Consider the following 57671-nt stretch of genomic DNA (forward strand, 5'->3'; position numbering starts at 1 on the left):
ATGCCGCGGATTTGACGCCAAACATAATAGAAAATACCCATCATCATCAACATGCTTGGGATGGCGATAATAGGGTAGCTGTAGAGCGTGAGCTTCCCGAGCTCTTCATTAAATGCTGCAGTACCTGCTGGGCTGGTTACTATCCAGGTTGCAAGAAAGTAGTTCATAGCCGATGAAAACGCAAAAGTACTCGCGAACAGGTAGTTTGACGACATTAGGCAGCGGTCAAAGGCCTGTGTCTTACCGCGCTCTTGCAGGCGCTCTGTTATAAGCTCGAGGTTGAGTACCGTGTCATTCAAGATCATTTTCTGCATGAACGGATAGCGCGTAAAGGTCGAACCAAGAACCGCCAAGCCGATAAGACCTGGAATCAATGCTTCTTTTAAAGCTAGCCAGCGTGTATCAAGCTCTAATAACCCGATACCACCGGTCAATAACACGCTGATAAAACCCAACGCTGCGATAAAGTTAAATTTCTTATTGCGGATAAGATCCATACCGCCGTAGACCACAGGAAACAGCAAAGCAACAACCAGAGCCATCGCCGTTCCAAGATGTTCGTCACCGCTGAACTTCATCAGGATAAAAGATGGAATGAAAACGTTGAAGAGGATTTCAAATAGTGGGTTCGACTTTTTTGTCGTTGTGTTACTCATAATGTGCTGCTGGCTCTACTGTATCGACTGACTGTGTAATTCGAAAGGCAGTGTTCATTGCTTAATGGCAGATGTAAAGGGCTAAATTTCGAACTTGTGTAACGACATGTGAAATTACGTGTTACGATTAGGTGCTCTTTGCGTGACCTATATCGCGCTCGTTTTGAGAAAGTATGCTCTATGTTACGCCTGAACCACGGAAAAGGCGCATCATGTGATACTGCTCTATTGGTAGAAATGTTAATTAATTGTACCATTGAATATTATAACAACTTAAGCAGGACTCGATAAGGATGTTTAGTCAGCTAGTTTCAAAGGTAGCCAAGTGCTGCCTGTTAAGTACTTCTATTAGTTTATTATTTTCAATGTGGGTATACGCAGAATCGAATGCTAGTTACCCCAAAGGCTGGGAAGATTGGCCGGTCGTAAAGGAATCTATGAACCTGCCAGCCGATACGGTACTCCCACCTGACACGTCACTGTTTATCCAAGAGTCCGTTCGGGCTTACAGCTGGATCAACAACGGTGAAGGCTCACCATTAACCATTCGCGTTAACCCAGAAAAGATTGAACAGTACAAGACCCACGGTCCTTATACCGATGGTCCCACTGTGGTTGCCGTCTCTGAGGTTCAAGGCATTGTCTGGGTAACGGAGCATATTGCAGGCGAGGCAATTTATGGGAGCTACGATAGAAAAGGCAAGGACATCTCTTCTATGCACCCGACACTAGAGCCAAGTTTTTGTCAGAACTGCCACACCACGTACAAAGATATTTGCATCAATGGCACCTGTACTGAGCCCGTTTTGGAAGTGTATGAGTCTAAATAGGATTCGTTAATTTGGGCCCCAATCTGTTTGGTCGGTTGACTATAAACCAGATGCTGTTTGTCTCGCATCTGGTTTTAGTGATGTTCATCATCGTCGGGATGACCTACACAAGATACACCAGTGAGTGGTCTAATCGACTCGACACCACGGTTGAGATTGCCGAGGCACATCTCGCCCCGCACAATACGTTCCTCTCGGGCGCTGTGGCTGGGCGAAACTATGCCAAGCTGCTTATGCCAACCACTAAAGACACACTTTTCAGTATACCCAACCTTCGGTTTCTAGAGGTCAGTGGCACATCAGATTATCAAGGGCAACCGATAGGAGTTCGTTACTCCCCCAAGGAACAACAGGCTTGGCGAACGGATATTGATGACACTGAGGTCACAGTGCTCGCTGCACGGCTAAAAGAGTTAGACGCGGCACTAAGCTCTAAAGACGAAAAAACGCAAGCGAGAGTCAACAAGCTGACTTACGTAAAAAACAAGCTTCAAAGCGACTTCAATAGTTTACAGTCGAGTCAAGAGATCCACAAAACCTACACCTTACCTTGGTCTAAGCCTGATTTAAGCCAACAGCATTGGCTTTTGGATCTGAAGCAGAACATTTTGCATGTTTGTATTGAACTGCGAAATGAAAATGGAGGAGAGCTCTGGTTGGTGCTTGATGCCACGGAGCTTCAGGCTTTTCGTAAGGCGTTAGTACGCAGTTTGCTGTTTGAGGCCAGCGGTGCATTTTTGGTCTCTTTGGTGTTGATATATTGGGTCACGCTTTGGATTGTGAGCCCACTTAAACGGCTGGCGAATTCCATGAAATCGGATGTGGAAGACATTCGCTTAAACATTCCAAAAGAAGTGCAGCGTGATGATGAGATAGGTGACCTTGCTCGTTCCTACATGAGTCTTATCCAAAAGATAGAAAACCAACTAGGGGTATTGCAACAGCAAACAGACACCGACCCTCTTACAGGTCTTGGCTCTCGCTACAAGTACTCACGCGATGGTAAGGCATTCTTGATGCATCATCTCAGCCACGGTCGATACGTTGGCTACATGGTTTGTGACATCGATAACTTTAAGGCCTATAACGACCTCTATGGCCATATTGCGGGTGACAACGCCTTGTGTATGGTGGCGTCGGTGATTGGCGAACAAGTAAAAGGTCAGGGGTTTGCTGTGCGTCTGGGAGGAGAAGAGTTTGTTGTGGTGATTGAGGCAAACACGTCTCAAGAAATTGAGGGCGTCGCTAACCGTATCCATCATGCAATAGAAGATCTGAGTATCTTGCATCGCGGTAACCCTCCCTTTAATCGCGTGACTATCTCGATAGGCTCTATCGCTATCGCACCTACTCAGCTCGCTTTTGATGGCGAGGCGCTACTTGCCGAGGCGTTTGATGCCGCTGATGTTCATCTCTATCACTGTAAAACCAGTGGAAGAAATCAATCACATCACCAAGAGGTCACGATTGGTGAGTTACTAGAGACTACTGTGGAGAAACAATGCAGAGAGTAAGCAAGGAAGCACCACTGCAAGGCAATCAAACACGTCTATGGATAGACACGGATATCACGATTGGTACGCATGGCAAGTTAATGGCGTTCCGAGATGTTGATGATGGTTATGCGCTAGGCGCTTTGTTTCGTAGCCAGGAGGTTGATATTGTTGGGTTAAGCTCGACGCGCGGTAATACGGACGATATTGCAGTTACTACCGCCAAGGCGAAAGAGTTTACCGCACGATTTGGTCCAAACAGCTTAACGGTAACGGCTGGTGCGGCGGTAAACTTTGAAGATGACAAATATACCAAAGCCACATTACCCGATGGTGTGAAAGCGTTGGCAGAGCAGTTACAGCAGGGAAGGTTAACCATTCTTGCCATCGGAGCACTGACCAATATCGCGCTGTTACTAAAATATTTTCCTGAGCTGAGTTGTCAGATTGAGCAGATTATTTGTGTTGCAGGTCGACGCTCAGTGGATCAGCATTTCATTTCCGGCTCCCATCAACCAAGGCCTTTTCGGGATCTTAATTTTGAATTTGATGTTCCTGCTTTTCGTAAGGTGTTAGAGGGTGATGTAGCGCTTACCTTGGTTCCGTTCGAAGTATGCCAACAAGTTTGGATTCATTTTAAAGATCTAGAGCAGTTGGCGGAGTCTAATCAGCTCAGTCGTTATTTAGCTGAGCACTCACTAGGGTGGTATTTAGAATGGAAAGCGGTATTCGGCGCTAAGCAAGGCTTTAATCCTTTTGATATGGTTGCGGCGGCGTTTGCTATAAATCCTCAATGGTTCCAAAGTAAGCAATGGCCAGTGGCGATAGTAGAAGCGCCAAGTGATACTGAACATAAGCAGGACAAACCCTATTTGCTTTGTCACCCAGATCTCGTCAGTCAGCGTAAAGTGAACTACCTAGTAGAGATTGCCCCATCGGCATCAGAGACGCTGCTCGAACGTATAGAGCAAAATGACATCAGCGCCTTTGTGCTCGGTCTCTCTCATATTAATGTCATCGTTGATGATGTCGATAGCGCGAGTAAGTACTACCAGCGAGTCCTTGGTTTTAAGCCAGCTTTCGATGAGCAAGGTCAGCCGATGGATTATCGTGGTGTTTCTATGGCGCAGTTTAATCAAGACGCCGGGCTTGCCGGTCAAGATGTGATTGTTGACGTTCTATTTGTTAAACATCCATACGCCCACATCTACTTGGAGCTGATGAAATACCATAAACCCATTGGTAATCGTGAGTTACCACCACAACCACGAACCTATGACTTAGGTGGGCCTCGTCATATCGCGCTGGAAGTATCGAACTGCAATGAGGTATTTAATTACCTAAAAGCTCAGCCTGATGCCAAGATGATCGACCCTCGTTCATCGTACCATCCTGAGAAGTTAGACGGCTTCCCAATTACCTTCTTTTATTGGATTGATAAATATGGCATTCAATGGGAGATCGAGGAAGGGAGAAGAGTTGGTACTTCCCGAGGGATCGTGCAGTAGTTTAACCTAAGAGGTTGAGGCGAGTTCCTTGATTAGCTCAAGCTACTCGCCTCAACGGATCATTGGACTAACTATTTGAGCTGTTTTACAAACTCATCAAAGCTCAGTTTAGGCTCTCCTAGTACTTTCCAGCTCTCATCTTGGATAGGCTGTTCCGCCAACTGCTCTACAAATAGCATCATGTGCTCCATGAACTCGACTTGTTCTGCAGGTAATCCCATTTGTTGAATAACTTCAATGGGGTAGTGTTCAATTGTGATATCAGGGTTGAAGTTATGAATAAAGCGACGAGCAGCCTCGGGAAACGACATTCCTTCTTTTCCTTGAATAGCAAACGAGCGGTTAAAAGCCTCAGGGTTGCCAATGGCATTGAGAATGCTGTTGGCTAGTTGATGCGTATTGGTAAAATAGAGCGAATGTTTTAAGTTGCCAAAAAGCGCAAAGGTTCTTTCTTGAATGTAGACCGGGAAGGAATCAACAAAGAACGAACAAAGCAAAAAGGTATGCGCAATCTTAGACTCTTTAACATAGCTCATTCCTTGTTCGCGAATTAAGCTCGTCTTTAGTTGTCTTCCTTCGAGAGCGAAGTCAGATCTTAGTGATTCAATACCACCTATTTGAATTAATTGTTTTACTTGGTTTTGCTCGGCAGCGGCGATAATGTTGCGGACTCCTTCACGCTCGGGGTGGAAAGATAAATTAGCATCCAAAGAGGTGGTGTTTAAATGTATGTATACATGCTCTGATCCCTGTAGAGCTTTGATGAGACTTTCTTTATCCTCTACATCCCCATAAACGATTTCAGTTTCTTCCGGAAGCAAGGTTCGCGCTTTCTCTACGTTACGCACCACAGCCTTGACTGACACGCCTCTGTTGATCAGTTGCTTGATGACGGGTACGGATAAAGTACCTGTTGCGCCAATTACTGTTAATGATTGATGACTCATTCTCAGTCCTCTTGTGATTATGGTGTGAGTCACTTTACAAACGAATCAGATCTGTGGCTTTTCCATTCTTGCTAATTTTCCATTGGTACGATTGGAAGGCAAATCTCAATCACCCATGGTGATGAAGGGTCGTCTAGGTCAAATTTTTCAAAGGTTTCAAAGCCTGGTAAGCCTGAAAGCGTATATCCGCTATAGGGCAGCCAAGAGGTGATCAAATCATCCCAAGGCTTCTCAAGATCACCGTTGGTGATTTCACATTGATATACCGCACAAGTTGAAGCAGGAAATGACTGAATATGTAGTAACTCGGGTAGGGTGACTGTATTGGGGCATTCGACTCCAATATCATAACGACACCTTGTCGTCTCGGTGATCTCTGGGTTATCCCAGGCTATACCTATTGGTTTCGTTACCTCTATTTGTGCCGCTTTCAATATCTCTTGGAGTTGAGTCATGTACGCGCGTGTGGAATCCGAATGGTAAGGACCGAGAAAGCGAGTGTAGGCTAGGCTGAACTTGGGGCGGTTGATAAGTTGAACATTCAGTTGTGAATCGGAAAGATTAGCTTCGTCGGGCTGCTGGAGCTTTATGTTGTTTCGCAGGATAGCTAGGCTCTCCACATGGTTTTTTCTATGCTTGAAAAAGCTAGGAGGCTGACCAAATTGCTTAGTGAACTGCTTTGTGAAATTTTGAGCACTGGAAAAACCAAACTCTAGAGCGAGATCAGTAATATTGATATTAGCGTCGAGAACTAGCTGATTAGCGGCTTTCTCTAACCTTGTCCGTCGCGTGAAATCGGCTACCGTCTCACCCGCGAAAGCTTTAAATAAACGGTGGAAATGGTACTTAGAAAAGTGGGCACTACGCGCTATATCTTCTAGTGATAGATTGTCCTTTGCATGTTCACTGATAAAGTTCATCGCCGTAAAAATACGCCGCTGATACTCATTACACCTGCTATCCTTGGTTATCATTGTGGACACTTAAGCTCCTTGTCCCTATTGCTAAGAGAACGGAGTGTAGCATTGGTACAAAGAATTAAGAAGTTGGTAGCAGCCTACGCTTACTGTTTGTTGAGCAAGCAATTTATTATGGAAGAGAGTGGGATGAAATGACAAAAGGCGCATAGATTTCTCTATGCGCCTTTCTAAATTTGGTGGCCCCTCGCAGACTTGAACTGCGGACCAATCGATTATGAGTCGACTGCTCTAACCACTGAGCTAAGGGGCCAATAGGTGGATGATTATAGGGGAAGGTAGGGCGAGTGTCTAGATGCAGTAGGGGCTAATTGCGCTTGCTTTTTAGTCACTTAAACCTTGCAGATACAAAAAAGGTGAGCCAGTGCTCACCTTTTTGTTAAAGCTTGATGCGATTACTCGTCAAGGAAGCTGCGCAGCGTTTCTGAGCGGCTTGGGTGACGAAGCTTACGCAGAGCTTTTGCTTCGATCTGACGGATACGCTCACGCGTTACGTCGAACTGCTTACCAACCTCTTCTAGAGTGTGGTCAGTGTTCATATCAATACCAAAGCGCATACGAAGTACTTTTGCTTCACGAGGCGTTAGACCAGCTAGTACGTCTTTCGTTGCAACACGTAGACTTGTCATCGTTGCTGAGTCTACTGGTAGCTCTAGCGTTGTATCTTCGATGAAATCACCTAGATGCGAATCTTCGTCGTCACCGATTGGTGTCTCCATAGAGATTGGCTCTTTAGCGATCTTAAGTACTTTGCGGATCTTATCTTCAGGCATTTGCATACGCTCTGCCAATTCTTCAGGAAGTGGCTCACGGCCCATTTCTTGAAGCATTTGACGAGAGATACGGTTTAGCTTGTTGATAGTCTCGATCATGTGTACTGGGATACGGATGGTACGAGCTTGGTCAGCGATTGAACGCGTGATAGCCTGACGGATCCACCATGTTGCGTAAGTCGAGAACTTGTAACCGCGACGGTATTCAAACTTATCTACCGCTTTCATCAGACCGATGTTACCTTCTTGGATAAGATCCAAGAACTGTAGACCACGGTTGGTGTACTTCTTCGCGATAGAGATAACAAGACGTAAGTTCGCTTCAACCATCTCTTTCTTCGCACGGCGAGCTTTCGCTTCACCGATAGACATGCGACGGCTGATGTCTTTGATGTTTTGTACAGAAAGCGAAGTTTCTTCTTCGATGATGTCCAGTTTCTGGATAGAGCGACGGATATCATCTTCGTAACGCTTGATCTTTTCTGCGTACGGCTTATCAGAAGCAAGAACTTCGTCTAGCCACGCATCACTTGATTCGTTACCTGTGAACAGCGCGATGAACGATTTCTTCGGCATTTTGCCGTACTCTACCGCTTGACGCATGATCAGGCGCTCTTGAGTACGTACGCGGTCCATAGACGTGCGTAGTTCGTTCACAAGGTGATCGAACTGCTTAGGCGTTAGACGGAACTCACGGAACACTTCTTGTACTAGTTCATGCGACTTAGCCACTTGTGGGCTGTCGTAGCCGAATTCGTTTACGGCTAACTGAAGATCTTGGTAGGTGTTACGAAGCGCAGTGAATTTTTCAAGAGCAAGCTCAGGGTCGATACCTGTATCTTCCTCTTCTTCGCTCTCTGAATCGTCTTCTTCTTCGACGTCTTCATCATCTTCGTCTTCAAGATCTGCTTCAGACAGTTCGGAACCGATATGTGTAGCAGTAGGTGCCGCTGTTTCTTCTTCGTTTGGATCAACAAAGCCAGTGATAACGTCAGTTAAGCGAAGTTCTTCCGCCTGCACCTTATCAAACTGTTCAAGAATGTATGGGATGGTACCTGGGTATTCTGCCACTGAGCTTTGAACTTGGTTGATACCGTCTTCAATGCGTTTAGCAATGTCAATCTCGCCTTCGCGAGTCAATAGCTCAACAGTACCCATCTCACGCATGTACATGCGGACAGGATCAGTAGTACGACCGATTTCACTTTCAACGCTAGAAAGTGCAGCTGCAGCGGCTTCGGCTGCATCTTCATCAGTAATGTTGTTGTCATCATTCAGAGCAAGATCATCAGCATCAGGAGCAGTCTCTACTACCTTAATACCCATGTCATTAATCATCTGAATAATATCTTCTACCTGTTCTGAATCGACGATTTCTTCAGGTAGGTGGTCATTTACTTCTGCGTAGGTCAGATAGCCTTGTTCCTTGCCCTTAATGACAAGTAGCTTCAGCTGTGACTGCGGATTTTGGTCCATAGACGATATCCAACTTAAGATCTGGTGAAGGAATTTTAGTATGCGAAATGCAAACCACTAATATTAACAAATTTATTCGTTGCTGACTAACTGAATTGGGTTACGCTTTTAAGTCTAGCATCAAGGCTAGCAGCTCCCGTTTTTCTTCGACTGATAAGCCGACACTTCTTTCTTTGGCCTGCAGGTTTTCAATTTGCTTTTCAATGCATTGGGATAAAATTTTGTCCAATGAATCGATAAATACGTCTTCTTGGTTGTCGTCGTCAAGTGGAATGACCCAACTTGCGAGACGAGACAGAAGTGCCTCATTACTACTTCCACGCCATTGTTCTAATAGCTGGCCTGTAGTCATATGGGGATGTGCTTGACATTTATCAACCACTTCCACAAATAAATTCAGCCCAGGCAGTGACAAATCTCTCACTGTGGACAAATCAGGTACCATTTCAGCATAGCTCGGATTTTGTAAAAGGAGAGCTATGACTTCACGCATTGGTGTGCGTTTAATCTCTTTATGAGGCTGAGCTCGCGTTTCTTGCTGACCTTGCTTATCGATAAGCTGTTGCAGTTGTCTTTCATCGACAAGACCCAGTTTACGCCCTAGAAGCTCCCTCAAGTATAGTCGCAATGTGCCGCCGGGCACTTTGTCGATCAATGGAACCGCTAGAGTGCTAAGCTTTGCCATCCCTTCTTTCGTGCGGGTATCGACCTGCTGCATGAGTGAGGAAAACATAAACTCAGATAATGGCATGGCATTTTGCACTTCGGCTTCGAACGCTTCTTTGCCGTTTTGGCGAATGAATGAATCCGGGTCTTCGCCGTCTGGCAAGAACATGAATTTAAGCTGCCTACCATCATTTAAGTAAGGCAGAGCATTCTCCATTGCGCGCCAAGCAGCATCTCGACCCGCTCGGTCACCATCGTAACAGCACACGACTGTACTGGTTTGGCGAAACAGTACCTGAAGGTGATCACCTGTTGTTGACGTACCCAAAGAGGCGACAGAGTAGTCAACGCCATATTGTGCCAGTGCGACGACGTCCATATAGCCTTCTACGACAAGAACCTGTGGTGGCTCACGATAGGCTTGCAGCACTTCGTAAAGGCCATAAAGCTCTTTACCTTTATGGAAGATTGGCGTTTCAGGAGAGTTTAGGTACTTGGGCGTACCATCGCCTAAAACACGTCCACCAAAGCCAATCACACGACCACGTCGGTCACGAATAGGGAACATGATACGACCTCTAAAGCGGTCATATCGGTTACCCTTGTCGTTTTCTATCAACATACCACCAGACACCAACATGTCTTGAGTGGCTTTTTGTTGACCGAAGTTCTTACGCACGCTATCCCATTCATCTGGGACGTAGCCAATGCCAAACTTCTGAACAATCTCTCCAGAGAGCCCACGGCCCTTTAGATACTCTATAGCGACTTTGTTTGCAGAAACTTTAAGCTGATCTCGGTAGTATTGACCTATGGTCCCCATCAGATCATAGAGAGATCGTTTCTGTTCGCTACTAGCGGTAGGTCCTTTGGAGAAATTACCCGATTGCCCACTGCGCTGTTCTCTTGGAACATCCAACCCTAATGATGAAGCTAACTCTTCAATCGCTTCAACAAACTCGAGGCGTTCATACTCCATGAGAAAGTCGATAGCATTGCCGTGTACGCCACAGCCAAAGCAATGATAGAACTGCTTTTCTTGGCTTACGCTGAAAGAAGGGGTTTTTTCGTTATGGAATGGGCAGCAAGCACCGTAGTTCTTACCTTGTTTCTTCAGTTTTACGCGTGCGTCAATGACGTCGACAATATCAAGTCGAGCGAGTAAGTCATCGATAAAGCTACGAGGGATGATTCCTGCCATAAAACCTTTTTACAAGAGAGAGATACAAACAAGCCGTGCGTTCCAAAGGATAGCACGGCTTGTTGCAATTTTGGTTGAGTAATTAAGCGAGTTTAGAGCGAACTAAACCACTTACTTTACCCATATCTGCACGACCTTGAATTTGTGGCTTAAGCACACCCATTACCTTACCCATGTCTTGCATGCCCGCAGCACCAGATTCTGCAATTGCACTGTCAATCAGTGCAGCGACTTCATCATCAGTCAGCGGTTGAGGCATAAAATCCTCAAGTACGGCAATTTCAGCTTGCTCAGCTTCAGCGAGATCTTGACGACCAGCTGCTTCAAATTGCGTAACAGAATCGCGACGTTGTTTAACCATTTTAGTCAGCACAGCAAGAATGTCGTCTTCGCCCAGAGTAATCTGTTCGTCGACTTCACGTTGCTTAACGGCTGCTAGAGCTAAACGAATAGTGCCAAGGCGCGCTTTGTCCTTGGCTTTCATCGCTAATTTTTGCTCTTCTTTGAGTTTATCAATCAGAGCCATAACTAAAATCCTATTTGGACCTAGTTATTAGTACAGGCGAACGCGACGAGCGTTTTCGCGAGCTAGCTTCTTAGCGTGACGCTTTTGAGCTGCTGCTTTAGCGCGTTTGCGAACTGTAGTTGGTTTTTCATAGTGCTCACGACGACGCACTTCAGAAAGGATACCTGCTTTTTCGCAAGAGCGCTTGAAACGACGTAGTGCAACGTCGAACGGTTCGTTTTCACGTACTTTAACTACTGGCATATGCCTTTCACCTCAGGGGTTAACTGTTCATTAATGCTGGCGCTTGTTGGTTAGTACTAAGAACTCTCAATGGAACTCTCTGTTCTAAGCGTAAAACCAGCTAGATCAAAAATGGTGCGGAATTTTAATCCGATCACATGCCCTTTGTAAAGTACTTTGTCGTCTATCTCTTGTACAAAATTTGTTTGCGAGCTCATGACGAGGTAATATTGCGCCAATTTCGAAATATGTCGAGAACAATATGCGCATTCTAGGTATTGAAACCTCTTGTGATGAAACAGGCATCGCAATCTATGATGATGAAAAAGGACTGCTGTCTCATCAACTATATAGCCAGGTAAAACTGCACGCTGATTACGGCGGTGTTGTCCCTGAATTGGCGTCACGTGATCACGTGAAGAAAACGATCCCGTTGATCAAAGCAGCATTAGCAGAAGCGAATCTGACACCAAAAGATATTGACGGTGTGGCCTATACCGCTGGTCCAGGTCTGGTGGGTGCGCTGCTGGTTGGTACGACGATTGGACGCAGCATGGCTTACGCGTGGGGTGTGCCTGCTGTGCCGGTGCATCATATGGAAGGACACTTGCTGGCACCAATGCTGGAAGACAATCCACCACCATTCCCATTTATCGCTCTGTTGGTCTCAGGCGGACACAGCATGATCGTTGAAGTAAAAGGCATTGGTGAGTATCAGATCCTTGGTGAGTCTATTGATGATGCCGCTGGCGAAGCATTTGACAAGACGGCGAAACTGATGGGCCTTGATTACCCGGGTGGGCCGCTGCTTTCTAAGCTTGCAGACAAAGGCACGCCAGGTCGCTTTAAGTTCCCACGTCCAATGACGGATCGTCCGGGTCTTGATATGAGCTTTTCGGGTCTTAAAACGTTTGCAGCGAATACCATTGCGGCGAACGATGATAGTGAGCAGACGCGCGCAGACATTGCTTACGCATTCCAAGAGGCGGTGTGTGAAACTCTAGCAATCAAATGTAAGCGTGCCCTAAAGCAAACGGGTATGAAGCGTATCGTTATCGCGGGTGGTGTGAGTGCTAACCGTTTCTTGCGTAAAGAGCTAGAGGCGCTGGCGAGCAAAATCGGTGGTGAGGTCTATTACCCACGCACTGAGTTTTGTACTGACAATGGGGCGATGATTGCTTATGCGGGCATGCAGCGACTTAAAAATGGTGAAGCGGCCGAACTTTCGGTTGAGGCGACGCCACGCTGGCCAATTGATCAGCTAAGTCCGATAAAAGGTTAACAATGAAGGTCACGCAAGTGGCCTTTTTTAATGACATTTCTGCACAAAACTCCTAAAGTCCGAGACTGGCTTATCGTGCTACAGTCTTGAATAGCAAAGTAATGGTTATTAATTAGGGAATACGACAACATGAAGCAGTTTACCGTTGAAGGACAAGTCATGACGTATCAGGATGTCGGCGAGGGGCCGGTCGTCCTATTTGGTCACAGCTATTTGTGGGATAGCCAAATGTGGCAGCCGCAAGTAGAAGCGCTGAGTCAGCACTATCGTTGTATCGTTCCTGATTTGTGGGCTCATGGACAGTCGCAAGCCGCACCGGCATCAATGAGTAATCTTGCCGATTACGCCAAGCACGTGTTGGCGTTAATGGATGAGCTTGGGATTGAGACGTTTTCAATCGTCGGTTTGTCGGTTGGCGGCATGTGGGGCTCGGAGTTGACGGCTCTGGCTCCAGCTCGAGTAAAAAGCTTAGTGTTGATGGATACTTTCGTCGGTTTAGAGCCTGAGGTTGCGCATGCCAAGTATTTTTCAATGCTAGCGACGATCTCTGAGCTTAAGATGGTACCCGCACCCATTGTCGACGCGGTTGTGCCGTTGTTTTTTGCCAATAATGCCAAGCAAGATAATACAGAGTTAGTTTCAGGTTTTGAAACCAAACTTGCCGCTTTGTCAGGTGAGCAGGCAGATCAAGTTGCTCGAATCGGTCGAATGGTGTTTGGTCGTCGTGACCTCTGTGATGAGATTGAGAAGTTTGCATTGCCGACCTTGATTGCCGTTGGTGCAGAAGATAAGCCTCGTCCAGTGCTTGAGTCTTACCTAATGAATGATCTGATCACTGGAAGCTCGATCAACGTGATCCCTTCTGCAGGTCATATTAGTAACTTAGAGCAGCCAGAGTATGTGACGGGGATGCTGAGTGAGTTTTTATCTCAGCATGCGTAAGCAGCCAACATCGCGTATACAGAAAAGAGCAGCTTAGGCTGCTCTTTTCTATTGGGAAGATAGGTAACTAGGAGGTCTTTTTCTTACCTAGCTTTGGCTCTGTTCCTTCAAATAACCTGCGAATATTTTGATGGTGCCTTAATAGGATAAGACAGCTAAGCATGGCAACTGGCAAGGTAAATAGTGGGCGCGCCATCCAGGTATACACAGGGGCCATGAGAACCGTCACTATCGCCGCTAAAGAAGAATAGCGAAACAGTGCGGCAACCAATAACCATGTCCCGGTGATGAGCCCGGTCAAATCCCAACCAATGGGTGCGATGGCTCCCAGCGCTGTTGCCACTCCTTTGCCACCTTTAAAATGGAAGAATAGTGGGTACATATGACCCAAACATGCAGCAATCGCAATGACACCCAACACTACAGCATCGATGCCGAGGTAATAGCCACTCCAGACAGGAATCGTCCCTTTCAGCATGTCACAAAGAAGCACGGCAACAGCAGCCCCTTTGCCGCCAGTACGCAGGACATTGGTCGCTCCGGGGTTATTGGACCCGACCGTTCTTGGATCGGGCAGTCTGAGTAGACGACAGATCAGTACAGCACTCGACACAGAGCCAAGCAGGTAAGCTGCAATAATCATAGCGAGTGCTATTGGTGTCATTGGAACCCTTTTCGCAAGAAATTATCCATAGGGACTGATATCATAACGAAAATAGTACGTTTTTTCCCGATAAATGGGTATCCGACCTCTAATCAAAGGACAAATCATGGCATTGGATAAAGTATTCATTGAGCAGCTTGAAGTGATCACCACCATTGGTGTGTATGACTGGGAACAAGAGATTAAACAAAAGCTTATTCTTGATATTGAAATGGCACATGATAATGCGCCAGCAGGAAAAAGTGATGATGTTGCTGATGCCTTGGATTATTCAAAAGTAAGTGAAGCAGTACTCAACCATATCCAGAATGGGCGCTTCCTCCTGGTAGAGCGTGTTGCTGAAGAGGTTGCCGCTATCATTCAAAATCAATTCAATGTGCCTTGGGTTAAGATACGTCTTGCTAAACCTGGAGCTGTTCCTCAAGCAAAAAGCGTTGGTGTCGTTATTGAGCGAGGCCACGCATGATCACTACTTACATTGGCATCGGTACCAATGTGGAGCGTGAAAAGCACATCAGAGCGGCATTCGTAGAACTGACATCTCTAGGACGCAATCTTGCACTTTCGCCCGTTTATGCCTGTGAGTCATTTGGCTTCGATGGCAGTGAGTTTTATAACATGGTGGTGCGAGTTGATACCGATCTCAATTTGTTTGAGCTTTCCCAAGTGTTAAAACAGATTGAGATAAAGTGGGGCAGGGCGGCAGATGCGGCAAAGTTTCAGGATCGCACGCTTGATCTTGATATCTTGTTGTATGGAAATGAAATCTCACAAAAAAAGCCGTTAGTTCCGCGTGAAGATATCTTTAAGTATTCCTTTGTCACACAGCCACTGTATGATCTCGACCCGCAGCTTGTTATTCCTAATGACGGGCGAACGGTAGAACAGATTTTAGAGACTATGTCCGATGTAGACTCACTGAAAAAAATCGATTTTCAATTTTAGTTGGTAGTTATTAATCATGAGTTATTTTGAAGCCTTTATACTGGCCTTGGTGCAAGGATTTACTGAATTTTTGCCAATCTCTAGCTCCGCGCACCTTATTTTGCCTTCGGCTATTTTGGGCTGGGAAGATCAAGGTCTGGCATTTGATGTTGCTGTACACGTAGGCACACTGGCTGCGGTGGTGATCTATTTCCGCAAAGAGGTCGTCACGCTTTTTAGTGCTCTATTTGGATCCATATTCAAGGGAGAGCGAAGCAAAGAATCGAAACTGGCGTGGATGATTGTTCTAGCAACGATTCCGGCATGTATCTTCGGTTTGCTGATGAAGGACATTATTGAGCTTTATCTGCGCAGTGCTTATGTGATTGCGACGACGACAATCGTATTTGGCTTGTTGCTGTGGTGGGTTGATAAAAACGCTAAGCTGGCGGATGACGAATATCAAGCGGGCTGGAAGAAAGCGTTATTCATTGGTCTGGCTCAGGCCGCGGCAATCATTCCTGGTACTTCTCGCTCTGGTGCGACGATTACTGCAGCGTTATACCTTGGATTTACCCGTGAAGCGGCAGCGCGCTTTTCATTCTTAATGTCGATTCCAATTATCACGCTTGCGGGTGCGTATCTTGGTTTGAAACTCGCCACTGGCAGTGAGCCGATTCACTTTGGTTTCTTGTTAACGGGCATCATTGTTTCGTTCGTTAGTGCGTATATCTGTATTCACTTCTTCTTGAAGCTTATCTCACGTATGGGCATGACGCCGTTTGTGATTTATCGCTTGATCTTAGGTGTGGGTCTGTTTGCTTTTCTGCTAATGAGCTAATTTCACTTGATAGTGGCTCAGAGCTTTTCCTTCGAGCCACTATTCATCATCACTCGCTTTAGTTTCCCTCGGCTAATGCCATTTCAACCGCTTTGATGCGGCGTTTATCCAGCTCTTCCTTTATCGCCTGTCCTTTAAATCCATCAGCAATAATGGGTTGGACATTAACACTAACTGCAGCTCGATATGCTGTCATGAAACGCTCTGCTTGTGGGTAAGGTTCCGTTTCCAATCCTTTTCGACCCCTGTGGTCCGCCTCGCAGCATACTAAGACTTGCTCAAGTTTTTCAGGTTTTCGCCAGACATCGAGTTGGCCGAATATTTTCACAAAGGTGCTGGCGCGCAGTTCAAATGCGCGATGAACATTCGAATGCTGAGCGCACACGGCAATAGCAAGATCTCGGTAGTCATTGGGGACGCGAACCCGTGCGCACAATGCCTTAATGATCTTCTGTCCTGTGTGCGTGTGTAGCTTGTGGCTTGGCCACTCTTCTTTGGGGGTGACCGCTTTTCCTAAGTCATGAACTTGGGCTGCGAATCGCACGGTTGGCAAGCTGCTTAATCGTGATACCTGTTTAGCCACCATTAAGGTATGGACGCCAGAATCAATTTCTGGGTGCCATTTTTCTGGTTGTGGGACGCCAAACAGTGCATCTATCTCTGGCAGTACGACTTCTAAGGCACCGCAGTCTCTAAGAACCTGTAAGAAAACCTCAGGCGATTGTGTGGTTAACGACTTATGCCACTCTTGCCAGACGCGCTCGGCTGTCAGGTATTCGAGCTCCCCTGCGTCGACCATAGTGCGCATGAGCGACATTGTTTCAGGGGATACCTGAAAACCAAGATGAGCAAGTTTCGCGGCAAATCGTGCAACGCGAAGGACACGAAGTGGATCTTCACTAAATGCTGGTGAGACATGTCTCAACACCCGCTCTTCGAGGTCTTGCTGCCCATTGTAGGGATCGATAAGCTCGCCTGTTCCATCTTGGGCAATAGCATTGATGGTGAGATCGCGGCGCATTAAGTCTTGCTCTAGCGTGACATCCGGTGATGAGAAACATTCGAAACCGGTATAGCCTTTACCAGATTTTCGTTCAGTTCGAGCTAATGCGTGCTCTTCTTTAGAATCTGGATGCAAAAATACCGGGAAGTCTTTGCCCACGGCTTGAAAGCCGAGCTCAAGCATCGCCTCTGGTGTGGCTCCGACGACCACCCAATCTCTGTCGTAGACATCAATTTTTAATAATTGGTCGCGTACTGCGCCTCCAACAAGAAAGACTTGCAAATTGGCTCCCCTTTTTACTACTTAGCCGTTGGCATTACTGAGCGCCAATGGTACTTTGCTTTGAGTGATATTGTAAGGTTAACCCATGTACAAGGATTATTTTGGTTTTCGCGAGGTACCGTTCTCGATAGTACCGAGTTCTCGCTACTTGTTTTTAAGTCAACGCCACCGAGAAGCGATGCAGCATTTGCAAGCTGGACTCGGTCAGGGTGGCGGCTTTGCCATGCTTACAGGTGAGGTAGGTACCGGGAAAACCACGGTGGCCAAAGCCATGCTGGCTTCGCTTGATGACAAAACGGCGTCAGGTCTCATTTTAAATCCAACGTTTTCAAGCCAAGATCTGCTTGAAGCGATTTGTGATGAATTCTCTATCTCTTATCCTGAGCAAGCCTCACTCAAGCAGTTAAGCCAAGCGATCTATCAGTATTTACAACACAATGAGCAACAAGGCATCAATACGCTGGTGGTCATTGATGAAGCTCAGCATCTTTCAGCAGAAGTGCTAGAGCAACTGCGCCTTTTAACCAATCTGGAAACCGACGATCGTAAGCTTCTGAAAGTACTTCTGATTGGCCAGCCTGAGTTGCAACAGAAGCTAAGAACGACGCAATTACGCCAGTTAGCTCAGCGTATTACGGGTCGATATCATTTACTGCCATTATCAGAAGGCGAGGCTCGTCAGTATATCGAGTTTCGCTTATCGACAGCAGGCGGCGAGACTTCGTTATTTAACAAGTCGGCAGTAGCGGCGATTAACAATGCGAGTCAGGGTATTCCAAGGCTGATTAACCTGATTGGGGATAAAGCATTGCAGTACGCTTACCATTCAGGTGAGAAGCGAGTGTCAAAGTCTATCGCTCTCAAAGCGTGTGAAGATATTCTCTCGTTTCAGGCTCCCGGTGTTGGTAATGCAGCCAAATCAACGGCTAGCCCATGGCGTCAAGCCATAGGTCAATATGCTCTGCCTGCCCTCTTGGGCGTGTGTGTTGCGGCGGGTTTGTACTGGAAGGGAGCTGATGCCTTGTCTTGGGCTCAGCACTCATGGGCGTCGCTGCAGGCGACTGATGTTCCCAATGAAACGGCACCTGTCGAGACACCCGTGGATGCGCGAGCGGTGATTGCCGAAGAGCCTCAGCCGCAACAGACTCTATACCCTGCCGAATTGATTCCGCAACTGCTAAATCGTGATGACAAAATTGCTGCGATCCAGGAGCTTTATGCCGTTTGGGGATATAGAGCCAGCGTGTTAGATGGCATGTGCGACTCTGAAACCAATGGTTTGTTTCAATGCCAGAAGTACCTTGGCACGTTAGAGCAGATCACAGCACAAAACCTTCCTGTTGTTATGCCTTTGTATCATAAAGGGCGAGAAGGCTATGTCGTGCTCTACAGAGTGGCTGGTGATGAGGTTGAGGTGCTCAATGGTACGCAACGTATTGCCATGTCGAAAGAGTGGCTAGAATCACTATGGACCGGTGAGTACTACTCGATTTGGCAACGTGAGATCTACTCGACACTGCGCTTGAATCAACAAGGCGAGCAGGTGTTGCTGTTGGATAGCAAACTGTCTCAAGTATTGGGTGACCAGCCAACCGGCAATGACGTGTTCGATAAAACACTAGAGCGTAAAGTTGAGGTCTTCCAACGCTGGCAAAATATGGATGTCGATGGCATTGCTGGAAGAAACACACTCCGACAGCTAGAGCTTATGACCCAGACCGACGCACCTAGCCTGGTTTGGGATAACCCTGAGGAATCCATGCAATGAGTCAGGTTACTTCTGTGAGTCTACTTCTTGTGGCGATGGTGAGTGGTGCAGCGCTTGCTGAAAGCCCATCGAATAACCCAGCTAATAGCGAAGAATACTCGGTATTAGCGTATCCGACGTTTTCTGAGTTAAAGCCGTTGCCTAAAAGAACGTATGTAGCGCCGCTGCCGATACCCGAACCAATGGCCGCTATCCAGGCTTCATCAAACAGCGAGCGTGAGTTGCCTAGTGTTTCTGAGCCAGCGCTTAATGCTCCAAAACCAACAAACACGTCTAATGAACCTTTTGGGTTGGATGATCTTGATTTGAGTGGACTTGATCCAGACATCGCGAGAAAAGTGGCGGCGGCGATGAGTAATGAGCCGGAAAATCCTCTGCTTCGCAATGCTGACCATATAGCATTAGAGAGCAACGAGGCCCGCTATCGAGGTCGTTTGCCCGCCCTTAATTTACAGACCCACATGTACTCGTCGGATACGAACCGAAGATGGATCAAGGTAAATGGTCAGGAAATGAAAGAAGGCGATCGACTCAATTCGATCCAGTTACTGGCGATTGAACCGCAGTCGATAACGATTCGATTCGACAATGACATTATCGATATCCCGGCGCTTTATGAATGGGGCGGGTAATAAACAAAAAAATGAGGCTCGCCGATGTGGTGAGCCTCATTTTTTAACTAGCTTATTTTAACGAGCCTACTCTTACGAGCTCAGTTTTTTAAAGAGTAGTAGACGTAGAACTTACGGCCTCACTGGGGTTGCTGGTTGGCGTGGAAATAGGTGCCAGTGCAAACGTGTGATCCGGGAATAGATATTGCGCCTCGGCGAGCACCTGCTGGGCCTTACTTACCTCACCACTACCTTGATACGCCAAGATCAAGTTTCGATAGAAGGCTGGTCTGGGTTTACTCTTAATCACCTCGACTGACCAATCAATATAAGGCTGAATATACTCTGGGTTTCCGGTTGCGAGTCCAAGTTTTAAGTAGGTGCTGTATAGATCCCAGTGATACCTGTCTTTCCAAACCACAGGATTCGTCACTTGCTCTAGCAGACTTGCGTCGACCGGTTGCGACTTTTCAAATTTGGTCAGTACATAGTTGGTGTGCAGCGCCGCGACCATATACACACTGACCAAGATAGGGATGAGCAATGACAGAACCCTAGAGAGCGTTTTGGTAAACGAAGTAAAAGAGATCTGTTTGATCCTTGGCGTACGTTGATCGACCCAGTAGATAAGAATAATGAATGTGATCCAGTGGATCAGCGAGTGGTAAAACGGGTACTCAAGCTGACTGTGCAAAAAGATGGGCAGAAACAGTGCAAATATAGCGAGTCGAGTTCCCTTTTTAGCGGTGTAGATCCGACTCAATACAAATAGAGCAGCCAGTAGAATGCCGAGCATTGGGAGTAGGCCACCTTCAATCCCCCAAAACAGCATTTCGTTGTGTGGGTGATCAAGAGCCGGCAGACCTGGTGCAAAGCTGTCGTTGAGCTGGTGCTGTCTCGCGGTATAAATCAGATACTCCGATTCAAACTTACCCAGTCCGTAGCCTGTGAATGGCTTTTCAATCAACATATCTAAAGACTGGCTATAGATGGTTGAACGCACATCTTCGAGACTCGACTTTTGCGTGATCAGATTCTGACTTCCTGAGTTACCGAACCCTAATAGCAGTCCTAGAGCTAAACCAGCAAGAGTAGCGAGAGTCCAGCCTCTAAAGCGTTTTCTGGTCGAGTGGCGGTAAAGATATGGCACAAGAAATACAAACCCCATCGCAGCGCCAAGCCAACCGGTTCGAGAGCCCAATACTACGACTAAAGGTATGGTAATTATGGGGGTGACATAGAGGATAGATACGTCACTGATTCGCCAGTTGTACTTATGCTTTTGCCTAGCGAGTAAGTAGCCAGAGAGAACGAAACCTGTAGCGAGAAAGCTTGCCATGACGTTAGGCTGCTGAAAAATGCCATAGGGACGGTTAGTCGATACATCGTAGCCGAACCAATTGTCAGGCGTGAGCAGCAGGAACTGAGCATAACCGATTGAAGCTTCAATGAGAGAAGCGAGCACGATGAGCCACAGCAAGCGTTGCTTCTGTTTGTTGGTAAATTGAAATTGCTGCAGCAATACAAAAAACAAGAAACCAAACCAGAGGGCGACATATCGAGGAGCGACAGACGCGATATCTGGACCGCTGTAGAGTAAGGGCAGCGTCATCAATACACAGGAAAGCCCAAGCCCTACGGTTAGTTTGCTAAATTTTAGTACTCGATTAGTGCCTAGCTGGTAAAGCCCCAAGCCAATGGCTATCGAGAAAACGATCCATGCTGTGTTGTTGAACGACAGCGCAAGGCCGGTTCCCCCAGGGTTTGGCCAAAATAGATGTGTCGCAATAAGAAACAGCACCGCCATGGCGGTCATAAACTTGCGATTAAGGGGAGGACGAACCTTTACTGGTTCGAGTTCCGTTCCATTGGTATGAATGATTGCCATGTTCGCGACTAGTTAAACTCAAGAAAATCATAGGAGGTCAAACTGACCTCCTATGTATGATGCTCTAATTTAACCTTTTAGCATAGGTTTTAGGAAGCGTGCTGTGTGAGAACCTTCGACTTGGGACACAGTTTCTGGCGTGCCTTCTGCGATGATTTCACCACCGCCTTGTCCGCCTTCTGGGCCTAAATCGATGATCCAATCTGAGGTCTTGATGACATCAAGGTTGTGTTCAATCACCACAACGGTATTGCCGTGGTCGCGTAAACGGTGCAGTACCGACAACAATAATTCGATATCGTGGAAGTGCAGACCCGTTGTCGGCTCATCCAAGATATACAAGGTTTTACCCGTATCGCGTTTAGACAGCTCTCTTGCTAGCTTCACACGTTGTGCTTCACCACCAGACAGCGTAGTTGCTGCTTGACCTAAACGGATGTACGACAGGCCCACATCCATCAAGGTTTGTAGTTTTCTGGCGATGACAGGAACAGGGTCGAAGAACTCTCTTGCGTCCTCGACGGTCATCTGTAGAACTTCGTCAATCGTTTTGCCTTTATAGCGAACTTCCAGTGTTTCACGGTTGTATCGCTTGCCTTTACACACATCACAAGGCACGTATACATCAGGAAGGAAGTGCATCTCTACCTTGATGACGCCATCACCCTGACATGCTTCGCAGCGGCCACCTCGCACGTTAAAGCTAAAGCGCCCTGGCTTATAGCCGCGTGAGCGGGCTTCCTGTGTGCCTGCAAACAGCTCACGGATTGGCGTGAAGATACCGGTATAGGTTGCTGGGTTTGAACGTGGCGTTCGACCGATAGGGCTTTGGTCGATATCAATGACCTTGTCAAAATGCTCAAGCCCTTCAATTTTCTTATACGGTGACGGCTCTGCAGTCGTAGCACCATTGAGTTGGGTGTGGGCGATCTTAAAGAAGGTATCGTTAATCAGCGTTGATTTACCGGAACCCGACACCCCAGTAATACAGCTAAACAGACCGACTGGTACCGTAAGGTCAACATTTTTCAGGTTGTTACCCGTCGCGCCTTGTAGCGTGACTACTTTTTTCGGATCCATAGGGGTGCGATTTTCAGGGATTGCGATCTCGCGCTTACCACTCAGATATTGACCGGTAAGGGATTGTTCTGATGCAATGATATCGTCAATCGTGCCTTCAGCAACTACTGAGCCTCCATGAACCCCAGCACCAGGACCGATATCAATCACATGATCGGCTGTACGAATGGCATCTTCATCATGTTCAACCACGAGAACTGTGTTGCCGAGATCCCTTAGGTGGGTCAAGGTATTAAGCAGGCGTTCGTTATCACGCTGATGGAGACCAATGGAAGGCTCATCCAGTACATACATTACCCCAACTAGGCCCGCACCAATTTGGCTGGCCAAACGAATACGCTGAGCTTCACCACCAGATAAGGTTTCAGCGCTGCGAGATAGGTTAAGGTAGTTCAAGCCGACGTTGACGAGGAAATGGAGTCTGTCGTTGATCTCCTTCATTACCTTTTCGGCGATTTGAGCTCGCTGACCCTCTAGCTTGAGTGACTGGAAGAAAGCCATCGCTTCGCTGATACTCATCTCAACGATCTCTGGCAGTGTCGTATCGTCGACAAAGACATTGCGCGCCTCTTCACGCAAGCGAGTTCCGCCACACGTTCCACAAGACTTGGTAGAGATGTACTTAGCCAGATCTTCACGAACCGAGTTTGATTCTGTATCGCGATAGCGACGCTCTAGGGTGTTCAAGATCCCTTCGAATGGATGACGTTTGACGCGGATATCACCGCGATCATTGACGTAGTTGAACTCGATCTCAGTGCGTCCAGAGCCGGTTAATACGACGTCTTTAATTTTCTTAGGGAGTGATTTAAACGGCGCAAACAGATCAAAGTCATAATGCTTTGCCAGCGACGTTAACATCTGGAAATAGTAGTAGTTTTTCTGATCCCACCCACGGATTGCCCCGTCTGCAATGCTGAGGTTTTCATCTACGATGACACGGTCAGGATCGAAGTACTGCTGCACACCGAGTCCGTCACAGGTGTGACAAGCGCCCGCTGGATTGTTGAATGAGAACAATCTAGGTTCTAGCTCTTGTAAGCTGTAGCCACAATATGGGCAAGCAAAGTTCGCTGAGAAGATGATGTCTTCTTTCTCCGGCTCATCCATCCAAGCGACGCCAACGATGCCACCAGAGAGCTCAAGTGCCGTCTCGAAAGATTCAGCCAGACGTTGCTGAAGGTTTTCGCGTACCTTGAAGCGATCCACAACGACCTCGATTGTGTGCTTTTTATGGAGCTCTAGAGTCGGCGGATCAGAGAGATCGCAAGTTTCACCATCGATACGAGCACGAATAAAGCCCTGAGCGGCGAGGTTCTCTAAGGTTTTAACGTGTTCCCCTTTACGCTCCTTAACAATAGGTGCCAGCAACATCATCTTGGAGCCTTCAGGAAGCTCCAACACCTTATCGACCATCTGGCTTACAGTTTGAGCGGCCAGTGGTACTTTGTGGGTAGGGCAACGCGGTTCGCCAACTCGAGCGTACAGCAATCGCAAATAGTCATAGACCTCAGTAATGGTACCCACGGTTGAGCGTGGATTGTGAGAGGTGGACTTTTGTTCAATGGAAATAGCAGGTGACAGACCTTCGATGTGGTCAACATCCGGTTTTTCCATGAGTGAAAGGAACTGTCTTGCATAAGCGGACAAGGACTCTACATAGCGACGCTGACCTTCTGCATATAGGGTATCAAAAGCAAGAGATGATTTGCCTGAGCCAGAGAGACCTGTGATAACGGTAAGTTTGTCGCGAGGAATTGTGAGATTGACGTTTTTAAGGTTATGGGTGCGGGCGCCCCTAACTTCGATCTTGTCCATTGTTGCCACTCATGTAATACGTAGTGTGACAAGTATTACATAGTGTGAAGTTTGTGCAAAGAAATACTGGATAAAAAAACAGGCTTTGAAAGAAAAATGGCCACTACTAAGTAGTGGCCATTTATATGCTTCAGTGAGCTTAAACGTGCTTAAGCTTTTTTAGTCGCGTGCTTACCCAGCTCAGAGGCTTTTTCATCTTTTAGGTAAAGGTTTTCGAAGCAGTAGTTGGTTGCTTCGATGTAGCCTTCTACGCTTCCGCAGTCAAAACGCTTGCCCTTAAATTTGTAAGCGAGAACGCAGCCTGCTTTTGCTTGTTTAAGAAGGGCGTCAGTGATTTGGATTTCACCGCCTTTGCCAGGTTCTGTTTGCTCAATAAGCTCAAAGATATCTGGGGTTAGGATGTAGCGACCGATGATCGCTAGGTTGCTTGGCGCTGTGCCTTGCTCTGGTTTTTCAACCATGTCGTCAACACGGAATAAATCGTCTTTGATCATCTCACCAGAGATAACGCCGTACTTGTGTGTTTCATCTTCTGGCACTTCTTGCACGGCAACAATAGAGCAGCGGAACTGCTTATATAGTGCAACCATTTGTGCGAGTACGCCTTGGTCCTCATTAACACACAAGTCATCGGCAAGGACTACAGCAAACGGTTCGTCACCAACCAGTTCACGACCTGTAAGAATCGCATGACCAAGGCCTTTCATTTCGCGTTGGCGAATGTAGGTGAAATGCGCAGAGTCGATGATGTCGCGAATATCGACCAGAAGTTCCTCTTTATTGGTACCACTGATCTGGTGTTCAAGCTCGTAGTTCTTGTCAAAGTGATCCATGATCGAGTGTTTGCCACGTCCAGTAACGATACACATACCGTCCATACCTGCTTGAATGGCTTCTTCCACACCATATTCAATCAAAGGTTTGTTAACGACTGGCATCATTTCCTTAGGCATCGATTTAGTTGCCGGTAGGAAGCGTGTTCCATAGCCCGCTGCTGGAAATAGGCACTTTTTGATCATGATAAGACCCTTTATCTTTATAAGTTTTAATTCACTGCCAACGATGGCGAATACGCCATAGTCTACAGAGTAACGTTGGGTTATGACAGTAGAAATATTGTGAAGTTCGATTCACATGCAAGTGATAAAGATGCTTGTAAAATAAAGAGTAATGGGTCTGATTTTTGTAGAAGAAAGGTTGCTTATGACAGCAAGTGTTGGTTTGCCCAGGCAATAGCTTGGAGCCTGTTTTTGACCGATAGCTTTCTAAAAACTTGATACAAATGAGACTTTACCGTCGACTCCGTTATGTATAAATCTTCTGAGATTTCGAGATTACTCGCACCTGATTGCAAGCAGCGTAATATTTCTATCTCTCGTGAGGTTAAATCTACCACTGTGGTAGAGGTATTCGCTGAAACGACATAGCGATAATGGTGTATAAGTTGGCTCGCCACGTCTCGCGGTAACCAGTTTTTTCCATTGATGATCTCGCCAAACCCATAGGTAATCTTACCTGCATCCTCATGGGTGTAGAAAAGCCCTTTGATGTGACCATATTTGAGAATCTCTTCAGTGGTTAACCTGTGAGGAACGTTGATGAGAATCGTCTCAAAATTTTTGCTGGCAAGGGGGAGATTTAGCACTTGTTTGAATAGGTCTAGCGATTCTTCATAATCAAAAAGAAGGATGCGATTTCTGGGTCCCGACGCGACATTGAGCAAGTCGTTCGGAGTAATGGTTTCGATACTGTTGATGCATAGATTGGACAGCTCACTTACGCGCTGTGTGACTTCTGGATCTTTCCCAAAACTGACGTGTTGTATGGTTCGCTTATAGCTATTTTTTCTCATAATCATTAGTAATTTTGCCACTGAACTAGCGTGCATATTGAAGTTTATAAAATTTGGCTTCCAGCGTTTACAACGTAAAATGGGAGAGAGTTAAAGCAAATCAAGTAACTGATATGTATATAAGGTGGGCGCATCTTGTAGAAGGTCTGAAGTTTCAACGCTAGACTTATATTCAGACACGTGTGCTGGATTGTAGGATAGTTCACATAAGCGCTGTTGCTGTCTGGTTGGTTCGTGGTATCCTACTAGGCTATTTTAAAACACACTGTGGTTACGGAGCAAAACATGGCAAGCCGTGGAGTAAACAAAGTCATTCTAGTGGGTAACTTAGGTAACGACCCAGAAATTCGTTACATGCCAAACGGCGGTGCCGTGGCGAATATTACAATCGCGACTTCTGAATCGTGGCGTGATAAGGCGACTGGCGAACAGCGCGAAAAAACTGAGTGGCACCGTGTTGCACTATTCGGCAAGCTGGCAGAAGTGGCTGGCGAGTACTTGAGAAAAGGTTCTCAAGTGTACATCGAAGGTCAACTACAGACTCGTAAGTGGCAAGACCAAAATGGTCAAGACCGCTACACAACAGAGGTTGTGGTTCAAGGCTTTAACGGTGTTATGCAGATGCTAGGCGGCCGTCAAGGCGGCGGTGCTCCAATGCAGGGTGGTATGAACCAAGGCGGTATGCAGCAGCAAGCTCCACAACAACAAGGTTGGGGCCAGCCACAGCAGCCTGCAGTTCAGCAGCCAGCACAGCAAAAACCTGCTCAACAGCAGCCACAATACAATGAACCACCAATGGATTTCGACGACGACATCCCATTTTAAATCGAGGTTTGGTGAGATCAGTGTGTAGCACTGATGGTATTGAACATAAGAAGCCGCGATGATCATCGCGGTTTTTTTGTGTTTCTTAGAACCTTGCCATAGCCTGTTACTTAAAGGTTTTGGTTAAATTTGATATAACAAACATTAATATAGCTGGCTATTTCTCTGTTCAAAAAGGACTTTGACAACCTATGAGGCAAACTCCCACTCTCAAGCTGAGCACGCGCTTAGTCGCTTTTGTCACTGTGATCGTGATGAGTGCGGTTTTTATTCTCTTTGTCGGTGGCACTTTGTCGATTAAGCGAATGGGACAAGAGTATTTAAATCACCACTTAGCAGGGATTGTTAAGGTGATAGATAAAGAGCTTGAGGACCCAGATGCAGCGTACATGATGCAGCGCTGGATGCCCAAAATGCTTCAGGCAAGTAATATCATAGAGATGCAGCTGCTCTCATCAGCCGGTATTGTCTACCGATATAAGAATACTTCGCCAACCATAGACAGAACCATTGTCTACAAGCAAAGCTTTGAACTCGAGAGAAATGAAGGCTACCGCGTAGAATTTGTCGCCTTACCCCCTTATTTAGATGTTCGCTATTCGATAGAAGCCATGTGGTCGGTGACGCTGGCATTTGGCTTGATTGTATTTTGCTTAATGCAAGGTGTGAAATGGCTGCGGCAGCAGTTAGTCGGTTCTGAGCTTCTCGAAGAGCGGGGGCGTATGATCCTCGGTGGGCGTGTTGAACAATACGCTAAAGGGGATGAGCGAGAGTGGCCATACACCGCCAGTGAAGCGCTGGATATCTTAATCGAAGAGCTTCAGGATGCACGCCAAGAGCGTAGTCGATTTGATACCTTCATTAGGACTCAAACCTTCCTCGACCCATTGACTGGCAGCGCCAATCGGATGCTTTTTGATAGCAAGCTAGAGTCAGCTTTGCAAGAAAGTGGCGCTCAGGGTGGTGTCATCTTATTCCGTATTGAGGACTGGGAACAGGCGCAGGAAAAGTTAGGTAAGTCCGCTGCCGATGACTTCTTGATTGAGGTCGGCGAGGTATTGTCTCAATCGATTCAAAAATACCCAGATGCCATATTCTCTCGTTACTACGATGCAGACTTTGCCATTTTTATTCCACACCAAAGCAGTAAGGATGTTGCGAATCTGGCGAGCCAGTGTATCCGCCAAATGGAGAAGGCACCGCCACCTGCGCCTCTTGATGAAGATAATTGGTGTCATATCGGGGTGAGTATGTACTCCGAAGGGGAGCGTCGAGGACGTATCATGGAAGAGGCGGAAACGGCCCTTAAGAGCGCTCAATTGCAGCGAGTCAATAACTGGAGCCGATTCCAAAAGCAAGCCCAGCCGTTTGATGAGCGTGGTAGTGTCCGCTGGAGAACCTTATTTGATAAAGCCTTGTTGCCTGAGAATTTGTTGATCTATGCTCAGCCCTGTTATCTGTACGAGAAAGGCAAAGAGCTGAATACGATTCACAAGGAGCTGTTTGCCAGAATCGATGATCCAGAGAGAGGAACGGTGAAGGCATCCCGATTCCACTCGGCACTGCTTCAAGTCGGGTATGAGGCAAACTTTGATAGAGCAGTACTGGGCAAGCTATTTAGAAGTATCAAGCAAGACAAGATTACGTTACCCGTTTCGATTAATGTCTACGTGGTGCCGTTTGCCAACAAGAACTACTTCAAGTGGTTCAGAGATGAGTTACTGCAACTACCGGTCGGCGTCAGAAAGCAATTGAGCTTTGAATTCTCAGAGGCTCGCTTAGTGCAGCATCTCGACTATATTCGCCCTGTGGTCAAAATGCTTTCTGGTCTCGGGTGCACCGTGATCGTTGGGCAAGCGGGACGTTCGATTGTCAGCACGCACTACATAAAGGATTTAAAAGTCGACTACCTCAAATTGCATCGCAGCCTAGTGAAACGCATTGATCAGCGAGATGAAAACCAGCTCTTCGTGCGAAGTATGGTTGGTGCATGCGGTGATGCCCCAACCAAGGTGATTGCGGTTGGTGTGGAAACTAAGAAAGAGTGGCACACATTGATAGATCTGGGCGTTACTGGGGGACAGGGGCGTTATTTCGCTGCTGAGACTCAGTTGCTGCCAGAAGTTAAAGCGAAAGCGGCGACGATCAAACCTGGACGCAGAAATCGCTGGAAGCGCTCTTAGTTGAGATTAAACCAAAGTCATTGAAGAAGAGCTCTATCTCGCTAGATAGAGCTCTTTTTTATGCTTGTTATGCAAGGAACGTAATCGTGCCGGTTTAATTACTGCGGGGTCTGTACTCAGTCCAAGATTGATCGTCAAAGCTATAGAACTGCTTACCATCTACTTCGAGCATGGTGGTTCCTGAGTTCTGAGAGATGACTGGTGTTGTCGGCAGACCTTGGGTAAGCGATGCAAGTGATGTCGACTTACCTTGGTACATGTCACTCGTGACGATATTGGCAAGAAGATCGCTAAGAGCTAAGAAGCTAACGGGTTCTTCGACATCTAATTGAGCACGGTTGTCAATAGTCGCGTTACCAAAAAACTTAATACCAACAGGCACATTAGTGATTGCTTTTGTTGGAATTTCTCTCATTCCTGATATCTGCATACGGTCACCGCGAACGGCTGCGCCATGCTCCGGAAGCAATACGACAACCACGTTTCGCTTGCTCTCTTTAAGTGATTGGAAGAAGGCATACAATTCATCCAGCAGTATTTTCTGCTGGCGTTTGTAGGTGACCAAGCGAGAGCCAGATTGACCAACAACGCGGTTACCATCGTGAATGCTGATCGTGTTGTAGAGGCTCACTGTCGGTTTGTCGTGTGAAAGTTGCTCCCATTGCGAGAGAATCTGTTCATCGCTGTATATCTTGGTGCCATCAAATGCGTATTGCGACGGCGACATCGTCTCTATATCGACGGCCGGTGAGAAGCTACCGATGTTGTTGGCAATGTGTTTATTGAAACCATCAAACTTGCCATCGTGGTTCATGAAAACCTCTTTTCTGAATCCAAGGCGAGCGAGTTGATCGAACAGTGAGCACTGTTGAGTGAGATTATCATTGAACAGGTCTGCGTGAGATTGCTGACCACAGTTAGCCCGCAAGATCCTCAAAACGGCAGGGCCACTATACGACGTGGCAGAGTTAAACTTCTTAAATAGAATGTCGAACTCTTTAAATATCGGATGATCGATGTTGCCAGAGAACTCCAAATCGTCCCAGGCCAGTGAACAAACACTGAGAAATAAAATGTCGAAGTTAGGCTGCTCTGCAAGTGCATCAATACTGGTTAGTGTCGAGGTTTTTGATGCTTGCTGATTGAAAAACTGACCAATGTAGTTGGTGAGCCCCTCTGATGAAGTATCTATCGCCACTTGCGGTGTCTCTGGCGATATTCCTGCGGGCTGAACTTCAGTCTTTTCCAGTGGAGAGGCGGTCGTGAAGGAGACTTGCCAGAACGAACTTGGAATAGACGCTACGATCATACCCAAGACCACGAATGTCGATAGACGTAAGATCTGATTGAGATAAAGGTAAGCCACAAATAGGACAAAGCCGAGCAACAAAAAGTCGACCGAGACAAAATCTTTTGCCAAAGCAAAAAGGTAAGCGCTATCAAATTGACTGACAAGATCCCATTGGCTAAACAAGCGTTCTATTGGTGGTAAATAGGAGTCATGATGGAGTAAAAGCAGTGCCAATACGATGGCAACACTGTGTCTAGCTATGTTGATCCAACGAGAGCGAAGAGGGATCGCGATAAAGCAAAGCAAGCTGAAGTTGTACAAAGGAGAAAAATTCAATGTATCACTGGCGTATAAGGCCAGCTTCAGCGCAAAGTAGAGTGTCCACCAGCCTAGGGAAATGGAAACAATGGGCTTAGTACTATGCATGGTTTAAAGTTTGGTTTCTCTTAAGTGTTTTGGGCGCTTGCTGAGTCGGGAAATAAGCCTAGCGACTATCCGGAACACACTAGGCGCAACAATGCCGATGGCTAATCCAACAAGGGTAAACAAGCCAGCAACAATCAGAAAGTCTTCAATGTTCATACGTCATCCCAATCGACAGGTTTAGCATAACGGCTCATCGGTATAGCCGTATCAGCCTCCAATGTATCGGTCTCACTTTTATCAAGGTAGTCGATTGCCTGAAGGTTGGATAGTCGGTCGATGATCGTTTCTGCCGTTGTCAGTTGTATTTCGTCGATGAACAACTCGCTTGGCGCGACTGCGAAGACATTGAGCAAAGCCTGGTGTATCTCATACCGGCGTAACGAGCTGAAAAAGATCAAGACACGCCCATCGATTTGGCAAGCAATGTCTCCTCTCCGTTTCATCTTACTATACGAGACCACCTCATTGAGTGGCACCGAAGAATAGGGAATCAGCTCGACCAGCGCATATTCTATCTGAGTATTCTGACAAAGCTCGATTGCATTGAGTGTAATCGACTTAAACTCACTATAGCTTACAAAGCCACTTTCACGGACCGGACTCTTAAATTGCTCAAATAAGCTTTGTTCGTTTAGGTAGCTAGCCTCCATCTGAGTGATAGAAGCTAGGCGAATTTGGTCATAAAGTGATGCTTCATTTCGGTTGTGCTCAACGATGCTTTGCGCCCCCGCAGTGATAAGCATATGAAAATCATTGTAACGAATACAAGGGGAGAGCTCTTTAACTACGAAATGAATGCTGTCTCCATATAAGTTCTTATTGTCGAGAATGGTTTTAGCGACGAGGCGTATGTCGTCGAATCCACGACAAGCTAAAACGACAACCGCTTCACTGCTGGTTTCTAGGACTGAATTTGGGAAATCATGAGCCTCAAATGAATGGAAACCGTGTATTTTTAGAAACTCTCTACTTGCGGCTTGGGATGAAACTAGCACTGGAAGTGTACCTCGCTGAGGGCGAGACTTCCCATCGTTTGACAAGACAAACAATTTGTTCTCTATACGAGTGTTACCGTCCCGATAAAGCGCAACTTTTAAAAAACATTGTTTTTGATGCGTTTTAAACTCACCAAGAAATATCGAACTCCCCGGCAAACTTTCACGAAATTCGTTCGCATCGCAATCATCACTAATATTCAGTAACAGAAATGTAATGTTTTTGAAATTAACTGTTGCTTGTTCGATCGCAAATTTAACATCTAGTTTTGCGCTTTCATTTAGATCGAGCAATATAACGATATGAACATTCTTATCATTAGGAATTCGTGAGATATCAGACAAAAAGTCAGAGATAGATAGTTCAACGTCTGGTAGCAAGATTCGGTCGAATTCTTGGTTAATAAACTCTCTACTCTTGGTGGTCAAATTACCATCAGTTGTCAGAAATTTCTTACTGAATGGGGAGGTGAATAGGTCAGCTGTCGCTTTAAAAAGCGGGATTCTTTCGCTTTGTATCAACAAATTTTCCAATGACTCCCAAGAGTTAATGTATATGATTTGCTGAATCATTTGCCTATTTACCATTCATCATAGTGATATTGATTGAGTATTAGTGTACTATGCGCTCAAATTTAGAACAAACTTATCTTAGTAAGAGTCGTTTAAGGTAATGCAAAAACACACCGCTGATGTAGAGCAGATCTATAATTCCTACGGGATTCCGGCTACTGGTTATCAGAACTTGGAACGTAAGAACGAAATAGAATCATCGCAAAGTAAATGGAGTTTTTTGCAATCAAACCACACAGTGCAAACCGATGATAAGGGTAAAACATTGGTCGTGCACGACAACCAAGTTGAAGCATTCTCAGAAGCACAACTTGAAGGAGAGTAAACACTAATGTCAGTGATACTTGTTAAAGGTGTTCATGCTGGGGTGGGAGCAAGTAGTGTTGCTGCCAATCTAGCGGCCGCCTATACAGTATTGGGGCATAAAGTATTGCTGGTTGACCTCGATCCCAAGAATCTGAGTGGACCTTGGTTCGGTCATTCAACCGAGCATGTTTTTGGCTGGACTGACGCTATTAAGCGTCAAGAGAGCTGGAAAAGCGCGCTTATGAAAGATCCCATAGGCAGTTACTTTCTGCCTCATGGAACGGCCACATTTACGTCGCTTGAATACACTGACATACTCGCTGAGATCTTGAGCGCGGCACAAGACAAGTTTGAAATCGTGATTGTTTCTGCGCCCCACGACATTTCCGATATCTTGTTTGAGGAGCGTATATCCCTAACGCTCAATGTTATTAACCCGACACCTAGCTCGGTAACACTGCTCAATCGTGCCTTGCAACGTGATGCTGCAAAGCCGTCAACTTACTTCGTCCTAAACCAGTGTCGTCATGATGTTGCGCTGTCCAGAGACATGGCATTGGTGCTAGAGGAGTTACTCGGCACTCGATTAGTTTCTGCCCACCTTTATTTTGATATTGCTATTCAAGAAGCCTTTGCCATGCTTGGTAATGTGATGACCGCGGCAAAGCGCTCAAATGCGGCGGTTGAATTTAGGCAATTGGCAACCGTGTTGTTGTCTCAGATAGAAAAGAACCAGCTACGCTCATAAACATGTTTGTTGCTCGATTTATTTCACTCGATCTGCTTCGTCAGTTTTCAGAGTCTATTCAAGTATCTGAAATGGCGTTAAAAAACCGTCATACGTTGCCACTGCTTTGCTTCTTAGTTGTGGTCGCTTTCTCGCGCCAAATCCCCTCGCGATCCGATTGGGATCGCTACTTTCCGCAGATAGATATGAACCAATTTAGTTTTGGCGACAATCTTAGGCTCTGTATACAAATCCTTTGGTTATCTGTTATTAAGCAAGACTTCACATGGAAGGATTGGACCCTGACGCGTCATTTTAATGCGATAAGAGCAGTGAATGCTCGTTTCTTTGGGCTATGCCGGCGCTTATCTGTACGACTTGTGACAAAAATTGATGATAGTCTTGAAGGGCGAGGAGTAAAACGCAGTGCCAACCATTTTGTGCCAGATAGTTTGCTTTATGCCGTTCTATTGATTCTCACCGCGCTTTGTTTGACTGTGCCTTTCTCGATAACTGCTCAGGTTGTTTTTGTCAGTGTACTCGCGGTAGTGGCAGCCTCAGTTCGGGGCGTCAAAGGGCGTCTGCCTAATATGTTGCTTATTATCTTGTCACTGATTGCGTCGTGTCGCTATCTCTGGTGGCGATATTCATCGACTATCAACTGGGATAAAGACCTGGACATGATATTAGGGCTAGTACTGCTCATGGCGGAAACCTACTCCTGGATGGTCCTGCTTCTCAGCTATTTCCAAACGATCTGGCCTTTGAATCGAACGCCCGAAGCGTTACCTGAGGACTCTAACACTTGGCCAAGTATCGACCTGTTTATTCCCACTTATAATGAAGAGTTGGAAGTTGTTCGTGCGACCGTTCTGGCAGCGACGGCTATTGATTGGCCAAAAAACAAAATCAATATCTATATCCTTGATGACGGAAAAAGAGATGATTTTCAGGCATTTGCGGAACAAGCTGGCGTTGGCTATATCCGACGACCAACCAATGAACACGCTAAAGCGGGCAATCTAAACTATGCCCTCAAGCGCACTCATGGTGACTACGTTGCAATATTTGATTGTGACCACATACCGACACGTGCATTTTTCCAAGTCACTATGGGAGCGTTCTTAAAAGACGATAACTTGGCACTCGTACAGACCCCACACCACTTCTTTTCTCCGGACCCATTTGAGCGCAACCTATCGCGCTTTAGACAACTGCCAAATGAAGGCAACTTGTTCTATGGTTTGATTCAAGATGGTAACGATATGTGGGATGCCGCCTTTTTCTGCGGGTCGTGTGCCATCTTGCGACGTGGCCCTCTTGAAGAAGTGGGTGGTGTTGCCGTGGAAACCGTGACGGAAGATGCGCACACAGCACTCAAAATGCATCGTTTGGGCTATCGCAGTGCGTATCTCAAAGAGCCTATTTCGGCCGGTCTTGCAACCGACAGTCTGTCCGCACATATCGGGCAGCGTATTCGATGGGCCCGAGGTATGGCTCAAATCTTTAGGACGGATAACCCATTGTTTGGGAAGGGACTTTCTTGGCAGCAGCGACTTTGTTACCTTAACGGCATGATGCACTTTTTAAGTGGTATACCGCGTTTAATTTTTATGGTCGCGCCACTGGCTTTCTTGATATTGGATGCCTACATCATTTATGCGCCAGCGCTGGCTATCGTACTGTTTGTCTTGCCGCACATGTTTCACGCGAATGTCGCGAATTCGCGGATACAAGGTCAGTATCGACACTCTTTCTGGGGTGAAGTGTATGAGACGGTATTAGCTTGGTACATTGCGATTCCGACGACGGTTGCCTTGTTTTCTCCCGGAAAAGGTAGCTTCAATGTGACCGCTAAAGGCGGGTTGATTGATAAGCGCTTTTTTGATTGGGACATCAGTAAGCCCATTATTGGTTTGTTATTGCTAAATTTGACAGGATTTGCTGTCGGAATCTTCCGATTGTTTGACTACGAGTTTACGGATACCACCACCGTTTTAGTCAACCTGTTTTGGGTGATGTACAACCTCATTGTTCTCGGTGTGGCGCTGGCTGTCGCTGCAGAAGAAAAGCAGGTGCGTATGGCGCATCGAATTGATGTCGACTATCCCGTTTCGTTTATGACGACATCGGGTCATCACTATCCTGCTAGATTAAAGGATTTTTCGTTTAGCGGTCTTGGAATGCAAGTGGACCCAAATATTAATATCCAAAATGGCGATGAAGTTCTGGTCGCCCTAGAGCGCTACGGAATCAAAGAATCGTTTCGCTGCGTCGTCCGTTTCAGTAGAGATGGCGTCATTGGTGCAGAGCTATTACCAATGACCATGGAGAAAGAGAAGCGCTTTGTGCAATGTACATTTGCTCGCTCTGATACATGGTCAAAGTGGCAGCAAGCGTATGAGCAAGATAAACCATTAGAGAGTTTGAAAAGCATGCTTTACGCGAGTGCGATTGGCATCAAGAAAATGATTGAATTTAGCCCTGCTATGGTTAAAACGGTCGTATTTAAGTGGTTCGATATGGTGGCAAGCGTTGCCTCTTATCGCCCTCGCTGGATTGTATAGGAACAAAGAATGAAACTGATTCACGCTTTATCGGGGTTACTACTAGGTGCGGCATCTATGCTGTCGACCTCAGTGTGGGCCGATTTTGTTGATACCTCGACCAAGCAAGTGAGCTATACCTTCAGTGAAATAGCTGGTCCGTCATCGATCTCAATAAAAGGAAGTGGCGGAACTGCTTATCTAGGCTTTGGATCACGACTTGATCAGATCATCACTGGTGGCTCGCTGAATTTAGAGTTTGCTCCATCTCCTGCGTTGCGTGCTCGTGTTTCTCATTTACGTGTCTATCTCAACGAAGAGTTGATGGATGTGGTGGATTTCGCACAAAGCGACTCACCGCAGTTAACCAAAGTCATCGATCTAGACGGACGTTTTTTTAAGAACTACAACCAGATTAAATTTGAGCTAATTGGTCGCATTGATGAAGAGTGCAGTGACGCTAGCGATCCTGCATTGTGGTGGGAGCTGGGCTCAGCGAGCCGTATTACTCTAGATGTTCGCGATATTGAAGTCGCCAATGAACTCAGTTTGCTTCCAGCGCCATTTTTTGATGCTCGTGATCTAAAAGATGTGAGCATTCCAGTCGTAATGCCGTCAGATTTTGGCTTACAAAACCTGCACTCAGCGTCAGTGGTGGCGTCATACTTTTCGAGCCAAGCAAATTGGCGAGAGGTGAGCTTTCCTGTATTCCAAGATGAGACGCCGAACCATCATGCTATCGTGCTGGCGACCAATGACAAACGCCCTGAGCTTATTAAGGATCTGCCAGAGATCACTAAGCCGACTATCCAGATGGTGACACACCCCAGCGCTCCGGGTAAAAAGCTGCTGCTAGTGCTTGGTAAGAATGAAGAACAGTTAGCGTTAGCAGCGAAAGGACTTGTTGCCGGTAGCCAACTGATGTCGGGGGAAGTGGCGTATATTAACAGTGTGAATAAGGTTGCACCTCGCAAACCCTATGATGCGCCCAATTGGCTACCGACAGACAGACCCGTGAAGTTCTCGGAGCTTATCGAGGGGAACTATCAATTAGAATCACAAGGCGTTGAGTTACCGCCGATTCGAGTGAGTTTCACTCTGCCTCCTGACTTGTTTACATGGAATGCGAATACCGTTCCGATGAAGCTGAGCTATCGCTATTCGCCACCGCTGAAGGGCAGTAAGACGTCGCGCCTAAATATCTCGGTCAATGACCGTTTTGTGCGTGCGTTTCCGCTGGATGAGAACAAAAGTGAGGGTGAACAAGATACGTGGCGTGTGCCTATCTTAGGCAGCGAGTCGTTTAGTGCGCGTTCATCAACACAACTGCCAGGATTTAAAATCACCGAGAACAATACCTTGGCGTTTAATTTCCAGATAGCCAACGTGTCAACGGGGATCTGTGAGGGGGTGGGTCCGTCTATCTACTATGCGGCGGTAGACGGTGACTCGACGCTAGATTTCTCAGGGTTTCCTCACTACATCCGAATGCCAAACGCTCACTCTTTTGTGAGCTCTGGGTTCCCATATTCACGAATGGCCGACTTATCAGAGACATCTGTTGTGATTTCGCCGAAACCAAGCAGCAAAGAGGTCGAGCTTTTACTGAATACTGTGGGTTTAATCTCGAAAAAAACAGGCCTCCCAGCCTATCAGTTCGATTTGTTGGAAGAGTGGGATGAAGCGAGCTTGGTTGATAAAGATATTTTGGTTCTTGGCGTGCAGGCCGCTGACAAATTTAAACTGACATCGACGTCCTTAGCGCATGTGAGTTCTAGTGAGTCAGGGCGTTTCATTGAAGCCACTGCAGTTTCAGAGAAGCCGCAAGCGCAGGGCATAGCGAATTTATCTGGTCGCCAGGCAACCATGAGTGCCAACGTGCGAGCTCGCGGTGAGTTTGCCTCTATTGCAAGCTTCGAGTCTCCACTGACTAAGCAGCGCACCGTTACTGTTTTGTCGGCCCGTAATGATGCGTCGGTGCCATTGCTCTTTGGTGCAATGAATGCGCGAGCAGATTCTATAAGTGGCTCTGCAGTTGCCATCACGCAGAATGACATCACTAGCCATCAAGTAGGCGATTACTATTACGTAGGTCAACTACCACTGTTCGATCTTGTGTGGTATCACTTTTCTGATCGCCCAATGCTAATGGTTGCCGTGGCTCTGTTGTTGGTCGTTGCGTTTACCATGTTGATGTGGCGAATGCTGTCTCGTTATGCCAAGCGACGTTTGGCAAATAAAGGAGCTTAGCTATGAAGTCTTGGATTACGACCCTAGCTCTTTTGCTAAGCGTGACAACAATCGTGGCGCACGCAGATGAATGGCAAGATTGGAGCCGTTTCAAAGCGGTTTACATGACACCACAAGGGCGCATTGTCGATGGTTCGGATAAGCGGTTGATTACGACATCGGAAGGGCAGTCTTACGCCCTGTTTTTTGCACTAGTGGCGAATGATCGTAAGGCGTTTGATCTGCTTTATAACTGGACTCAACAGAATTTGGCGCAAGGTGATCTCACCGCTCGTCTTCCTGCTTGGTTGTGGGGAAAAACCAGTCAGGGATACGGTGTGCTCGATGCAAACTCTGCTTCTGACTCAGATTTGTGGATCGCGTATACCTTGATCGAAGCTGGGCGTATCTGGGGTGATGACTATTATCAGAATGTCGGCTATTTGCTAGCTGAACGTATTTTGCGAGAAGAAACGGTCGCTTTTGGGCCAGGTGACAGACAGCTTTTACCCGGTAAACAAGGCTTTGAGCTGCAAGATAAGGTCAAGCTCAACCCTAGCTATACTCCAATGCCGTTGTTAGCGGCGTTTGCATCGCGCGACACCAAAGGAGAATGGAAAGATCTTTATCAAGGGTCACTTAAGCTTTTGACGAACAGTCAGGCGAAAGGCGTTAGCCCGGATTGGTTGCTATATGATGGTAATGCCATTAGTTACGACCAACAGACGACCGACATTGGTAACTACAATGCCATTCGAAGCTACCTTTGGGCGGGTATGATGCCGAATGCAATGGATGGTTATCAGCCTATTATCGATTCATTGACGTCTTTTGCGAAGCAGTCGATGACTCAGGGCTTTGCACCGCTTAACACCTATGCTCAAACTGGAAGGCTAGAGAAGAAAGGCCCTGTGGGCTTTGATGCTGCCCTGTTACCTTTACTAATGATTCACTCATCAACGGACATAGCAGACTTGTGGGCAAATCGTATCCGCACAAATCTAGTGACGGATAGTAATGATGAGTACTACAACAATGTGTTGGCATTATTTGGTTTGGGTTGGTATGACAACCAGTATCGCTTTAGTGATACGGGTGAGTTATTGCTCCCTTGGGCTGAAAAAGGTGAACAGTAACAGTGAGGGCGGTATCAACTAAGATAGCAGCGACAGCATTAACCGTTTTCAGTACCTCCGTCTGGGCGGTGGATGTGCCATCGATCTTTTATAGCAACGCGCCAGATTGGTTAGAAAACCAAATTGTGATTGGTGAGCTCAAACAAGATGAAACCTTAGTTGAAGGCGCGGTAGAGCGTTGGCTCGCTATTGCCCCAAATAGTCCAGAGGCTGTGTTTGCGAAAGCGCGTTGGTTGGTGCGAAATAACCAGTTACAAGAAGCACAAGCGTTATTTGGTAAGCTTGATAAGAGCACTAACTCAGAGTTGGTGTCTGCTTTTGGTAATTACTTATCCCTACATTCCACCCAACAAGACCAGTACAATCAGGCGCTGTTACTGCAGCGTGGTGGTCAGAATGAAGCTGCGCTGGAACTGTTCGAGAAACTTTATGGTCCTCACCGCCCTGATATTAGCAGTGAACTGAGTTATTTAGGGCTTAAGTCGACGTTTCCAAAGTATGAGCAAGAAGTGCTTGAATCCTATGAGGAATTGAATAGGCGTTTTCCCGACGTAGGGGAAATTAGACTGGGACTTGCCAGGCACCTTTCCCGCTATGGACGAGAGGAGGAGGCATTAGCCATCTATCGAGAGCTTGCCAATGACTCCCGATTGGGGGTGTTCGCGAGTACGTTGTGGATGAATGAACTGCAGACCCAACCCATGTCCGAAAAGTGGATGGAGACGTTTGAGCTGATTGCGAGTTATCACCCAGAAAACCTATCTATTCAGCAACAGTACGAGACAGCAAGACAGAACTGGCAGCGTGAAAAAACACTAAGAAGAGATCCTATTTATCGAGGTAAGCTCGCTGCATTCGAGAGTGTTGATCAAGGTCAGTACAACAAATCGACGTTGAACGCCTTACTCGCGGCAAACCGCAAGTATCCTAATGATCCAGACACTCTAGTAGCTTTAGGTCGTTATTATTACAGCACTAATGATTTCCAAATATCGCTCGATTACTTCCTGACGGCACAAAAACTCGATGATTCGCCTGACCTTATTGACTTCTACGAGGCTGAAATTCGCTCTGTTCGTTTCTGGCAAGCGCTTGATGCAGCAAGGCGTTCTTTAGGTGCTCAGCAATACGCACAAGCAATGCAGCAGGTCGATGTGGCGATCTCTCTAGATCCCCAACAATCCTTTGCCTATACCATTAAAGGGCGAATTTACCTTGAACAACAAGAGTATAAGTTAGCTCACCAAGCTGCGAATAAAGCGTTAACGATAGAGCCTTTGAGCAGCTCAGCAATACAGTTATGGGTGCAAACCTATGATCCGGAAAAGGGCAATAGGGGGGAATACGAGGCGTTAAACACGTTGAACCGATCTCAACGAGCTCAAATTGAAGCGTATGCCGCTGAGGTAGAGCATTTGTTTGTCTACGACCAACTGGTCGCTAGCAGTGAGCTACCCGAAAGTAACGAACAGTTTCGAGAGCAGTTCAGAAAGGTACTGGAGAGCAACGCTTATTTACCTTGGGTAAAAAGAAACATTGCCGAGCAAGTATTACGTTTGGGTAACTCTCGATTGGCTGATAAGGTGATGACAAACGCCTATCAGGCACATAAAGATAGTGAGCATACCCATGCTTATGTACTCTACCTATCAGGTCAAGGACGCTGGAGAGAAGCGTTTGATGTCATTAATGCCTCCGAGGCTCAGCAGCTGACGGCCGCTGAAGTTGCAACGTTTTCTAGAGTGAAACTCGAATACTATCGCCAGCAAATTGCTGCACAAGGGTTACGAGGTGATGATCTCGTCCGTTACATTGATGACGTTGCGAAAAAGGATCGCCCTAGTGCAATCGTGTTGTGGTCCGAAACACCATTTGATGAACGTGCACAGGCTGAAATGGATGCTGTCGACGTGGCTAAGCTCTCTATTCCCGAGCTGGAGTTGATGTCACAAGCGGCGTTTGATGTGAATAATGCCAAGTTCCATCAGTCGGTGTATCAAGAGGCAAAACGAAGGAATGCTCTCTCGTCGTCGATGACTCAGCGACACAGCTTGTTTGAAGCAGATAGACTGTTAGCGCAGCAGAAAACCAAGCAGGCGTCTGAGATTTATTTGGCGCGTTTAGAGGAAGGCTTTCCTATTTCTGACGCCCGAATGAGTGTGTGGTTGGCCGCCTCACCCGAATATGTTGACCCTGTGTTAGAAATTCAGGCTCAGCGTGTGTTCGAACTCAGTGATGAGCAGGTGGTAAGTAGCCTTTCAATGGCACTTCAAACCAACAATAAGCCTTATATCAACTTCTTTAACAACCATTTGCCGTTAAAATCGCTAAGCGCTTTTAATTACTGGCAACTACAAGAAGCATCACTTGAGCAGCCTAATGACGCATTGACGAAACAGTATGCTCGCCAAGCATTGCTTTTGGACGACAAAGAGCGACTAGGCCTCGACCGTACCCGTGATATCGGTAGCGCCTATCGTGCAGCAGACGACAATTGGATGACCAATGATATCATTGCCACATTGGATCGTTTGGATGAACGGCACGAGTCATATTTCATTGTTGGCTCAGAATTTAATAATGTTCCAGGTGGCTCAAAGTACCTAACCGTCCCGTTTGAGCTTGGGATTGCCATGCCTGAATGGAACGGTCGACTTAAGCTCAGAACCGATAGCGTGTACCTCAATAGCGGCTCTTTGACGTACTACAATACCAATGTTGAATTTGAGCGTGATCGAGTAGGGCAGGCGTTTTCGATTGGTTGGGAAGCGGATAACTGGCAAGCCGATATTGGTACTACGCCCGTTGGTTTTCGTTATACAGACTGGGTTGGTGGTATCGAAGGTGTGACCGAGTGGGGAGATGTGACATTGAGAGGCAATCTCTCTAAGCGTCCGGTTACCGCGAGTTTGATCTCTTATTCGGGCCTATCTGTTACCGAGCGCACTGGGGAGACGACGGAGTTTGGCGGGGTCACTCGCACAGGTGCTACATTGAGTGCCTCATGGAATGACGGTCGTCCCTATGGGGTCTGGGGTTACCTTGAGTACCATCAATTGACAGGCAACAATGTTGCCGATAATGATCGTACGTCAGGCATGCTCGGGACTTACTATAACTTTATCAGTACAGATGAAGAAGCCTTCTCATTAGGGGGCACCGTGTTTTATATGGGATACGATAAAAATGTCAATGAAGTGATTATTGGCCATGGTAAGTATTACAGTCCGCAAAACTATACGTCGTTCTCTGTGCCCGTTTCCTACTATCGACGTCATAGTTTTGACTGGACTTATGGAGTGAGGGGAACGGTCTCATTCTCCAATGCGTCGTTTGATGCGCCATACAATATTCCAGGTACCTCTCCGTCAACATCACAAGGGGTCAGTGCTGGTTTGCAGCTTTATACTGAATATCGGATCAGCGATCATTGGAGTTTTGTCGGTTATGTATCACAGCAATTTGCGAGCGATTATCAGCCAAGCGTGTTTAACGTTTATCTCAAGTATCACTTTGATTCGAACTGGCGCAAAGCACGACTTCAACCGGATCCACTAAGGTTATATGCGGACTATTTCTAGTCCGCTGTCTGGCTATTTTTCCCTGTTATTAAAGAACTTGGCACGCTGTGTGACCCACTTGTGAGCCCAATCTACTGGCGCATCTTGGTAAGCACGTTCAACTGATTGGCTAAGTGTGCGAACGGAAGGGGTGTAATCAATGGCGTTTTTCACCCCTCCGAGCGCCGCAATATCATTGCTGGTCAGTGAGCGAGGTGTGAACATGAGCGAGTTTAGGTAGACCTCGCCCGACTCAAACTTGCCGTCAGCTGTATCTGTAAATAGCGCTAACCCATTTCTGTCCATTGACCAAAGTTGTCCTAAACCGGCATAACGCATGGACGCAATAAACTCGCCATCGGCATAGAGCTTGTACGCGACGTCTCCTTCACTGGATGCAAAAAATACCAAGGCAATTCGATACCAAGTATTAGGCTCAAAATAACCTTCATATTGTGGTGAGACTCCAATATCTCCTTCTGGAGAGAGATAGATGTTGGGTTGACCATCGTCGTCGTTGGCATCGACAAGGGCTCGGTATTTGTCACTGGCTGGCCATAGCGCATCGAAGACCAACGTGTAATTCGAAATACGGTCAAGACTTGCGAAATCACCATTCGCTGCATGTTGTGTCGAGAGCTCAAAACGACCATTGCTCAACGCCGTTAGGGCTCCGAGCTTGATAATGTTGCCGATACTACCATCAGGCAGTGTAGGAACCGAAAGTGACTCTGTGGTGCCGCAGCTAAGCAAGTTGCTGCCGCAGAGCAGAGCATCGCCAAGTTCATCAGTGAGTTCCACTGAAGAAGCTTGATTTTGCTCGGTGGCAAAGATGTCACTGCTGTCTGAGAAATTCCAGATTGAAGTGGTGTTGGGGGCATCTTGGTCACAGCTAAACAGTAGGTCATCGGCATCGAGGTATAAGCAGTTCGCCGTGCGTGAACGCGCATAGTTATCAAAAATCTCCCATGCTTCGGCTATTAGTTCTGCTTCTTCCTTCGTGTAGTAACTCGCATTGAAAAAAAGCTCTGGATTCCAGGCCGCTGACTTGAATAATCCAATGTTGTAATTCTCCGTTACATCAATATCGTTTACTGCAGGACCTCGATAGGCAAGCTCAGTGTCAGATTCAATCATGTTAATCAGCTCATCTCCGCTAACGATGACCTGATATAAGGCGCTGAACCCCGGCGTGTTGGACGGCTGGCGCTCAATCGGGTAGGCGTTGTGAAAATCCTCTTGTGTCAATGAGCCTGGGGCCCAAATTTCGCTGTCTTCGATCTCATCGCGGTTGAGGAAACTCGCGTTAATTGTGTAACGTTTTGCTGTCTTCGGAGCGGTAAAGTCGGTCAGGCTGGCATGAAGGATGTCGAGAACTTCGTCGCGTGAGGGCTGTTTTTGAGAAATTGCGATTTCAGTGCTGGCGTCTGGCGCATAGGTGCCCATGATGCTATCGATCTTGGTTTGAGTGGTTTGATCGATAGGTGAAGATTCAGCAATACTTTGTGGTTGAGGAGCGCTCGTCGTTGCGGTTTTAGTGGCAAGATCAAAGGTAACCGTAATGTCGGTGTAACCTTTAGCATTAAAGTCAGGTAACACAACCGTACTGTTGTTAATAAGAGTTGTGGTGGGTGAATCATGGGTATGCCCGCCAAGGACAAGGTCAATACCATCGACAAATTCAGCCAAAGCGGTATCCGTGCCGTGGCCGAGGTGGCTGAGCATAACCATGTAATCGACCTGCTCACCATAGGCTGAAATGAGCTCTCTTGCACGGTCGTTCCAGTCCCAACGCATGCTAAAATCGTCAATAAAATCGCCAGGAGGCGTGACTTCTTGGTCTAGTTCATTCCATGGCCCTGAGGTCATGCCGAAAAATCCGACCTTAACACAGCCCACCTGTGCAATCGCAAAGTCGACACCGTTAAAGCCTTCCGTATCGTTCCCATAGTAGGATGTATTCGACGCGAGCACGGTGGCAACGTCGTCTCTTGAATACTCTAATAACTGTTCAGGGCCCCAAGCAAAGTCGTGATTACCGATAACGCGATAGTCGAATGCGAGCGCCTGAGTTGCTTCGAGTGTCGCATAACCCCCAGACAATTGCTCTGCGACCGTACCTTTTTCGTAGTCATCGCCACCATTGGTAAACAGCGTATAGGCGTTGTCGTCAAGGGCAGACAGGTGTGCCTGTTTGATCTTGCTATAGAATTGTTCTCGATAACCAAAATGGCCATGTAAGTCTGCGACGTGTATGAATCGAATGGTTTGTGACACTGCGCTTGGGTCACAGTCAGGACCATGCTTTTTGATTGGTGCGGTAGGAATTGGGTCTCCCAAGGATACCGAACTGTCGTCATTACACCCAACTAATGAGGCGGATGCTAAGGCACTAGACAAAAGCAGAACAGTAAAACGCGAACGATTCATAGTAATTATAAACTGGTGGAATATCCCCATAGAATACCAGATTGCGGGTCACGGGTTATCGTATGTTGTCGCGTTATTGGTGGGTTTTATGGTTTGGTTCGCATTCGCGACTTAACGAGACGGTTTTTTTAGGGCGAGGGGATGGCATTGAGCGTATTTATGAAGGCTGGTTAATCGCATCTCGCCAATAAATCCTGTGAATTTTTTGCGTTAAGTAAGGAAACTGTAAGAAAATGGGGGTTTCCTCCAATGTTTCTGCTTCAATGCCTTGCTGTGATGGCGCGGCATTGGTACATTTAGTGCAATTTTTGTCTTCTAATTCTTGCAGGACGAGCGAAGAATATGTTTAAAAAACTGCGTGGCATGTTTTCTAACGACCTATCGATTGATTTAGGTACTGCCAACACACTGATTTATGTAAAAGGACAGGGTATCGTCCTAGACGAGCCTTCTGTTGTAGCTATCCGTCAAGACCGTGCGGGTTCAGCGAAGAGCGTTGCGGCCGTCGGTCATGCAGCGAAACAGATGCTAGGTCGTACACCTGGTAACATTTCTGCCATTCGTCCGATGAAAGATGGCGTAATCGCTGACTTCTACGTGACTGAGAAAATGCTTCAGCACTTCATCAAGCAAGTGCATGACAACAGCGTACTCAAGCCAAGCCCGCGTGTACTTGTCTGTGTCCCTTGTGGTTCTACTCAAGTTGAACGTCGTGCGATTCGCGAATCGGCACTGGGTGCGGGTGCGCGCGAAGTGTACCTAATTGATGAGCCAATGGCAGCGGCAATTGGTGCTGGTCTTCGCGTGTCTGAGCCAACGGGTTCAATGGTGGTCGATATCGGTGGTGGTACGACTGAAGTTGCGGTTATTTCGCTAAACGGCGTAGTTTATTCATCGTCTGTTCGTATCGGTGGTGACCGTTTCGACGAAGCGATCATCAACTACGTTCGCCGTAACTACGGTAGCTTGATTGGTGAAGCAACGGCTGAAAAGATCAAACACGAGATCGGCTCTGCGTATCCAGGTGATACTGTTGAAGAGATCGAGGTTCGTGGTCGCAACCTTGCAGAGGGTGTGCCACGTAGCTTTAGCCTAAACTCAAACGAGATCCTAGAGGCGCTTCAAGAGCCACTAACGGGTATCGTATCTGCTGTGATGGTTGCGCTAGAGCAGTGTCCACCAGAGCTAGCATCGGATATCTCTGAAAACGGTATGGTACTAACAGGTGGCGGTGCACTGCTTCGTGACCTTGACCGCCTGCTAACAGAAGAGACGGGTATTCCAGTTGTTATCGCTGAAGATCCACTAACGTGTGTGGCTCGTGGTGGCGGTAAAGCGCTAGAAATGATCGACATGCACGGTGGCGATCTATTTACAGAAGAATAATGGTTTCTCTCTAGTTTTGGTGTGGCACTAAAACTAGAGTCCACATCAAGGTTATGCGTACATGAAACCAATATTTGGTCGAGGTCCTTCTTTACAACTTCGGTTATTTCTTGCTGTTACATTATCAGCCGGCTTAATGCTGGCTGATAGTCGTTTAGACACATTCTCAAATTTTCGCTACTTGTTGAACAGTGCCGTGGCACCGATTCAATATGCGGCTAACCTTCCTCGCTCGATGTTTGACGGCGTTTATGAACGCCTAAATACCCGTCAGGGCTTGGCAGAGCAAAACATTAACCTCAAACGAGAGGTGCTTCGCTTAAAAAGCGATTTAATTTTGCTTGACCAATATCGTGAAGAAAACCAACGCTTTAGAGAACTTCTTGGCTCATCATTTGTCCGAGACGAGAAGAAGGTGGTGACCGAAGTAATGGCGGTCGATACCTCTCCGTATCGCCACCAAGTGGTGATCGATAAAGGCCGCATTGATGGCGTTTATGAAGGTCAGCCGGTGATCAATGAGAACGGTATTGTCGGTCAGGTTACCTTTGTTGGTGCTCACAACAGTCGAATTATGTTGCTCACTGACTCGAACAGCGCGATTCCAGTTCAAGTTATCCGAAATGATATTCGTGTTATTGGGTCAGGTAATGGATCCATTGATGAAATACAGTTGGAACACATTCCAACCAGTACGGATATTCAGCCTGACGATTTACTCGTCACCTCAGGTCTAGGTGGTATCTATCCTGAGGGGTACCCGGTGGCTCATGTCAAATCGGTTCAACGTGACAATCGCCGAGAGTTTGCCAATATCGTCGCGGAGCCGGTAGTGGATTTTGACAGATTACGTTACCTACTGCTGATCTGGCCAAATAACGACAGGCAACAGCAAGAAGTGGAAGATATCCTCAATGCAGAATAAAGGACTAACACACAATCATGGCTAACAGTTCATTTCGCAGTCATATGGTGATTGGCACATCGTTGTTGGTCGCACTCGTTCTGCAAACTATTCCCTGGCCTGGCGTATTGGATTTCATCCGTCCTTCATGGCTGTTTTTAGTACTCGGATATTGGGTGCTGGCCTTGCCGCATCGTGTCAATGTGGGTACTGCTCTGTTTGTCGGTTTAGTCTGGGATCTGCTTGTCGGTTCTACGCTAGGTATCCGCGGCATGATGATGTCGATAGTCGTCTACGTTATAGCGTTAAACTTCTTAGTACTCAGGAACATGGCGTTATGGCAGCAGGCAACCATCATGGCATTGCTTTCTATGGTGCTCGAGGTGTGCATCTTTTTCGGCGAGTATTTGATCCAAGACGTGACTTTTAATCCGATGTCGCTGTGGAGCGGTCTGATTAACTGTATACTTTGGCCATGGATGTTTTTACTGCTGCGTCGTGTAAGAAGGCATTGGCATGTCAGATAGAGCTCACTCTTTGATTATTGTATTGGCATCGACGTCACCTAGGCGGCGTGAATTACTGACTCAACTGGGTTACGATTTTTCGATTGTCAGCCCAGACATTGAAGAGCAAAAGCAAGCGAGTGAGTCTCCCGAGCAATATGTTGAGCGCCTATCGCTAGAAAAAGCGCAAGCCGGGTTAGCATTAAGCAAGCCCAATAGTGTGGTTGTTGGCTCTGATACGGTCGTCGTGCTCGATGAGACGGTATTAGAAAAACCAAGTGATTTCAGTCACTCTAGAGCTATGCTCAGCAGCATGTCTGGACGAAAACACCAAGTACTGACAGCGGTCAGTGTAGTAAGCGAATTAAAGCAAGCATCGGTGGTTGTGACGACCGATGTGTGGTTCAAACCCCTTAGCGAACAAGAAATAGAACAATATTGGCAAAGCGGTGAACCCAAAGATAAAGCTGGCAGTTATGGTATCCAAGGATTAGGTGGGCGTTTTGTCACTCGTATCGAGGGCAGTTATTACGCTGTTATGGGACTGCCACTGTATGAAACTGACCAGCTCTTGCAAGAATTTATAAATAATTAAAAATATTGAGGTGCGCTCATGAGTGCAGAGCTGTTGATAAACGTAACTCCTAGTGAAACAAGAGTTGCGATGATTGAAAGTGGAATTCTACAAGAAGTCCATATTGAGCGCGAAGCAAAGCGTGGCATCGTTGGTAATATCTACAAAGGCAAGGTAAGCCGCGTTTTACCGGGTATGCAGGCGGCGTTCGTTGACATTGGCCTAGAGAAAGCGGCTTTCTTGCATGCCTCTGATATCGTTCCTCACACTGAGTGTGTTGCCGAGAATGAGAAAAAACAGTTCCAAGTTCGCGATATTTCTGAGCTGGTTCGCCAAGGTCAGGATATTGTTGTGCAAGTCGTTAAAGACCCGCTAGGCACCAAAGGCGCGCGTCTCACTACCGACATTACCTTGCCATCTCGTTATCTCGTCTTTATGCCTGGAGCCAGTCATGTTGGCGTGTCTCAGCGCATTGAGAGTGAAGAAGAGCGCTTGCGTCTTAAGCAGGTTGTCGCCGCGCATTGCGATGAAAATGGTGGCTTTATCATCCGAACTGCGGCAGAAGGTGCCAATGAGAAAGAGCTTGCTCAAGATGCTGCTTTTCTAAAGCGACTTTGGCTCAAAATCAACGAGCGCCGGTCTAAATACAAAACTCGCTCGACGCTATACGGTGAATTGGGCTTAGCTCATCGTATCTTGCGTGATTTTGTTGGCACAGAGATCACCCGCATTCAAGTCGACTCTCGCCTTATCTATGAGAGCCTAAAAGAGTTCACCAGTGAGTTCGTACCTGAGCTGGAATCTTTGCTCGAGCTGTACGAAGGTGATAAGCCTATCTTCGATATGTTTGACACTGAGAATGAGATTCAGCGCTCACTGGAACGCAAAGTTGATCTTAAATCTGGTGGTTACCTGATCATCGATCAAACCGAAGCCATGACCACAGTGGATATCAATACTGGCGCGTTTGTGGGCCGACGTAACCTAGAAGAGACCATCTTCAATACCAATGTTGAAGCGACGCAAGCCATTGCTCGTCAGCTGCGACTTCGTAATCTTGGTGGCATCATTATTATCGATTTTATTGATATGGGGCTTGATGAGCACCGTCAGCGCGTTTTGACGTCATTGGAAGCTGCGCTAGCCAAAGATCGAGTAAAAACCAACATCAATGGCTTTACTCAGCTTGGTTTAGTCGAGATGACTCGTAAGCGCACACGCGAAAGTATTGAACATGTCCTATGTAGCGGTTGTCCAACATGTGAGGGGCGTGGTTCAGTGAAGACGGTCGAGACAGTCTGTTACGAGATCCTGAGAGAAATCACGCGCGTTAACCGTGCTTACGATGCCGATAACTTTGTGGTTTATGCGGCGCCTGCTGTGGCGGATGCGCTTGAGGGTGATGAGTCACATGCGCTTGCTGAGCTTGAAGTCTTTATTGGTAAGCAAGTGCGTATTCAAGCAGAGCCTTTGTATATTCAAGAACAATTTGACGTTGTTATGATGTGATGAGAAGTTTGTGAGTCCTCGCGTTAATCAAATCGTACGCCTATTTCTTTGGCTTCTACTGACCGTGTTGGTGCTGCTTGCCTCCACGGTCACAGTGCTGCGTGTGGGCTTGCCACAACTCAATAAAATCCAGCCTGAGATTGTCACTTGGATCAATCAAGGGACCGGACTTAACGTCTCGCTTAAAGATGTTCGCGGTTTTTGGCGAAATACCCACCCCTCCATCTCACTTCAAGGGGTCTCCGTTGGCCTGCCTGATAGCCCTGAAACTGAGTTCAAGGTGGCGAACCTAGAACTGGAGTTCGACCTCATACAAACTCTATTGCAGCAGCAACCCGTACTTGCTGACATGGTCATCAATGACATGGTGCTCGATGTTCGTTCGGTGGATTTGCTAAAAGCAACGGAGAGTACGGATTCAGAGCAAGATAAGACGCCTGCCAAAAGTGGCGAGCAGTTAATTCAGCGACTCGACAACTTGTTGCTACGTCAATTGGACCGCTTTACCGTCGCTAACTCGAGCATTCATTACACCTCGATCTCGGGTGAAGCGCGTCAGCTTGAAATCGAAAACCTTCAATGGCGCAATGAGCAGCGTCGCCACCTTGCTCAGGGGGTGGTATCGATTGCCGATGTGAACCTAAATGCGCTCGAGGTGCGTGCCGACTTTATCGATAATGGTTCTTTAACGAGCGTCAGTGGCGATTTTTATGTCTCTGTTGAACAGATGTCGTTGACGCCATGGCTATCACAAGAGCAAAGAGAGCAAACAGGTATCGAAACGGGTTCAGTCAGTTCACGAGCTTGGTTAAAGCTTGAGGATAGCAAAGCAAAAGAAGCGTATCTTGAAGTACTGCCGTCAGAGCTCTCTTGGTCAAAAGCTAACACGCAGCATGATCTCATTGTCGAGTCGGCGGTACTGCACCTCTTGCCATCTGAATCTGGTTGGCAACTAAACGTTCATCAAGTCAACGCTCGAACCGATGATATTGCTTGGCCGGAGCTCGATGTTGCGGTGGATTGGAATCGTGATAATCAGTGGCAGGTGAATGTCTCTCAGTTAGACGTTAATGCACTCAAGCCATTAACCACATTGAGCAACAATGCAACTCTAAATGACTGGCTTACCAAGCTAAACCCTGGTGGTCGCATTGAGGATATACGCGTTTCCCAACTTGATGGTGAGGGTTCACTGAAATACTCGGCCAAGTTGCAGCAAGTATCCATGTCACAATGGGCGCTGTTGCCTGGCTTTTCGCAGGTTTCTGGTCAGGTTCGCGGTAATACTGAGCGAGCTTATGCTCGCGTATCAGTGATTGATGACAGATTTCCATACGGTGATGTGTTTCAAGCGCCGCTGAATATCAAACAAGGTCTTGTTGATATCCATTGGGAGAACCATGGTGAGCAAGGTTGGTCACTGTGGTCAGATAAAGTGACGGCGGCAACGCCCGATCTTCAGGTGCTTGGTGCATTTAGGCTCGATTTTCCGAAAGACGACAGCCCATTTCTATCTTTTTACGCTGAAGCCGACTTGTACAATGCCGGTGAAGTCTGGCGTTATCTCCCAACGCTGGCGATGGGGCAAAGCCTGACGGATTACTTGTCTGCTGCCATTCAAGCGGGTCGCGTAAACACCTCAAAACTGCTTTGGTATGGCAGATTGTCTGATTTCCCGTACCGAGAAAACAACGGTATGTTCCAAGCCTTTGTTGGCTTGAGAGATGCGAAGTTTAGTTTTGATACCAATTGGCCGCCGCTTACGGACTTGCAACTCGATCTGCTGTTCCAAAATGAAAGCATGCACCTAGATTCTCGTGCTGCAACTCTAATGAACGTTAAGGGACAACGCATCACAGGTCGTATTCCTGTGCTGAGCGGCGATGGCCACCTAGAGATTGAAGCGAAAGCGAAAGGCAAAGGCAGTGCGGTACGCGATTATATGACGGCGTCGCCATTAGTCGACTCAGTCGGTGCGGCGCTGACAGCCGTGCAGGTGAGTGGTGACGTCAATGCCGATTTCCAGCTTTACATTCCGTTTTCAGGCGATAGCACGCCATCACGAGCGTGGGGTTTTGCTGAGCTGAGTAATAACCATGTTGAAATCGATGCGCCACCTATGACGTTAGAGCAGGTGTCTGGTCGAGTTGAGTTCGATAATGATGTGGTGAAAGCGACAGGGTTGTCGGCTAACTTACTGGATCAGCCAATCAACCTTGATTTCCAAGGCCAGAATGCGGGCAAGGGCTATGCGGTGAACATTGATGCCGTGGGCGATTGGAAAATGGCACCATTAGAGCCGTATATCGGTGACAAAGTAGTCAGCCGATTAGCGGGGCACTCACCTTGGCATTTGGATGTCGATATTCAGCTCAATGACGTTGGCTTTACTTATCAATTGGATCTCGATGCCAACTTGACAACCATTGCCAGCCAGTATCCTTATCCGCTCAGCAAGGCATTCGGAGAGAAGGGGAAGGCGCGACTTCAGGCATCGGGAAATCAAGAAAGCATCTCTGCTCGATTGCAGCTGCCGTCCGTTAAGTATCAGACGGAAATTGATATCACCAAAGACGTCCCTGTTCTAGAAGCGACGAACTTAGTACTCGGTGAGGGCGGCTTCAAGATTAGCCCGATTGTCGGTCACTATGTGCAGGTGCGCTCGGATAAATTGAACCTTGACCAATGGAGTGAAGTATTCAAAGAGCCGCCAAGCGATAAAAAAGCGGTGCTCGATGATTTACCTAAACCAGAACTCCCTCTGCCACGAAGAGCCACAGTCGAGGCGAAGGAACTGACGTTAGGTGGCATCGAATGGCATGATGTGGACTTCGATGCTAGATATAAGAAAGGGGGCTGGCAGTTCTCTTTAGATAGCCAAGAGGCGAAAGGTGAAGCAAGTTATAGCGACAATAACGAGCTACATTTAGCACTTAATCGTCTACACATCTATGTTCCAGAGCTCGATGAGCTTGCTGAAGAAGATGAATCGATCATCACGCAAGAGAACCCGCAAGCACCGCCAGTGAGCGATTTTGAACGTTCATTATTTGACGTATTGCCCGATACACAGCTGACGATCGATAACTTTTGGTTCCAAGGCTACAAAGTGGGCAAAGTGGATATGGATGTGGAACGCTCTGGGAATAAGCTCGTCTGGAACAAGTTTAACCTATCTAGCGGGACCAACCAGGTTAATATCGACGGCAGTTGGCTGGTGTCTGGTGACCAGAATAAGACCAAGGTGAACTTTAAGGTCAAGGGTGAGAACAACAGCGACCTAATGGAGCGATTCGGCATCACCTCTGGTATTCAGCGTGCGCCATTTGAGATGAATGCTAAGTTGGACTGGGAAGGTGCGCCATGGTCAATGCGCCTTAATACCGTGAACGGCGAGATGGACACCAAACTCGGCAAGGGGGTTATCTCAGATGTCAGCGGTGCCGCTCGATTATTAGGTCTGTTCAGTTTAGACTCGATCATACGCAAGATGCAGCTCGATTTTACCGATGTGTTTGATAAAGGGATGGCGTTCAACTCCATCACAGGTTCCGGTAAGATTCGCGACGGTGTGTTTGTGACAAACGACATCATGATGGATGCGGTCGCGGGTGAAATGAAGATCAAAGGCTTAGCTGAGTTGCCGACACAAACTGTGGATGCAGAGGTGAGCTTCACACCGGATATGACCTCGGGTATTCCAATTATCACCGCCTTTGCTGTGACACCCCAAACCGCGTTGGTTGTTTTGGCCGTGACGACGGTGATCTCTCCGGTTGTTGAGGTTGTTACCCAGGTTAATTATTCGGTCAAAGGACCACTAGATTCGCCAACGGTTAGCGAGATCTCCCGAAGTAAAGGGGAATACAAGCTGCCAGAGGATCTAAAGCAGGAGAAATAGGAATTCGATGAGCAAGGAACGCTTTGGAATCATTCAAATGACCTCAGGACCCGATCCTGAGAGCAACTTTCAACATATTAAGGAGAAAGTCGCTTTTTTGGTTGGCAAAGGGATGCGTTGGATATTAACGCCAGAAAACGCTCTGGTGTTTGGGCAAAGAGAAGACTATCACCAGCACGCAGAGTATTTAGGTCAAGGGACGTATCAAACAAAATTGGCTGAGCTTGCTAAGCAATACAAAGTGAATCTGATCATCGGCAGTTTCCCTATTCGGGTGTCTGATAAGGAAGTCTCTACCACAACGTTAGTTTTTGATGTGAACGGTCAGCGAATGAATCACTATGACAAGCTGCATATGTTTGATGTTGACGTCGACGACGGTCATAGAAAATATCGGGAATCCGAGACGTTTAAGGCGGGAGGTAACATTGCCATGGTACCCACCGATTTCGGCGCGATCGGTCTATCTATTTGTTATGATTTGCGTTTCCCTCACCTATACTGTGCGTTGAGAGCACAAGGTGCAAACGTCATCGTAGTGCCCGCCGCCTTTACAGCGGTGACGGGCAAAGCACACTGGGAAGTGCTCTTACGTGCAAGAGCGATAGAAAACCAGTGCTGGATCATTGCCGCCAATCAATGTGGTACGCACCCTTGTGGAAGAGAAACCTGGGGGCATTCTATGGTGATATCTCCATGGGGGGAGATTCAAGGCCAACTTGAACAGCAAGCCGGCACCATTACCGCTGAACTGAATTTTGATGTGGTTGAAGAGGTGAGACAGAGTATGCCTGTCGCAAAACATATCCGCTTCGAACAGCATCTACACTAATTATACTTACAAAAGAGTAATCAAATATGGAACGCATAGAAGACGCGCTATTGGGCCCAACTGGTCTTTCTGAGCAAGACATTGAAGCGACACTAGCAAGTATTGCGACCCGCCAAATAGACTATGCGGATATCTACTTTCAATCCAGCTGGCACGAATCACTCGTTCTGGAAGACAGCATCATCAAAGATGGTTCGTTCAACATCGACCGAGGTGTGGGTGTTCGAGCTGTAACGGGAGAGAAAACGGGATTTGCTTATTCCGACCAAATTACACTTGAAGGCCTGAAACAGAGCGCGATTGCCGCTCGTGGTATCGCACAGCAAGGCCAAAGCGCTCAAGTGAAAGCGCTAACGCGTAGCTATAATCAGGCTTACTATGCTGCGGTAAACCCACTAGAGAGCTGGGAGAAACAGCAGAAGACAGAACTGTTGAAACAGCTCGATGCCTATATCCGAACTAAAGAGCCGTTGGTAAAAGAAGTGTCGGTGAGCCTCAGTGGTGTTTACGAGCAGATGCTAGTCGCTGCAACGGATGGCACGTTTGCTGGTGACGTTCGTCCGCTTGTTCGTTTATCTATTAGCGTATTAGCGCAAAAGGGTGAGCGACGTGAGCGTGGTAGCGCTGGTGGTGGCGGTCGATATGGCTATGATTTCTTCCTATCAACGGAAGAAGGCCAACAGGTTGCCTATAACTATGCAGACGAGGCTATTCGTCAGGCCTTGGTTAATCTAGAAGCGATTGATGCTCCAGCTGGTACTATGCCGGTCGTATTAGGCTCAGGCTGGCCGGGAGTGCTGCTTCATGAAGCGGTGGGTCATGGCTTGGAGGGTGACTTCAATCGTAAAGAGTCATCGGTATTCTCTGGTAAGCTTGGTGAGCAAGTGACTTCAAACCTTTGCACTATTGTTGATGACGGCACACTGCAAGATCTTCGCGGCTCACTCAATGTCGATGATGAAGGTGTCCATGGTCAGTACAATACGCTTATTGAGAACGGCGTACTAAAAGGCTACATGCAAGACAAGCTTAACGCTCGCTTAATGGGTGTGAACCCAACAGGTAATGCACGTCGTGAGTCATACGCGCACTTGCCGATGCCGCGCATGACCAATACCTATATGTTGCCAGGTGAGCACTCGCCAGAAGAGATTATCTCAACGGTTAAAAAAGGCCTTTATGCACCTAACTTTGGCGGTGGCCAGGTTGATATTACGTCTGGCAAGTTCGTATTCTCGGCTTCAGAAGCTTATCTTATTGAAGATGGTAAGATCACGGCCCCAGTCAAAGGCGCTACCTTGATTGGCTCAGGTATCGAAGCCATGCAGCAGGTTTCCATGGTTGGTAATGACCTGAGCATTGATCGTGGCGTTGGCGTTTGTGGTAAAGCCGGTCAGAGTGTGCCTGTTGGCGTTGGTCAGCCAAGCTTGAAGTTGGATGCACTAACCGTGGGTGGCACGGACTAACTTTCCTCGTTCTACCACAAACTGTCATTCGATAGCCCGTCATCCTCGCGAAAGCGAGGATCTCCCACAGCGCGTTATACGCTGAAAGAGATCCCCTTTTTCAAGGGGATGACGAGTATTTTTATGACGAGGTATTGTCATTCCGCGAAAGATTCACAAATTCTCCTCAGCAAACTCTGCTAAGCGACTGCGCACTACACCGTTAAGGTGGATGTTGGCACTACCGCCAAAGTTTTTAAAGCGTTCTACCATATAAGTCAGCCCTGAGGTGACTGGGGTTAAGTAGGGGGAGTCAATCTGCGCTAAGTTACCAGAGCAGACAATCTTAGTGCCTTCACCACAGCGCGTGATAATGGTCTTGATCTGTGATGCCGTTAGGTTTTGACATTCATCAAGCAGTACAAACGCGTTTTGAATCGAACGACCCCGCATAAAGTTAATCGATTTGAACTGAATATTGGCTTTATCACAAATGTACTTCAGAGACCCTTCTGTACAGTGGTCATTCTTATGCAGCGCCTCTAAGGTATCGGTGATTGCAGCTAGCCAAGGCATCATCTTTTCTTCTTCTGTGCCCGGTAAGAAGCCGATGGACTCGCCTATGTCAGGCGTGTTTCGGGTGACGATGATCTTATCGAACATGCCTCGTTCAATCGTCATCTCCAACGCTGCCGCCATGGCAAGTAGCGTTTTACCACTACCGGCTGCGCCAGTCAGGATCACCAAATCGATGTCGGGGTCGAGTAGGGCATCCATTGCCATGCCTTGATAGATGTTTTTAGGTCGAATATCCCAGGCTTGGCGACACAGCATCCGTTCTTGGCTCAAGTCGCGAATTGTGACTTTTTCACCATCAATATCGGCAACACGGCCTGCAAAATCACTCGATTCATCAATTAGGTATTGGTTAATAAAGGTTGGGTCGATAGCCTCTCGGTCGAAGGTGTGATAGGTCTTGCTCGCTAAGGTTTTTGTTTCCACTTCATCGATGTTCTCCCAAAAAGCCCCTTCTGATTTTTGGAAACCTTTGGTGAGGTATTGAACATCGTCGATCAATTGGTCGGTTCGGTAGTCTTCGACAAAACGTACGCCCGCCCCTTTGGCACGCAAGCGCATGTTGATGTCTTTGGTCACCA

Annotated in this window: 44 protein-coding genes and 1 tRNA gene (2 of these 45 only partly in view); 26 read left to right on the forward strand and 19 right to left on the reverse strand. The window is 47.1% G+C overall.

Features of this window, described 5'->3' with window-relative positions; genetic code table 11:
* On the reverse strand, positions 1-656 hold the 5' portion of the coding sequence (locus LY387_RS02140; RefSeq protein ID WP_128648954.1) for a VC0807 family protein. It extends 40 nt beyond the left edge of the window; 656 of the gene's 696 nt are visible here — the first part of the coding sequence; it begins with the start codon at positions 654-656; its stop codon lies off the left edge, out of view.
* 365 nt (positions 657-1021) lie between these two features.
* Between LY387_RS02140 and LY387_RS02145 the strand changes: the two genes are divergently transcribed.
* The 3 genes from LY387_RS02145 to LY387_RS02155 are packed head-to-tail and all read left to right on the forward strand — an operon-like array spanning position 1022 to position 4487.
* A complete protein-coding gene (locus tag LY387_RS02145) occupies positions 1022-1486 on the forward strand; it encodes a hypothetical protein (protein WP_234495158.1) in 465 nt (154 codons plus the stop codon).
* An 11-nt stretch (positions 1487-1497) separates the two neighbouring features.
* Positions 1498-3000, forward strand: a complete 1503-nt coding sequence (locus LY387_RS02150; RefSeq protein WP_234495159.1) for a GGDEF domain-containing protein — start codon at positions 1498-1500, stop codon at positions 2998-3000.
* Complete coding sequence (locus LY387_RS02155; protein WP_234495160.1) at positions 2988-4487, forward strand: nucleoside hydrolase; 1500 nt, start codon at positions 2988-2990, stop codon at positions 4485-4487. The genes LY387_RS02150 and LY387_RS02155 overlap by 13 nt, the downstream gene beginning before the upstream one ends.
* 71 nt (positions 4488-4558) lie before the next feature.
* Here the strand turns inward: LY387_RS02155 and LY387_RS02160 are convergent, their stop codons facing one another.
* The 7 genes from LY387_RS02160 to rpsU all read right to left on the reverse strand — a co-directional run bounded on the left by LY387_RS02160 (position 4559) and on the right by rpsU (position 11296).
* Positions 4559-5434 carry an SDR family oxidoreductase gene (locus LY387_RS02160; RefSeq protein WP_234495161.1) on the reverse strand — a complete coding sequence of 292 codons (876 nt, stop codon included), beginning with the start codon at positions 5432-5434 and terminating at the stop codon, positions 4559-4561.
* 71 nt (positions 5435-5505) lie between these two features.
* Positions 5506-6408 (reverse strand): AraC family transcriptional regulator, encoded by a 903-nt coding sequence (locus tag LY387_RS02165; protein ID WP_234495162.1) that lies wholly within the window; start codon positions 6406-6408, stop codon positions 5506-5508.
* Positions 6409-6588: 180 nt separating this feature from the next.
* Positions 6589-6664, reverse strand: a tRNA-Ile gene (locus LY387_RS02170).
* Positions 6665-6806: 142 nt separating this feature from the next.
* The gene (rpoD, locus tag LY387_RS02175) at positions 6807-8660 is read right to left on the reverse strand and encodes an RNA polymerase sigma factor RpoD (protein WP_128648949.1); all 1854 of its coding nucleotides are present in this window, start codon (positions 8658-8660) and stop codon (positions 6807-6809) included.
* Between the two features lie 100 nt (positions 8661-8760).
* Positions 8761-10527: a DNA primase gene (gene dnaG / locus LY387_RS02180; RefSeq protein ID WP_234495163.1), complete on the reverse strand. Its 1767-nt coding sequence runs from the start codon at positions 10525-10527 to the stop codon at positions 8761-8763.
* Positions 10528-10609: 82 nt separating this feature from the next.
* Positions 10610-11053 carry a GatB/YqeY domain-containing protein gene (locus LY387_RS02185; protein WP_234495164.1) on the reverse strand — a complete coding sequence of 148 codons (444 nt, stop codon included), beginning with the start codon at positions 11051-11053 and terminating at the stop codon, positions 10610-10612.
* Positions 11054-11080: 27 nt separating this feature from the next.
* Positions 11081-11296 (reverse strand): 30S ribosomal protein S21, encoded by a 216-nt coding sequence (rpsU, locus tag LY387_RS02190; RefSeq protein ID WP_001145625.1) that lies wholly within the window; start codon positions 11294-11296, stop codon positions 11081-11083.
* A gap of 241 nt (positions 11297-11537) precedes the next feature.
* Here rpsU and tsaD point away from each other — a divergent pair, with 241 nt between their 5' ends.
* Together tsaD and LY387_RS02200 are read left to right on the forward strand one after the other, a co-directional pair.
* Positions 11538-12557: a tRNA (adenosine(37)-N6)-threonylcarbamoyltransferase complex transferase subunit TsaD gene (gene tsaD / locus LY387_RS02195; RefSeq protein ID WP_042473362.1), complete on the forward strand. Its 1020-nt coding sequence runs from the start codon at positions 11538-11540 to the stop codon at positions 12555-12557.
* Positions 12558-12686: 129 nt separating this feature from the next.
* Positions 12687-13499 (forward strand): alpha/beta fold hydrolase, encoded by an 813-nt coding sequence (locus LY387_RS02200; RefSeq protein WP_234495165.1) that lies wholly within the window; start codon positions 12687-12689, stop codon positions 13497-13499.
* 67 nt (positions 13500-13566) lie between these two features.
* Here LY387_RS02200 and plsY read toward each other — a convergent pair whose 3' ends face one another.
* A complete protein-coding gene (gene plsY, locus LY387_RS02205; protein ID WP_234495166.1) occupies positions 13567-14163 on the reverse strand; it encodes a glycerol-3-phosphate 1-O-acyltransferase PlsY in 597 nt (198 codons plus the stop codon).
* A 106-nt stretch (positions 14164-14269) separates the two neighbouring features.
* Between plsY and folB the strand changes: the two genes are divergently transcribed.
* From folB to LY387_RS02220, 3 genes are read left to right on the forward strand one after another with little or no spacing between them, the layout of a single operon-like run.
* Entirely contained in the window at positions 14270-14629 is a 360-nt protein-coding gene (gene folB / locus LY387_RS02210) for a dihydroneopterin aldolase (protein ID WP_234495167.1), read from the forward strand.
* Complete coding sequence (folK, locus tag LY387_RS02215; RefSeq protein WP_234495168.1) at positions 14626-15108, forward strand: 2-amino-4-hydroxy-6-hydroxymethyldihydropteridine diphosphokinase; 483 nt, start codon at positions 14626-14628, stop codon at positions 15106-15108. The genes folB and folK overlap by 4 nt, the downstream gene beginning before the upstream one ends.
* 16 nt (positions 15109-15124) lie before the next feature.
* Positions 15125-15928, forward strand: coding sequence for an undecaprenyl-diphosphate phosphatase (locus tag LY387_RS02220; RefSeq protein ID WP_042473366.1), 804 nt, complete (start codon positions 15125-15127; stop codon positions 15926-15928).
* 58 nt (positions 15929-15986) lie between these two features.
* Here the strand turns inward: LY387_RS02220 and LY387_RS02225 are convergent, their stop codons facing one another.
* A complete protein-coding gene (locus LY387_RS02225; protein WP_234495169.1) occupies positions 15987-17213 on the reverse strand; it encodes a multifunctional CCA addition/repair protein in 1227 nt (408 codons plus the stop codon).
* An 85-nt stretch (positions 17214-17298) separates the two neighbouring features.
* Between LY387_RS02225 and LY387_RS02230 the strand changes: the two genes are divergently transcribed.
* Both LY387_RS02230 and LY387_RS02235 read left to right on the forward strand, forming a co-directional pair.
* On the forward strand, positions 17299-18981 hold the full coding sequence (locus LY387_RS02230; RefSeq protein WP_234495170.1) for an ExeA family protein: 1683 nt from the start codon (positions 17299-17301) through the stop codon (positions 18979-18981).
* Entirely contained in the window at positions 18978-19613 is a 636-nt protein-coding gene (locus tag LY387_RS02235; RefSeq protein WP_234495171.1) for a general secretion pathway protein GspB, read from the forward strand. Before LY387_RS02230 ends, LY387_RS02235 begins: the two co-directional genes overlap by 4 nt.
* 88 nt (positions 19614-19701) lie before the next feature.
* Here the strand turns inward: LY387_RS02235 and LY387_RS02240 are convergent, their stop codons facing one another.
* The 4 genes from LY387_RS02240 to LY387_RS02255 all read right to left on the reverse strand — a co-directional run bounded on the left by LY387_RS02240 (position 19702) and on the right by LY387_RS02255 (position 26230).
* Positions 19702-21480, reverse strand: a complete 1779-nt coding sequence (locus LY387_RS02240) for a PglL family O-oligosaccharyltransferase (RefSeq protein WP_234495172.1) — start codon at positions 21478-21480, stop codon at positions 19702-19704.
* Between the two features lie 69 nt (positions 21481-21549).
* Positions 21550-24378, reverse strand: a complete 2829-nt coding sequence (uvrA, locus tag LY387_RS02245; protein ID WP_234495173.1) for an excinuclease ABC subunit UvrA — start codon at positions 24376-24378, stop codon at positions 21550-21552.
* A 149-nt stretch (positions 24379-24527) separates the two neighbouring features.
* The gene (gene galU, locus LY387_RS02250; protein WP_042473378.1) at positions 24528-25397 is read right to left on the reverse strand and encodes a UTP--glucose-1-phosphate uridylyltransferase GalU; all 870 of its coding nucleotides are present in this window, start codon (positions 25395-25397) and stop codon (positions 24528-24530) included.
* A 182-nt stretch (positions 25398-25579) separates the two neighbouring features.
* Positions 25580-26230, reverse strand: coding sequence for a LuxR C-terminal-related transcriptional regulator (locus tag LY387_RS02255; RefSeq protein ID WP_419153433.1), 651 nt, complete (start codon positions 26228-26230; stop codon positions 25580-25582).
* Positions 26231-26515: 285 nt separating this feature from the next.
* Here LY387_RS02255 and LY387_RS02260 point away from each other — a divergent pair, with 285 nt between their 5' ends.
* On the forward strand, positions 26516-27055 hold the full coding sequence (locus tag LY387_RS02260) for a single-stranded DNA-binding protein (RefSeq protein ID WP_042473381.1): 540 nt from the start codon (positions 26516-26518) through the stop codon (positions 27053-27055).
* 191 nt (positions 27056-27246) lie between these two features.
* A complete protein-coding gene (csrD, locus tag LY387_RS02265) occupies positions 27247-29238 on the forward strand; it encodes an RNase E specificity factor CsrD (protein WP_234495174.1) in 1992 nt (663 codons plus the stop codon).
* A gap of 94 nt (positions 29239-29332) precedes the next feature.
* Here the strand turns inward: csrD and bcsG are convergent, their stop codons facing one another.
* From bcsG to LY387_RS02280, 3 genes are read right to left on the reverse strand one after another with little or no spacing between them, the layout of a single operon-like run.
* Positions 29333-30955: a cellulose biosynthesis protein BcsG gene (bcsG, locus tag LY387_RS02270; RefSeq protein ID WP_234495175.1), complete on the reverse strand. Its 1623-nt coding sequence runs from the start codon at positions 30953-30955 to the stop codon at positions 29333-29335.
* Positions 30956-30958: 3 nt separating this feature from the next.
* Positions 30959-31111 (reverse strand): hypothetical protein, encoded by a 153-nt coding sequence (locus LY387_RS02275; protein WP_234495176.1) that lies wholly within the window; start codon positions 31109-31111, stop codon positions 30959-30961.
* The gene (locus tag LY387_RS02280) at positions 31108-32523 is read right to left on the reverse strand and encodes a BcsE family c-di-GMP-binding protein (protein WP_234495177.1); all 1416 of its coding nucleotides are present in this window, start codon (positions 32521-32523) and stop codon (positions 31108-31110) included. The genes LY387_RS02275 and LY387_RS02280 overlap by 4 nt, the downstream gene beginning before the upstream one ends.
* A 100-nt stretch (positions 32524-32623) precedes the next feature.
* Between LY387_RS02280 and LY387_RS02285 the strand changes: the two genes are divergently transcribed.
* The 6 genes from LY387_RS02285 to LY387_RS02310 are packed head-to-tail and all read left to right on the forward strand — an operon-like array spanning position 32624 to position 43048.
* Complete coding sequence (locus LY387_RS02285) at positions 32624-32848, forward strand: hypothetical protein (RefSeq protein WP_234495178.1); 225 nt, start codon at positions 32624-32626, stop codon at positions 32846-32848.
* A 6-nt stretch (positions 32849-32854) separates the two neighbouring features.
* Positions 32855-33577, forward strand: a complete 723-nt coding sequence (locus LY387_RS02290; protein ID WP_234495179.1) for a cellulose synthase operon protein YhjQ/BcsQ — start codon at positions 32855-32857, stop codon at positions 33575-33577.
* Between the two features lie 2 nt (positions 33578-33579).
* On the forward strand, positions 33580-36123 hold the full coding sequence (bcsA, locus tag LY387_RS02295) for a UDP-forming cellulose synthase catalytic subunit (protein WP_234495180.1): 2544 nt from the start codon (positions 33580-33582) through the stop codon (positions 36121-36123).
* Between the two features lie 9 nt (positions 36124-36132).
* Positions 36133-38352, forward strand: a complete 2220-nt coding sequence (bcsB, locus tag LY387_RS02300) for a cellulose biosynthesis cyclic di-GMP-binding regulatory protein BcsB (protein WP_234495181.1) — start codon at positions 36133-36135, stop codon at positions 38350-38352.
* A gap of 2 nt (positions 38353-38354) precedes the next feature.
* Entirely contained in the window at positions 38355-39467 is a 1113-nt protein-coding gene (gene bcsZ, locus LY387_RS02305; protein ID WP_234495182.1) for a cellulose synthase complex periplasmic endoglucanase BcsZ, read from the forward strand.
* Positions 39468-39469: 2 nt separating this feature from the next.
* Positions 39470-43048 (forward strand): cellulose synthase subunit BcsC-related outer membrane protein, encoded by a 3579-nt coding sequence (locus LY387_RS02310; protein WP_234495183.1) that lies wholly within the window; start codon positions 39470-39472, stop codon positions 43046-43048.
* Positions 43049-43060: 12 nt separating this feature from the next.
* Here the strand turns inward: LY387_RS02310 and LY387_RS02315 are convergent, their stop codons facing one another.
* On the reverse strand, positions 43061-45457 hold the full coding sequence (locus LY387_RS02315) for a metallophosphoesterase (RefSeq protein WP_234495184.1): 2397 nt from the start codon (positions 45455-45457) through the stop codon (positions 43061-43063).
* Positions 45458-45799: 342 nt separating this feature from the next.
* Between LY387_RS02315 and LY387_RS02320 the strand changes: the two genes are divergently transcribed.
* The 8 genes from LY387_RS02320 (at position 45800) to tldD (ending at position 56535) form a co-directional block, all read left to right on the forward strand.
* A complete protein-coding gene (locus tag LY387_RS02320; RefSeq protein WP_042473407.1) occupies positions 45800-46843 on the forward strand; it encodes a rod shape-determining protein in 1044 nt (347 codons plus the stop codon).
* A 61-nt stretch (positions 46844-46904) separates the two neighbouring features.
* Positions 46905-47768 (forward strand): rod shape-determining protein MreC, encoded by an 864-nt coding sequence (gene mreC / locus LY387_RS02325; RefSeq protein ID WP_042473408.1) that lies wholly within the window; start codon positions 46905-46907, stop codon positions 47766-47768.
* Between the two features lie 17 nt (positions 47769-47785).
* Positions 47786-48274: a rod shape-determining protein MreD gene (mreD, locus tag LY387_RS02330; RefSeq protein WP_042496399.1), complete on the forward strand. Its 489-nt coding sequence runs from the start codon at positions 47786-47788 to the stop codon at positions 48272-48274.
* Positions 48264-48848 carry a Maf family protein gene (locus LY387_RS02335; RefSeq protein WP_234495185.1) on the forward strand — a complete coding sequence of 195 codons (585 nt, stop codon included), beginning with the start codon at positions 48264-48266 and terminating at the stop codon, positions 48846-48848. The genes mreD and LY387_RS02335 overlap by 11 nt, the downstream gene beginning before the upstream one ends.
* Before the next feature lie 18 nt (positions 48849-48866).
* Positions 48867-50336, forward strand: coding sequence for a ribonuclease G (gene rng, locus LY387_RS02340; RefSeq protein WP_234495186.1), 1470 nt, complete (start codon positions 48867-48869; stop codon positions 50334-50336).
* A 10-nt stretch (positions 50337-50346) separates the two neighbouring features.
* Complete coding sequence (locus LY387_RS02345) at positions 50347-54237, forward strand: YhdP family protein (protein ID WP_234495187.1); 3891 nt, start codon at positions 50347-50349, stop codon at positions 54235-54237.
* Positions 54238-54244: 7 nt separating this feature from the next.
* Positions 54245-55069: a carbon-nitrogen hydrolase family protein gene (locus tag LY387_RS02350; RefSeq protein ID WP_234495188.1), complete on the forward strand. Its 825-nt coding sequence runs from the start codon at positions 54245-54247 to the stop codon at positions 55067-55069.
* Between the two features lie 26 nt (positions 55070-55095).
* On the forward strand, positions 55096-56535 hold the full coding sequence (tldD, locus tag LY387_RS02355; RefSeq protein ID WP_234495189.1) for a metalloprotease TldD: 1440 nt from the start codon (positions 55096-55098) through the stop codon (positions 56533-56535).
* 153 nt (positions 56536-56688) lie between these two features.
* Here the strand turns inward: tldD and LY387_RS02360 are convergent, their stop codons facing one another.
* On the reverse strand, positions 56689-57671 hold the 3' portion of the coding sequence (locus LY387_RS02360; RefSeq protein ID WP_042473421.1) for a PhoH family protein. The gene runs 394 nt beyond the window's last position; only the last 983 of its 1377 coding nucleotides appear in the window; its start codon lies beyond the right edge, outside the window — the gene reads right to left on this strand; its stop codon occupies positions 56689-56691.

It is taken from the genome of Vibrio maritimus (assembly GCF_021441885.1).
GTDB classification, from domain to species: domain Bacteria; phylum Pseudomonadota; class Gammaproteobacteria; order Enterobacterales; family Vibrionaceae; genus Vibrio; species Vibrio maritimus_B.

Coding starts and splice junctions, on each gene's coding strand:
- LY387_RS02145 (WP_234495158.1), top strand. CDS start 1,022: ATGTGGGTATACGCAGAATCGAATGCTAGTTACCCCAAAGGCTGGGAA.
- LY387_RS02155 (WP_234495160.1), top strand. CDS start 2,988: ATGCAGAGAGTAAGCAAGGAAGCACCACTGCAAGGCAATCAAACACGT.
- LY387_RS02160 (WP_234495161.1), bottom strand. CDS start 5,434: ATGAGTCATCAATCATTAACAGTAATTGGCGCAACAGGTACTTTATCC.
- LY387_RS02165 (WP_234495162.1), bottom strand. CDS start 6,408: ATGATAACCAAGGATAGCAGGTGTAATGAGTATCAGCGGCGTATTTTT.
- rpoD (WP_128648949.1), bottom strand. CDS start 8,660: ATGGACCAAAATCCGCAGTCACAGCTGAAGCTACTTGTCATTAAGGGC.
- dnaG (WP_234495163.1), bottom strand. CDS start 10,527: ATGGCAGGAATCATCCCTCGTAGCTTTATCGATGACTTACTCGCTCGA.
- LY387_RS02185 (WP_234495164.1), bottom strand. CDS start 11,053: ATGGCTCTGATTGATAAACTCAAAGAAGAGCAAAAATTAGCGATGAAA.
- rpsU (WP_001145625.1), bottom strand. CDS start 11,296: ATGCCAGTAGTTAAAGTACGTGAAAACGAACCGTTCGACGTTGCACTA.
- tsaD (WP_042473362.1), top strand. CDS start 11,538: ATGCGCATTCTAGGTATTGAAACCTCTTGTGATGAAACAGGCATCGCA.
- LY387_RS02200 (WP_234495165.1), top strand. CDS start 12,687: ATGAAGCAGTTTACCGTTGAAGGACAAGTCATGACGTATCAGGATGTC.
- plsY (WP_234495166.1), bottom strand. CDS start 14,163: ATGACACCAATAGCACTCGCTATGATTATTGCAGCTTACCTGCTTGGC.
- folB (WP_234495167.1), top strand. CDS start 14,270: ATGGCATTGGATAAAGTATTCATTGAGCAGCTTGAAGTGATCACCACC.
- folK (WP_234495168.1), top strand. CDS start 14,626: ATGATCACTACTTACATTGGCATCGGTACCAATGTGGAGCGTGAAAAG.
- LY387_RS02220 (WP_042473366.1), top strand. CDS start 15,125: ATGAGTTATTTTGAAGCCTTTATACTGGCCTTGGTGCAAGGATTTACT.
- LY387_RS02230 (WP_234495170.1), top strand. CDS start 17,299: ATGTACAAGGATTATTTTGGTTTTCGCGAGGTACCGTTCTCGATAGTA.
- LY387_RS02235 (WP_234495171.1), top strand. CDS start 18,978: ATGAGTCAGGTTACTTCTGTGAGTCTACTTCTTGTGGCGATGGTGAGT.
- LY387_RS02240 (WP_234495172.1), bottom strand. CDS start 21,480: ATGGCAATCATTCATACCAATGGAACGGAACTCGAACCAGTAAAGGTT.
- uvrA (WP_234495173.1), bottom strand. CDS start 24,378: ATGGACAAGATCGAAGTTAGGGGCGCCCGCACCCATAACCTTAAAAAC.
- galU (WP_042473378.1), bottom strand. CDS start 25,397: ATGATCAAAAAGTGCCTATTTCCAGCAGCGGGCTATGGAACACGCTTC.
- LY387_RS02255 (WP_419153433.1), bottom strand. CDS start 26,230: ATGAGAAAAAATAGCTATAAGCGAACCATACAACACGTCAGTTTTGGG.
- LY387_RS02260 (WP_042473381.1), top strand. CDS start 26,516: ATGGCAAGCCGTGGAGTAAACAAAGTCATTCTAGTGGGTAACTTAGGT.
- csrD (WP_234495174.1), top strand. CDS start 27,247: ATGAGGCAAACTCCCACTCTCAAGCTGAGCACGCGCTTAGTCGCTTTT.
- bcsG (WP_234495175.1), bottom strand. CDS start 30,955: ATGCATAGTACTAAGCCCATTGTTTCCATTTCCCTAGGCTGGTGGACA.
- LY387_RS02275 (WP_234495176.1), bottom strand. CDS start 31,111: ATGAACATTGAAGACTTTCTGATTGTTGCTGGCTTGTTTACCCTTGTT.
- LY387_RS02280 (WP_234495177.1), bottom strand. CDS start 32,523: ATGATTCAGCAAATCATATACATTAACTCTTGGGAGTCATTGGAAAAT.
- LY387_RS02285 (WP_234495178.1), top strand. CDS start 32,624: ATGCAAAAACACACCGCTGATGTAGAGCAGATCTATAATTCCTACGGG.
- LY387_RS02290 (WP_234495179.1), top strand. CDS start 32,855: ATGTCAGTGATACTTGTTAAAGGTGTTCATGCTGGGGTGGGAGCAAGT.
- bcsA (WP_234495180.1), top strand. CDS start 33,580: ATGTTTGTTGCTCGATTTATTTCACTCGATCTGCTTCGTCAGTTTTCA.
- bcsB (WP_234495181.1), top strand. CDS start 36,133: ATGAAACTGATTCACGCTTTATCGGGGTTACTACTAGGTGCGGCATCT.
- bcsZ (WP_234495182.1), top strand. CDS start 38,355: ATGAAGTCTTGGATTACGACCCTAGCTCTTTTGCTAAGCGTGACAACA.
- LY387_RS02315 (WP_234495184.1), bottom strand. CDS start 45,457: ATGAATCGTTCGCGTTTTACTGTTCTGCTTTTGTCTAGTGCCTTAGCA.
- LY387_RS02320 (WP_042473407.1), top strand. CDS start 45,800: ATGTTTAAAAAACTGCGTGGCATGTTTTCTAACGACCTATCGATTGAT.
- mreC (WP_042473408.1), top strand. CDS start 46,905: ATGAAACCAATATTTGGTCGAGGTCCTTCTTTACAACTTCGGTTATTT.
- mreD (WP_042496399.1), top strand. CDS start 47,786: ATGGCTAACAGTTCATTTCGCAGTCATATGGTGATTGGCACATCGTTG.
- LY387_RS02335 (WP_234495185.1), top strand. CDS start 48,264: ATGTCAGATAGAGCTCACTCTTTGATTATTGTATTGGCATCGACGTCA.
- rng (WP_234495186.1), top strand. CDS start 48,867: ATGAGTGCAGAGCTGTTGATAAACGTAACTCCTAGTGAAACAAGAGTT.
- LY387_RS02350 (WP_234495188.1), top strand. CDS start 54,245: ATGAGCAAGGAACGCTTTGGAATCATTCAAATGACCTCAGGACCCGAT.
- tldD (WP_234495189.1), top strand. CDS start 55,096: ATGGAACGCATAGAAGACGCGCTATTGGGCCCAACTGGTCTTTCTGAG.